This is a genomic window from Cephaloticoccus primus (assembly GCF_001580015.1).
GTDB lineage: Bacteria > Verrucomicrobiota > Verrucomicrobiia > Opitutales > Opitutaceae > Cephaloticoccus > Cephaloticoccus primus.
This window is the reverse complement of record NZ_LSZQ01000012.1, coordinates 57672-115342: the sequence shown is the minus strand read 5'-3', so window position 1 is coordinate 115342 and position 57671 is coordinate 57672. Positions and strand designations below refer to the sequence as shown.

The window sequence follows — 57671 nt, the reverse complement described above, 5'->3', positions numbered from 1 at the left end:
TTCGACGTGTTTGGCGTGCACGGCGTGGGCGCGATCCTCGGCGCAGTCCTGACGGGCGTGCTGGCGGCACCCTCGCTGGGCGGCACGGGAGGCGCCGATTTCGGCATGGCGCACCAGGTGCTGGTGCAGCTCAAGAGCGTGGCGATCACCCTCGCTTGGTCGGGCGCGGTGTCCTTTGCCGCCTACAAACTGGTGGATCTCACCATCGGCCTGCGCGTCTCCGAGGAAGCCGAACGCGAAGGGCTCGACATCAGCAGCCACGGCGAAACCGCCTACCACTCGTAGGCGGAGAGTGCCCGCGGCCCCTCACCCGCTCGACGCGCCGCCTTGTGCTCTCCTTGCTCCCGGCGGCTTCGCAGAGGTTTTCGCGGAGGGCAGGGGAGGGCGCGGCGGTGGGGCCACCGGCCACCGGGGCCTTTGCCGCACCGTTTTTCAGCGGATGGTGCGGCCGCCGTCGATGACGAGGTTGCTACCGTTGATCATGGCGGCGTCTTCGCTGGCGAGGTAGGCCGCGGCTGCGGCGATTTCTTCGGGGCGGGCGAAGCGGCCTACAGGGATTTCGCGGCGGGCTTGCACACCGCGCTCGCCGCTCCAGGTCGAGCCGGAGCCCATCGGGGTGTCGACGACGGTCGGCGAAATGCAGTTTACGGTGACGCCGCGGGGGCCCCACTCCAGCGCCATGCAGTAGCTCATGCCGAGCAGGCCGGCCTTGCTGGCCGAGTAGGCGGCGTGCCCGTCGATCCCGATCAGTGCCGCCTGCGAGGCGAGGTTGACGATGCGGCCCCAGCCTCGCTCCAGCATCGGGCCGGCGAAGGCGCGGCAGAGCAGGAAGGGCGCGCGCAGGTTTACACTCATCGTGCTGTCCCAAATCTCGGTGCTGAGCGTCGCGGCGGGGGCGAGCGGGGCGATGCCCGCGTTGTTGATGAGGATGTCGATCGGGCCGAGCTCTCGCAGCGCATCTGCGGCGAAGCGGGTGATGGCGGCTTCGTCGCTGAGGTCGACTCGCCACGCGCGGTGTGGTGCGCCGAGCTCCGCGGCGAGCTCTGTGAGCGCGGGTGAGCTGTCGACCAAGGCGAGCGTGGCTCCGGCTTGTGCGAAGCGCTGCACGAGCGCGTGGCCGATGCCGCCTGCGGCTCCAGTGATGAGGACTCGTTTGCCAGCGAAGTTTGCGGCTGTCGCCGCACAGGCTGCCGGGCGGGTATTCCTTTTTCCATCGGGCGGCACTGCGAGAGCGGATGATGTGGGGTTCGCAGTCGCACGGTCGTTATTGGCCGCAGCAGTCGGAGGGGAGGAGGAGGCGGGGCGGGTAGTCATGGGGTTAAGCTTTCGCTTGACAGGGTTTAAAAGGGGATGAAAAAAAGCGCCCTAGTTTGTTTGTTTTAGCAACAAACAAACAGAAGTAACCCCTCCTTTTCCCTCTACCCTTCGCTTTTCCGGTTCCAGTCCTCCCCAAACAACAATGAAACAGGCCGCCCCTGCCTCAAAATGCCGTTCGCCGCTCTCCTCGGCGAACTCGATAAAAGCCCTTGGGATTCACTCCTTTGTCTGGACGGGCGGGAGTACCCAGCAGGAGCTGGACAAGGCGATCCGCGCCTCCGCCGAGCTGGGCTACCAGTTGATCGAGTTTCCGCGGCTCGACCCGAAAAAGTTTGATGTGGCCTGGCTGGCCCGCCGGTTGAGCGAGTGCGGGCTGAAGGTTGTGGTCACGCTCGGGCTGCCGCTGCACTGCGATGTTTCCAGCGAAGATGCGGAAACGGTGGCCCGGGGGGAGGCCTTTCTGGACGATGCGGTGCGGATCACGCGCGATCTGGGCGGCGAGAAACTCGGTGGCATCGTGTTTTCCGCGCATACGAAGTACCAGACGATGCCGACCCGGCGGGGATGGAAAAATAGCGTGGAGGTGCTGGGCCGTGTGGCCGAGCGCGCGAAGCGTGCGGGAGTTTCCATCAATCTGGAGATAGTAAATCGCTTCGAGAGCAACTTGCTCAATACAGTCGCACAGGGGCTTAAATATATTCGGGAGAGCGGTTCGGATAATCTGTTTTTACACCTCGATACGTTTCACATGGCGATTGAGGAGTGCGATCCGGCGGCAGCAGTGCGGCTCGCCGGAGATAAGCTGGGCTACCTGCACCTCGGCGAAAACTATCGCGGTGCGCTCGGTACGGGGACGATCAACTTTTCGGCTATTTTTGATGCGCTGCTGGAGATCGGCTACGATGATGCGATTACCTTTGAGTCTTTTTCGCATGCGGTGGTTGATCGCGATCTGTCCATTACCTGCGCGATCTGGAGGGATACGTGGAAGGATAATCGGGAGCTGGCGCGTCAGGCCAAGTCGTATATCGAGTTTGAATTTGCGCAGGCACAGGCCCGGCTGAAGGCCCGTCGGGCAGCGTGTATCAATCCGTGAATAAACGAATGAGGAAATAGAGTGCGCTTAACCGTTATTACTTCCCGTGAGCGAATGATATTTACCTGACCCCTGCCACAAAGACACACCCACACAATGGCTACACCACAATCTATCCGCCACTTGAACGAAGTGCAGGTGCTCAATACGCTGCTGCGCCACGGGGCTTTGAGTCGGGCTGAGCTCGCCCGTCGGGTCGGCCTGAACCGCTCCAGTATCGGCAGTGTGGTGGGCGGATTGGTGGAGGCGGGGCTCTTGCGCGAGCGTGAGCAACGCCCTGAGCCCGAAGCAGTAAACGAGCAGGTCGGTCGCCCGGGGATCGCGATTGAGATCAATCCGGAGGGCGGGGCGTTTATCGGGGTGGAGATCGGTATTGAGCGCCTGGCGGTGATGGTGGTCGATCTGGCGGGGGAGGTGATCGGGCGGCAGGCCGTGGCGTACGACACGGCAAATGTCGCTCCACAGGACACCGTTCGCCGGATCGGGGGGCTGGTGGAGGAAGCTCGCGCGCGCCTTGCCGGTGTCGCCCCGATCCGCGGGCTGGGCGCTGCCATCCCGGCACTGGTCGATGAGGCCGGGACGGTGGTCAACGGCCTGGTACTCGGGTGGCGCGATGTCCCGCTGCATCGGCTCTTGCTCGAAGAGCTTGGGCCGGCTGCGGCTGATTTTCCGGTCGCGGTGGAGAACGATGCCAATGCTTTTGGCGTCGCCGCGCTGTGGCGCAATCCGCCGCTCATGGAGGGCACGGTGGCCTTTTTCACGATGGAAAATGGCGTGGGCGGGGCGATTTTTCACAACGGCGAACTCTTTCGCGGCAGTTTCGGCTATGCGGGCGAGTTTGGGCACCTGCTTTTGTCCGAGCCGGCGCCGATCACCGCGCAGCAAAAGCGCCGTCCGGCGGCACATTTTGAAAACCACGTCGGGAAAGACGCGGTACTGGAGAGCTATCGTACGGCGGGCGAGGGAGCGGCTCCCCGAGCGGGGGGGCCCTCCGGCGGATTGTCTGCGCTCATTGCGGCGCATCAAGCGGGCGAGCCCGCCGCGCGCCAGGTCGTGCGCCGCTGGGGTGAAAAGATGGCTCAAGGTCTCACGCAAGTCAGTGCGATTCTCAACCCGCACAGCATCATCCTCGGAGGGGCGGTGGCCCCACTGTTCGGGCTCGCGGGAGAAGACGTCCGCGCTGCGCTGCACCGTGAGTTCATCGATGGATTTCCGATGCCCGAAATCCAGGTCTCCCCGCTGGGGGAGGATGGCACGCCGCTCGGGGCTGCCCTGCTGATGCACCGCAAGTTTTTCTCGGTGGATGCCCAGGTGCTTCCCAAGCCCAGCCTGAGCTAAGCCCACATTTTCCCGCCCAACTTTTGCCCCTCTCTCACGAATCCCATGAAAGTAGTCACTATTGGAGAGATCGTCGTCGAGATACTCGCGACCTCGCGCGGGGCGGGCTTTTTGGAGCCGCTGGAGCTGCTGGGGCCCTTTCCCTCGGGCGCGCCCGCGATTTTTATCGATCAACTCGTGCGCCAAGGCCAGTCCGGCGCGATCATCAGTTGCGTGGGCGACGATGATTTTGGCCGCCTGAATCTCCAGCGTTTACAGCGAGACACGGTCGATATCTCTGGAGTGCGGGTACACGCGTCTGCGGCGACGGGGAGTGCCTTTGTGCGTTATCGTGAGGACGGTAGTCGTGATTTCGTTTACAATATACGCCACAGTGCGAATCAGTATATAGAGCTGAATGCGGAGGCCGAATCGATTATAAAAGAGGCCGCTCACCTGCATGTGATGGGTTCTTCGTTGTTTTCGGGAGGAGTGATCGATCTGATCGATCATGCCCTGGGAGATATAAAAATCCGCGGGGGGACGGTGTCCTTTGATCCCAATATCCGCAAGGAAATGCTCGGGAGCGACGAGTTGCGCTCAGCTATGGAGCGGGTGCTTGAGCAGACGGATTTGTTTATGCCCAGCGGTGAGGAGCTGTTCCTGTTTAGTTCGCAGGTTGAAGAAGCGGCTGCACTACAGGATATTCTGGACCGTGGTGTGGAGGCAATTGTCTTGAAACAAGCGCGCGCCGGATCGCGTTACATCAGCCGCGGGGGGGATATTTCGGTGCCGGGCTTTGATGTCGAGGAGCTCGACCCGACGGGGGCCGGAGATTGTTTTGCGGGGACTTTTGTTGCGCGGTGGTTGCAGGGTCAGGCGCCGGAGCGGTGCCTGCTTGCGGCGAATGCTGCGGGGGCGCTGGCGGTTACGCGGCGCGGCCCGATGGAGGGCGCGAGTACCGCTGCCGAGGTCGATCATTTTATTACAATAAACAAGGTAGTCTTATGAGTATTCAGTTTCTTGAAAACCTGCCCAAGGCGCGCGCCGCGGGTCAGCGCGCGGGCATCACCTCGGTGTGCTCGGCACATCCTGTTGTCATCCGCGCCGCGCTGCGCCACGGGCTGGCGGACGACGCGCCGGTATTGATTGAGGCCACTTGTAATCAAGTGAATCAGGACGGGGGATATACAGGGATGACGCCGACGGATTTTCGCGCTTTTGTGGAGCGCGAGGCGGCCCAGGTCGGCTTCCCCAAGGAGCGGATCCTATTTGGCGGAGATCACCTCGGGCCCAATCCCTGGAAGCATCTCCCTGCTGAGCAAGCACTCGCAAAAGCGGAGGTCATGATCGCCGAGTTTGTGCGTGCGGGGTTTTCCAAGATCCACGTCGACACGAGTATGGGCTGTCTCGGTGAGCCGGCGGCTCTGGCCGACGAGCAGACCGCCGGGCGCGCGGTGCGCCTGGTAAAGGCCGCCGAAGCGGCGCGAAGCTCCAGTGAGGCTCCTGTTTATATCATTGGCACCGAGGTTCCTGTGCCCGGAGGCGCGGTCGAGTCGCTCGATCATATGCAAGTGACCGATCCCTCCGCGGCTCGCCAGACAGTGGAGATTCACCGCTGCGCATTTGAAAAAGCCGGTTTGACCGAGGCTTGGCAGCGCGTGATCGGCCTCGTTGTACAACCCGGAGTCGAGTTCGGACACGAAGATGTGATTATTTACGAGCCCGAGCGGGCGCAGGCTCTATCAAAAACACTGGATGCACTCCCAGGCTTTGTTTTCGAGGCACACTCCACAGATTATCAGCCCCGCGCTGCGCTCTCCTCCCTCGTGCGCGATGGCTTTGTTATTCTAAAAGTGGGGCCAGAGCTGACTTTTGTTCTGCGCGAGGCGCTTTATGGACTCGATGCCGTTGCCAAAGAACTGGGGCTTGCCCCCGAGCGTCCCGGTTTAAAGTCGGTCGTTGAAGCCCGTATGTGTGCCGAGCCCGGCCACTGGAAAAACTATTATATGGGTACAGGGCCGGAGCTCTATATCCAGCGCCACTACAGCCTGTCGGATCGGATCCGCTATTATTGGCCAGATAAACAGATCGAGGCGGCCGTCGATCAGCTCCTGTCCGCATTCAATGGAGTAAAAATACCCCCTCCGCTCATTCGCCAATATTTCCCGGGGATAATCAAGCCGGATGCTGGCCTGCCCCCAGCCAGCACCGCCGGTGAACTCATGGAACAAGCCGTTATCGAATCCCTGAATCGGTACAAATACGCAATAAAAGAGTAATTTTACTCAAGTAAAAATCACTGACGGGACTCACAAGAATAAGGCATTCGAAGTGAGTGCTGGAGGGACTCCTTGTCCCAGAATCGTGCCCTACACCTTTACCCCTAGTCCGAAACCAGCAAAGCAAACCATGCAAATAAACACCAATAAAACGAATGGAGTAAGTCGTATTACGATGCTCTTGGGAATGTTGATCGGCTCGTTCACGAGTCTTTCGGCAGCCGAAGCAGAGCATTGGAATGGCGACTTGAAGGCGTATTTTCGCACAGGAATGACCGAGGGGATGAACCCCGACCGGAGCTTCAAGCTGCCGGGGGCTCTTTCCAAATACCGGTTAGGCAACGAGTTTGAGCAGTACCTCGAAGCCTTTTTGAAGCAGGATCTGGCCCGCTTTGGCGATGGCTCAATAGTGAGCGCAACGCTGGGCGGTGTGTTTAATCATCCCTACGGTGTACACAGTTATACCAATGGCGAAGGGAGCACCCGCCTGCCCGAAGTGCTCCTTGGCTGGCGCAACTTGCCGTGGCTTAACGGTGGCGCAATTATCGCCGGCCGGATGGTTTATCTGAAACAGGCTGATGTACATATTAATGACTTCTTCTACCGCAATATGGCATCGGGGCTGGGAGCGGGTGTGCAGGATGTGCAACTCGGCAAGCTGAAGGCGACCTGGTTCCTCTCGCGCAAAGACAAGCTGTCTCAGGAATATTATGTGAACCGCAATGACCTCCTGATCGAAGGTATTGATACAAACACAGGCGGCAGCCTGGAGTTTGGCCTGAACCACGTGGAGAAGGACAAACACCGCGCGGGGACGAGCTGGGGCTGGGCCGCTCATGTGCGCCATCAGCAAAAAATCGGCGAGCAGTCGAAAAATAATCTGGTGCTGCAATATGGGGAAGGGCCGGGCACGGGTCTGGGTTTTACCGGGGATGTTTTCCTGAATCGTGATAACAACCGCTGGCGGATCGTGGAAGCTTACGAGTGGCAAGGCGAGCGCCTCGGCGGCCAGGTCACAGGTATTTGGCAGCGCGACCGATTCGCCAATGGCGCCACGCAGGATTGGATTTCGGTCGGTGGTCGCGCCAGCTACGGCGTCAGCGATCGCATCAAGCTGACGCTGGAAATCGGCCACGATGAGGTGAACCCGAGCGGGGCTGCGCGCCGCAGCATGACCAAGTACACCTTTGCCCCGAGCTTTTCGCCTAAAGGCACAGGCTTTTGGAGCCGCCCGGATATCCGTATTTTCTATACGTGGGCGCAGTGGAATGGTGCTGCGCAGCGTGCAGCCGACTTTGTCGCTCCGGGGACTGCGCTTTCCTCCTCGGGGGCTTTCGGTACGAGTCGCCACGGAGGGAATTTCGGCATACAAATCGAGTTCTGGGGCGGCTACACGCCCACAAAAAGGATCATCAAATACATGGGCTGGTAAGCTTATGTAACACCTAAAACCCCAAAAAAAGCGACTTGGGGCCAAACCCCAGGTCGCTCCCCCAAAAAAAATCATGCCAAGACCGCTAAAAGACAAAATCGCCGCTGTCACCGGTGCGGCTTCCGGAATCGGCCTCGCGACGGCTCAGGCACTCCTCTACGCGGGAGCCAAGGTCGTCTTGATCGACAAAAACGAGCGCGCGCTCAATGCCGTCTGCGACGGGCTGGGCGAAGCCGCCATCCCGCTGGTTCTGGACCTGCTGGATACTGCCCAGTGCAAGCGGCTTGCCGATGAGCTGCTCGCGGCAGTCCCGCACGTGGATATATTTCACGCCAATGCGGGGATCTATATCGGTGGCGACCTGGTTGATGCCGAGCTCGATAATATCGACCGCATGTTGCAGCTTAATATAAATGTGGTGATTAAAAACGTACGCTCGATCATCCCTCATATGATCGAGAGGAAGACCGGTGATATCATTGTAACCAGCTCTTTGGCGGGCCACAGTGCAGTCGCCTGGGAGCCCGTATACTCTCCCTCCAAGTGGGCGACGCATTCCTTCGTGCAAATCATGCGTCGGCAACTGCTGCCACACGGGATTCGGGTGGGCTCGGTTTCCCCGGGGCCGGTGAGCAGTGCACTTTTGGCCGATTGGCCGGAAGAGAATCTGCGCAAGGCCAAGGAAAATGGCAGCATCATCGAGCCCGCTGCGATTGCCGATGCCATCCTCTACATGCTCACGAGGCCGCGCAATGTGACGATCCGCGATATGGTTATCATCCCCAGTAGCTTTGACCTGTAAGATACACTAAAACCCCAATACGAAAATGTTCAGACTAAAAAAACTTATCCCCCTGTTTATCGCTGCGCTGGCCCCTGCTGCGCTCGCCTTTTCTCAACCCACAGAGATTGTCGTCGCGGCAGTCAATAATGGGCAGATAATTGATATGCAGCGGCTGACCTCGCACTTCGAGCAAGCCAATCCTGATATAAAAGTCACCTGGGTGACGCTTGAGGAGAATACGCTGCGCCAGCGCGTGACTACCGATATCGCTACCAAGGGCGGCCAATTCGATGTCATGACAATCGGCTCCTACGAGGCCGCACTCTGGTCGACCAAGGGCTGGCTGCTCCCGATCGAGACAGATGAGTCTTACGATGTGGATGACCTGCTGCCCGTGATCCGCGATGCGGTTTCCCACGAGGGGCAGCTCTATGCGCTCCCATTCTATGGGGAGGCTTCGATGCTGTATTATCGCAAGGACCTGGCGGACAAGCTTGGCTTTGTGATGCCGGATAATCCGACCTGGGAACAGGTGCGCGAGTTTATCCAAAAAGCGCACGATCCAGAGCATGGTATCTACGGTGTCGGTCTTCGCGGGCAGCCGGGCTGGGGCGCGAATATGGCCTTTCTCACGCCCTTGGTACATACTTTTGGCGGACAGTTCTTCGATATGAACTGGAAGCCTGCGATCAATACTCCGGCCTGGGAGCAGGCGATCGGATTTTATGTGGATATCATGAAAAAATACGGCCCTCCCGGCTCGACCTCGAATAATTTTAACGAAGTCCTCGCTTTGTTTAACGAGGGGAAATGTGCCGTATGGGTCGATGCGACGAGTGCCGCCTTGTTTGTAAGTGATCCCGCCCAGTCCAAAGTGCATGACAAAGTCGCTTTTGCGACCTCGCCGACAGGCCCCAGCTCCAAGGGCGCACTCTGGATATTTTCATGGAATCTTGCCGTTCCGGCCAGTACGAAAAAAGCGGAGGCAGCCCAGCGCTTTGCCAAATGGGCCACTTCCAAAGAATACGTACGACTCGTCGCTCAAGAAAAGGGCTGGCACCTCGTGCCGACAGGCACGCGCAAATCGACCTACGAGATTCCTGAGTTTCAGGCCGCCGCCCCGTTTGCAAAGACTGAGCAGCGCATTTTAAACGGGATAAAGAGCCTGGATGATCAGACCGAGGCCCCCTCGCCGTATAAAGGCCTGCAATATGTTGTGATCCCCGAATTTCAGGCGATTGGTACAGGTGTGGGGCAGCATATCAGCGCGGCACTCGCAGGTAAAACTACGGTTAAGAAGGCGCTTGAGGCCTCACAAAAACTGGCCGAGCGTGAAATGCGTAAGGCGGGTTATTATAAAAAGTAGCCCTCTCCTGTTAGCCCTCTGCTCTGCTGTTTGAGGCCGGGCAGGGGGCGGTTCTCGCCCCTACGAGGCCTGTTTCGCGCCCCTATCCCCGCTCTATCGATTTCCCCTATGTCCCGCCCCATTTCTCGTTTCGTGCCTCGTGCATTGATGGCGCCTGCCGTGGCGGTGCTCGTGGTGTGGATGCTCGTCCCGCTGTTGATGACGATCTATTTTTCGCTCATCAACTACAACTTGCTCCAGCCCGGGGAGCATTCCTTTGCCGCTTGGGATAACTATCTCTACTTTGTAACCGATCCTGACTTCTTTCCTGCGGTTTGGCAGACGCTTGTTTTTCTATCTACAGTGATCCTGTTTACGGTTGTCCCCGGGATACTGTTGGGGCTCCTGGTCAATGAGCCTTTCCCGGGCCGCTCCATCGTCCGTGTGCTCCTGATTTCGCCGTTTTTTGTTATGCCCACGGTGAATGCACTCCTGTGGAAGCACATGATGATGAATCCCGTTTACGGTGTTCTCGCGAGTGTGTGGAAATTCTTCGGCCTGACGCCTGTCGATTGGCTGACCGATGTTCCCCTTCTTTCCATTATCATAATGGTGTCGTGGCAGTGGTTGCCCTTTGCGTGTTTGATTTTCATGACGGCCTTGCAATCGCTGGACAGAGAGCAGATCGAGGCAGCGCGTATGGACAGGGCGAGTGGGGTACAGCGCTTTTACTACCTCATATTGCCCCACCTCGCGCGGCCAATCGCGGTCGTGATCATGATCGAGATGATCTTCCTGCTCAGTGTCTTTGCGGAGATTTCAATCACCACCTCAGGTGGCCCGGGGAATGAGAGTACGAACCTGACCTACCTGGTGTATAAGCAGGCGCTTGTTAATTTCGATGTCGGGGTGGGCTCGGCGGGGGCACTTTTTGCGGTGATCCTCGCCAATATTGTTTCGGTCTTTCTTATCCGTGTTGTCGGGAAAAACCTGGATTAATCGCCATGTCTTATTCGCGAAAAAAACTTGGTAAATGGCTGCGCGCCTTATCGGCCTGGGTGCTGGCTGCGTTGCTGTTCTTCCCTCTAGCCTGGCTGTTTCTAACGGCCTTCAAGACTGAGCTTCAGGCGATTGCCGATCCGCCCCTGGTGGCTTTCGCCCCGACTCTGGAGAATTTTGCCGAAGTACAGGTGCGCAGTAACTATCTGTTATATGCACGTAATTCCCTGATTACGAGTGTGGCTTCTACGTTACTCGGCTTGGCCCTTGCGCTGTCAGCGGCCTATTCAATGGCGTTTTTCCCGACGCGGCGCACGCGAGGGATATTGATGTGGATGCTCTCTACCAAGATGATGCCGGCCGTCGGCGCGCTTGTCCCGCTCTATGTGATTGCGCAGAAAACGGGCCTGCTCGACTCGCTCACGCTGCTGACTTTGGTTTTTACCCTGATCAACCTGCCGATCATCGTATGGATGATTTATAGCGCGTTAAAAGATATCCCTCACGAGATATTGGAGGCGGCGCGTATGGATGGGGCCAAGCTGTGGGGAGAGTTTCGCAATGTGGTGCTGCCCTTGACCCGGGGCGGGATCGCCTCCACGGGCTTGTTGTGCCTGGTGCTGAGCTGGAACGAGGCGTTTTGGTCGCTTAACCTGACGAGCGCCCGGGCGGGTACATTGGCTGCATTGATCGCCTCGTACTCAAATCCGGAAGGTTTGTTTTGGGCGAAGCTTTCGGCGGCCTCGCTTATCGCCATCGCGCCAATTATGGTCTTCGGTTGGTTTAGCCAGAAACAATTAATCCAGGGCATGACTTTTGGTGCCGTTAAATAGGAGCTCACTATGGCTTATCTAGAATTACAAAATATACAGAAGCGGTTTGAGGAGACTTTAGTCATTCGCGGTGTCGATCTCACCATAGAGAAGGGCGAGTTTATTGTTTTCGTCGGCCCGTCGGGCTGTGGTAAATCGACCTTGCTGCGCTTGATCGCGGGGCTGGAGGAGATTTCCGATGGCAAGCTTTTCCTCGATGGCGCGGATATTACGAATCGCCCCACCGGGGATCGGGATCTGGCGATGGTGTTTCAAAGCTATGCGCTCTATCCGCATATGAGTGTGTACGACAATATGTCGTTTGCACTTAAGCTCGCAAAAGTGCCACAGGAGGAAATCGCCGAAAAGGTGGCCCGTGCGGCGGCAGTTTTGAATCTGGAGCCGTATCTGAAGCGCACACCGAAGGAGCTTTCGGGCGGGCAGCGGCAGCGGGTGGCGATCGGGCGCGCGATTGTGCGCGAGCCGAAGGTGTTTTTATTTGATGAGCCGTTGTCGAATCTGGATGCGGCTTTGCGTGGCAATACGCGTGTGGAAATCCACAAGCTGCACAAGAGCCTGGGCGCGACGACGATCTATGTGACTCACGATCAGGTGGAAGCTATGACGCTGGCGGATCGGGTAGTCGTCCTCAGTAATGGAAATATCGAGCAAGTGGGGACGCCGCTGGAGCTCTACGACCGGCCAGCAAATCGCTTCGTCGCGCAGTTTATCGGGATGCCCTCAATCAACTTGGTGGCCGCGGATGCCCTGCCGGCGTTTTCGGCACTTACGGGCGGGCGCTTGCCGACCGATGGCACGCTCGGGATTCGCCCGGAGGCGCTGCGCGTGCAGCCGCTGGGGAAGGGCGAGCCCGCCGCGCCGCGCGGGAGCCTCGGCGGGCGCGTCGAGCTGGTGGAGTCGCTGGGCGCGGAGACTTTGATCTACGTCGAGGTCGCTGGGGTTTCGCTGATCGCCCGCCAGAGTGAGCGCAGCGCCCTGAGGCCGGGGGATGCGGTCGGCGTGAGTGTCGAGGCGGGCGCGCCCTTGCATCTGTTCGATAAAAGCGGGCGCGGGCTGCTGTGAGGCCCGGGCCTGTGCGGCAAGCCATGTCTGCTGCTCATCCGGAGTCGGGCATGCGCTACGCGTTTGTTCCGCACATTGCGTCACCCGACTTGGGGGGATGGTTCGCTCAACTTTTACCGAGAAGGTGACACAGGCTGCCTTTGCTGAATAAGGGAAAGTACTTGGCCCCTTTTTTCTCGCAGTGTTGTGGCTGGTACGGTCTGAGTTCGGGCCCCACCATGGCACGCTCCCAACCCATCCCCGGCTCGACAGGTGCTATTTTGCGCGAATTGCCCTCGGCCTACGTCCCGCACGCGGCGACGGGCCTGCTGCACTTGCCGCGTTTTATTGCCAAAGCGAAATACGTAAAAACGCACGGCGCACTGCCGCCGAGCTACGCGAAAAACTACAAGCGCGGGATGGATGGCTTCCTGTCGCTGCACCTTGGGGTCGAGCCCGACGCTGTGGAGCGCGTGGTGCACGGGGCGGAGAGCGACGCGCAAATCGATGCGGGGCTGCTGGCGCTGTTCCCCGCCGACCTGCGGGTGGCCGAGTGGAACCGGTGGTACGTGCAGCGCGGCCTGAGCGGGCCCGGGCGCGAATTCCTGACTGAGGCACTCACAAACATGGGCTGCGCCGACCGCCTCGAAGACATTCTCACGCTCCCCGATCTGCTCGAATTCGACGAAGGCCGCCTCACTTGATCGGCGCGTCGCCTGGCAGGGGGCTTCTTGTGTATTTGGTGGTGTGGTAAAAAAAGAAGAGCCGCCCGGAAGGGCGGCTCTCTTTTTTCAAGTTTTTGAAGCAGGCGTTTTGGGGCTTACCTCTTCTTTTTGGCCGGAGCTTTCTTGGGGGCGGCGGCCTTTTTGGTCACTGCGGGTTTCTTTGCAGCGACCTTTTTAGCGGCTGGTTTTTTCGCTACCGTTTTCTTGGCGACTGCCTTTTTCACCGCGGCCTTTTTGGCGACTGGCTTTTTGGCAACCGCTTTTGCGGCACTTGCTTTCTTGGGGGCCGCTTTTTTCACCACTGCCTTTTTCGCAGCAGGCTTTTTTGCGACGACTTTTTTGACGGCTGCTTTCTTCGCGACGGCCTTTTTGGCTACCGGTTTTTTAGCGACAGGTTTCGAGGCCGTGTTTTTTTTGGGCGCTGCTTTTTTTGCCATGCGGTTGCTCCAGTTTTTGGGCGTTTCTTGTTTGTTGTGAAATCTCTCACTGCGGCAAAGGGAGCTGCCGCCGTGCGAGCCTTGTCGCGGCAAGCTCAGGGATCTGTTTATTTCGCGCAATATAAATGCGGCGGGTTTTGCGTATTTGATCGGTGGGGCTTACGCGAAGCTTTCGAGGTCGATTGGCGTAGGGCTGTTGCGCGCGATGGTCTCGCGCAGTGTGTCCAGGTTTTGGCGGACGAGGTCGCCCATCGATCGGCAGCGCAGGTACTCGCTGCGCTGGAAGTGCTCGGCGAGTTCGGCGCGCAGGTGGTGGATTTTTTCAAGCGGCGCGATCGGGTCTGCACTCATTTGCTGGAGCAGCTCGGCGAGGCGGAGGCGTGCGAGGTCGGCGCGCTGGACGAGCAGGGTCTGCTCTTCGCGTTGGTATTGCAGGGCGGTCTGCACGTGCAGGTGTTTGGTGCAGTAGCGGACGAGCGGGACGTTCTCTTTGAAGAATTGTGGGAGGTAGAATTTCTTCCGGCCGTTGTAGGACTGCTGGTCAAAGTCCATCGCGCGGATGCGGACTTGGGCGGCTTCGAAATCGGGTGTGATGACGAAGACAAAGTTGTAGGCGCGCATGTCGCCGAGCAGCCGCAGGAAGCAGCGTTCGTTAAACTTCACGAGTTCCTTGGCGACGCGCACGGGGCGCAGCTCGGGCGAGCGCATCCAGGTGTCGATAAACACGTCGCCCGGGATGCCGGCGATGTGCTCTTCGATCAGGGTGTTGTCGTGGGTGATGAAGTTCAGGCGGCTGGGCGAGAGCAGGTGCTCGAGCTCCAGTCCGTAGAGGCGCGAGGCGTCGGCGCGCTTCACATAGAAGTAGTCCTGGTTGTCGTTGTAGGAGTTGACGATTCGCACGCGAAAGGGCGTCGAATTGCCGAAGCTGCAGTAGTCCACGCGGTCGATGTACAGGTGCTGGACGACGCTCTCGTCGCCATCGACCTTGAGCAGGGCGTAGGTGGTCTTGAGCCCTTCGTAGAGCGGCTCCATCTCGTCGCGCCGGTAAATGACGCTGTCCCAGAGCGTGGGCTGCCCCTCGCGATTGAGCAGGGGCATCGTCTCGTGGAAGTCGCAGAGCCGCTCGTAGCTGATGGGCAGGGGGCGCTCGCGTTTGTAGCGGTGCAGGTAGCGGCGCAGTCCGGCGTTTACCGGAAAGCTGGGTTTGCGCGGGGTGGGGGCTTCGGGGGCTGCGGCCGCGTCTTCGTTCATGTTGCGCCAGCTAATCACACTGGCTCGAAGAAGCGCGCAAGCGCGGCGCGTGGGGGTGGGACTTTTAGCGGGATGCCGCCTTTGCGCAGTGACTCGGTCGCGGTGCAGCCCGCGGCCACGCTCTCGCGCGCGGCGAGCGGCGAGGTGTCGGTCGCGCCGCCTTCGCGCGCGTAGCGCAGAAACTCGGCGATGATGAGCGGATCGGCGCCGCCGTGTGTGCCGCGCGCGAGCGGGATTTTGTAGGTCGCGTCTCCCGCTGCGTTGTAGCCACTGCGCTTATTCCAGAGGCGGATGTGCGTGCCCGCGCCACCGTTGCCAAAATTTTCCAGTCGCCCCTCGGTGCCGATAAGCGTGTAGCTGCGCCAGTAGTCGGGCGTGTAGTGGCACTGCGCGTAGGTCGCGTAGACGCCGTTGCTGAGCCGCATCTGCATCGTGCTCAAGTCCTCGACATCGATGCGATGGTTGAGCCCGCGTTGCCGCGTCGGCGGGAAGGTCGTGAAGTCCATCCCCTTGACCGCGACGCCTGGCCGCGGGCCCTTGGTGGCGGGCGCGCGGTCGGGCAAGCCGCCGTAGAGCGTGAGCCCGCCGAGTGCGTTGACCAGCCGCGTGTAGCCGTCGCAAAGCCAGTGAATGACATCGATGTCGTGCGCCGCTTTCTGGAGCAGCAGGCCGTTTACGTAACGGCGCTCCGCATGCCAGTCGCGGAAGTAAAAATCGCCACCGTGGCCGACGAAGTGCCTGCACCAGCACGCCTTCACTTCGCCAATCGTCCCCTCGTCGATCAGCGCCTTCATCTTTCGCACGAAGCCCATGTGCCGCATGTTGTGGCCGAGGTAGAGCCGTGCGCGGTGCCGCTTGGCCGTTGCGAGGATGCGGTCGCAGCCGGTGATCGTCAGCGCCATCGGTTTTTCCAGATAAACGGCGAGGCCGCGCTCCAGCGCGGCGACGGCCTGCTCCTCGTGCAGGTAGTCGGGTGTCGCGATGATGACGGCGTCGAGCGCGGCGGATCGGGCGTGGTCGATCAGCTCGCGATAATCGCGCGTGAGGAAGGGCGATTTATCGCCGTGCGCGAAAGTTCGGGCGGCGGCGTGAAGGGCCTCAGGCGCCACGTCGCAACACGCGACGATCCGCGCGCCTTTTCCGGGGCGGTGAGCGATTTTTGCAAGGCTGCCACCGCGGCCAGCCGCGCCGATGAGTCCGATCCGCAAGTCTGATTTCTTCATGGGGGTAATTGGGGGAGTTGGGGGCGCTCTGATGTTTTCCGGAGGGGCGCGTTTATGACTCCCAAGCCCCCGTGCGTTGTCACGGAGCAAATGGCTGCGGAACTTACTGGGATGCCTGGCTGCGGGGTGGCGCCATTTGGTTAGCTAAATTTTAGATAGTTAATTAACTAGTGCTTGTTTTTGGGGACTGAGGTGTTAGCGCTCGCGGCCTGATGTTCAGGAAAACACCCACACCCAAATTCTCTCTTTCTCCCCAATACCTTTCCGGCGCGGTGCTGGCTGCGGAGGCTGATGTGCCTGTCGAAGGGGGCCACTCAAGTGGGTCCGACGGCGAGGCAGCGACTCGCCGCCTGGTGAGCCAGTCGAAGACTGCGGCGACTGTTGCGCTGCGTTACGCCGCTCGGGCGGCCTTGGCCTTCGCGATTCTCGCGGTCGGTGCGGGCTCGCGGGCGGGCGCGCAGTACGATGCGGCGCTGGATTTGCCGGACTTGGAGGTCAACTCGCCGCGCGTGGCGATTCCCGAGCCGACGGGGACTTTTGCGATGCCGGTCTCGGCGTTGCGCTACGAGCCGCTGGTCGATGTTCAGGGGCGCAATCTCGCCGAGGGGCAGGCGGACATCATCATCCGCGGCGGCGTTTTTGAGAACACGGGGTTTCGCATCGGCGCGGCGACGTTGAGCGATCCGCAGACGGGGCACTACTTTGCGGAGCTGCCGATCGCGCCGCAGATGCTGGGGCTGCCCGCAGTGCGCACGGGCGCGGCCAATGCGCTGGGCAGCACCAACGTGGGGGTGGGCACGATTGCGTACCAGTGGCGGGCACTATCGTCCAACCAGAGCGATGGCTCGCTGTCGCTGGGCGCGGGCGAGAACGCGCTGTGGCGCGGGTCGCTCTACCAATCGGGCGCGGTGGACCTGGGCGGCTTGCGCGGGCGGCTGGCGAATCTTGTGGGGCGCGGCGCGAGCCTCGGCGGCGACGTGGACTATTCGCGTTCGTCGAGCGACGGGCCGCTTGAGTATGGCGACCACGATTTCGAGCGTTTCGCGGGCCGCGCGCAATTGCGCACGGCGCAGAGCCAGACGGATTTGCTCGTCGCTTATCAGAGCAAGTTCTTCGGTTGGCCAAACCTGTACACGCCATTTGGCGTGGCGGAGACCGAGAATTTGCAGACGAAGCTCGCGATGCTGAACCATCGGATCGAGCGCGCGGGCGGCGGCCACTTCGAGGCGAGCGCGTACTACCGGCGCAACAAGGACGACTACGAATACAACCGGCTGATCCCGGGCCTGTTTAACCCTTATCTGCACACGAGCCGGATGCGCGGCGTGGCCTTTGAGGGGCGCGAGTTTCTGGGGGGCGGCAGCGGCGGCAGGAGCGGCGGTGCTGGCAGTGAGGGTGCCCGCGCGAGCGAGGCGCCAAACTGGGATGGCGATTGGTCGCTGCGCTACCGCGCGGAGTGGCTGGGAGATTCGCTGGAGAGCACATCGCTTAACCAGGGCCACTACAACGACCGCAACACGTACAAGCTGACGCTCGCGGCGACGCGCGAGTGGGCCGCGCGCTCGGGCGGCGAGTGGCAGGCGACGCTGGGCGGGGCCTGGGACGACTCGAACCGCGACTCGGGCACGTTTTCGCCGGTGGTCGAGCTCGCGCACCTGTTTCCGGCGGGCTCGCTGTGGCGCTCGCTCTCGCTGGGCTACAGCGAGGCCACGCAACTGCCGACTTACACGTCGCTCAACGCGTCGCCGTCCGGCGGGCTGTTTCGCGGGAATCCCGATCTGGGCCGCAGCACGAGCCGTAACGTGGAGTTGAGCGCGACGGCCGCCGGGCTCGTGGGCTGGCAAGTGAGCACGGCGGTGTTTCACCGCTGGGATGATTCGCTGGTGGACTGGACTTTTAACACCGGCTCGCCCGCGGCGCGCACGGCCAACGCGGTGGACATCCGCACCACGGGCGCGGAGCTCGTGCTGCGCGGAGAGTGGGGGAGCGGCTCGGTGACGCTGGGCTACACGGCACTGACGAAGGACGCCGACTATCGGGACGGCACGGTCGATGCGAGTTTCTACGCGCTGAACTACGCGCGCCAACGGCTGACGGCGGCCTTTGTCTGGCGCTTCGTCGATCGCTGGGAACTGCGCATGGATAACGATGCGCGTATCCAGGCGAAGAACGCGCTGCGCACAACCGGCGGGCGGCAGGCGCTGCGCAGTGCGTTGGCACTGGTCTGGAAGCCCGAGGGGATCCGGGGCCTGGAGCTGGCCGCACAGGTCGATAACCTGTGGGACTCCGATTATCAGGAGGTGCCCGCCGTGCCCGCCGCCGGCCGCCAGCTCTCCTTTAGCGCGCTCTACCGCTGGTAAAGACGGCGGCCCTACGCGGGCAGCGGTGGCGGGTCGCCACTCCCATTCAATTTGCGATTTTGCTCGTGCGCTTTGCACCCGAACAAAATCGCAAATTCACATGAATTCCCCCCTGTCGCATTGCGAGGGTTGCAGACTCTTTTATTTGGCGAGCCGCTCGCCCTCCCGCTTGGCGGCTCGTAAGGTATCCAGCACGGGTACGTATGAAGCGGATACCCATTAGGGCGATTTTTTCGGTTAACGGGTTATAGCCCGACCGAAGGTCGGGGAGCTTATTCAACTGTGCGGCTTGTGTGTCGGGCGTACCGCCCGACACACAAGCCGCACAGTAAATGGCACGTGGCGCCCCGCCACTGGAGTTTCCGGTTCTTTTATCTGGCGTGGCAGGGGCTCTGGGGCTTTGTGGCGCGCATGCCGTTTTCCCCCAATCCGTTTCTCGACCCTGCCTTTGAAATCCGCTGGGCGGTTTGCCGCGCCGAGCATGTGGAGCCCGCGATCAGCGAAGCCCTCGCGCAAGCGCGCGCGGCGATTGAGAAGATCGCGACGCAGCCGCTCGGCGAGCTGAGTTTTGCGAGCACCTTTCTTGCGCTGGAGCAGGCCACCGAGCTGCTCGGCACGGCCTGGGGCCGGGTGACGCATTGGCAGTCCGTGGCAGATCACCCCGAGCTGCGCGAGGCGCACAACAAGATGCTGCCGCAGGTCAGCGAGTTTTACGCGTCGGTGCCGCTAAACCCCGAGCTGTGGCAGCGGCTAAAGGCGTTTAGCGAGAGCGGCGTGGCCTCCTCCGTGCAGGGGATCGAGCGGCGCTTGCTGGAGGAGACTGTGGCGGACTTTCGCCAGGCGGGCGCAGACTTGCCCGAGGCGCAGCGCACGCGCCTGGCCGCGCTCCAAAGCGAGCTCGCCCAAGCCACGCAGAAGTACTCGGAAAACGTGCTCGATGCGACCAACGCCTGGGAGCTGATCGTCGAAGACGAAGCGCGCCTCGCGGGCCTGCCCGAGCACGCGAAAGACGCCGCGCGCGCGAGTGCGCAGCGGGCGGGCCGCACCAGCGGTTGGCGCTTCACGCTGCACCAGCCCTCGCTGGAGCCGGTGATGGTGTACGCGGAAGACGAGGCGCTGCGGCGCGAGTTGTGGGAGGCCTCCGCCGCGGTGGGCGCGCGCGAGCCGCACGATAACACGGCACTGGTCCGGCAGATCCTCGCGCTGCGCGCCGAGAAGGCCGCGCTGCTCGGCAAGCCGCACTTTGCCGACGTCGTCCTGGAGCGGCGGATGGCGCAGAGCGGCGCGCAGGCGCTGGCTTTTGTCGAAGACCTGGCGGCGCGCACTTCGGAGGCGTTTTTGCGCGAGGCGCGCGAGCTCGAAGAATTCAAGGCCGCGCAAACGGGGGCCTCCGAAGTCGGACGACTCGCGCCGTGGGACTTGGCGTTCTGGGCGGAGAAGCTGCGCCAGCACAAACACGCCTTCGACGCCGAGGCGCTGCGCCCGTACTTCCCGATTGAGCGGGTGCTCGAAGGGCTCTTCGAGCTCGCGCGCCGCGTCTTCGGCGTGGTGGCGCGGCCGCGCGAGCCCGCGCCCGAAGTCTGGCACGCGGAGGTGAAGTTTTACGACCTGTTCGACGAAAAGTCGGGCGAGCAGCTCGGCTCGTTTTACACGGACTGGCATCCGCGCGACTCGAAGCGCGGCGGCGCGTGGATGAACTACCTGTGCACGGGCGAGCGGCCGGGTAGTACGCGCGGCGCCCCGCGCACGCCGCACCTCGGCCTGATCTGCGGAAACCTGACACCGCCCGTCGAGGGGCGCCCCGCGCTGCTGACGCATCGCGAAGTCGAGACCGTTTTCCACGAGTTTGGCCACCTGCTCCACCACCTGCTGGGCGAGGTGCCGATCAAGTCGCTAAACGGCGTCAACGTCGCCTGGGACTTCGTCGAGCTGCCCTCGCAAATCATGGAAAACTGGTGCTGGGAGCGCGAGTCGCTCGACCTCTTCGCGCGGCACTACGAGACGGGCGAGCCGATCCCCGAGCCACTCTTTGCGGCCATGGTGGGGGCGCGCAACTTCCGCTCGGCGACGTTTCTCGTGCGGCAAATCAGCCTGGCGAAGCTCGACCTGCTGCTCCACATCGACAGCGCGCGCTACCTCGCGGCGGCCGACATCGAGGCCGCGATCCGCGCCGATACCGCTGCGCTGCTCGTGCCGGCCGATCCGCCGGTCCCCACGGCGCTGAGGCGCTTCAACCACATATTCTCCGACCCCGTGGGCTACGCGGCGGGCTACTACTCCTACCAATGGGCAGCCGTGCTCGATGCCGATGCCTTTACCCGCTTCCAGCGCGAAGGCCTCTTCAACCAGAAGACGGGGCGCGAGTTTCGGCAAAAGATCCTGAGCCGTGGCAACGCCGCGCCTGCCGCAGAGCTTTACCGCGACTTCATGGGCCGCGACCCCGAGCTCCAGGCGCACCTCACCCGCCAGGGCGTCTGAGGCGGTCTTCGACTGTTTCATTTGGTGAGCCGCCCTCCCTCCCGCCGGCCTGGCGGCTCGTCAGGTGCCCCGCTCACGCGCGAATGAAGCGGGATACCCATCGGGGCGTTTTCCGTTGGTTTACAGGTAAACGCTTCGGGTGCGCTCCCTGCGGTTGTTACGCACTTTATGCGTAGTGCCCGGGGGCGGGTTTCGGGTTTACACGTAGCTGGGCCGCACGCATTTACCGCATACCATGATTATTGCAGATATTGCCAAAATCCCGGGTAACCAGTTTCCCGCAGGCCGTTGGGGACGTGGGCTGGCGGGGCAGGCCGGACAACCGATTCCCGCCAAGGGTTTCGTCATGGGCTACGTGATCCTCGAACCCAATGGTGGCCAGGTGCCCTGGCATAACCAGGAACAGGAGGAAGTCTATATGGTGCTCCAGGGGCGCGGCGAGATCTGCGTGGGCGAGGAGCGCAGCGAGATCACCGCCGGGCAGATGGTGTACATGCCGCCGACGGTTTTTCATCAGCTCACCAATATCGGGGATTCGCCGTTGCACATGATGTATTGCTACAGCCCGGGCGGCGATGTTGCGCACTGGCGTCAGGAGCTCAGCGGCACGCTGCCGCGCGCGGGTGAGGGCGAGATCCCGCCGCTGCCCGCCGGCGCGCAGCCGCAGTACACGGCGGCTCCTGTCGCCAAATAAAAGGGTCGAAGACCCACTTTTTTTGCGAGCCGCTCGCTGGCGGCTCGTCAGGGTCGCCACATGCCGTTTAATTTGCGATTTTGCCCGTGCGCTTTGCGCCCGAACAAAATCGCAAATTTAAAGACTCCTCCCAGTCGCGTTGCGACTGGGTTTGAAGCATCAAATGCAAATGAAGCGGGAAACCCATTTGGGCGGATTTTTTGGTTAACAGGTAAAAACGCAGAACCAGACGGTGCACCGACGAGTGCACCGCCCAATAAAACGGTCGAAGGCCGCGCCCTCCCATCCCCCGCGTAGGGGGAGCTGCCTTCGCTGCGGTGCGGACGGCGCGGGTTGGCCATCTGCGTGGTTTTGCGCTTTCGCCTGCGTAGGGTTGCGCTTAGGGCTCGGGCCATGATCACACACAAGGTCGGCATCGTCATGAACGGCGTCACGGGGCGCATGGGTACCAACCAGCATTTGCTGCGCTCGATAAAGGCGATCATCGACCAAGGCGGCATAAGGCTGGGTGACGCCGAGGTGATCATGCCCGATCCGATCCTTGTGGGGCGCAGCGAGGCGAAGCTCGCGGCACTGGCCGCTCGCGCGGGCATCGCGCGCTACACGACCGATCTGGCGGCGGCGCTCGCCGATGCGCGTAACCAAGTCTACTTCGACGCGACGCTCACGGGCCAGCGGCCGGTCGGCGTCCGCCAGGCAATCGCGGCGGGCAAGCACATCTATTGCGAAAAACCCACCGCGACGACCTCCGCCGAAGCCTTCGCGCTCGCCGACGAGGTCGAGGCTGCCGGACTCAAAAACGGCGTCGTGCAGGACAAGCTTTGGCTGCCCGGGCTGCTCAAGTTGAAGTACCTGATCGATACCGGTTTTTTCGGAAAAATCCTCAGCGTGCGCGGCGAGTTCGGCTACTGGGTTTTCACCGGCGAGCACGAGGCACTCCAGCGCCCGTCGTGGAACTACCGCAAGGAGGACGACGGCGGCATCATCGTCGACATGCTCTGCCACTGGCAGTATGTGATTCAGAATCTCTTTGGAGAAATCGAGAGCCTGAGCTGCCTCGGCGCGACGCACATCCCGCAGCGTTGGAACGAGACCGGGCAGTCCTACACATGCACGGCGGACGATGCGGCCTACGCGACTTTTCAGCTAAAGAACGGCACGATCTGCCACTTCAACTCCTCGTGGTGTGTGCGCGTCGATCGCGACGATTTGCTGACGCTCCAGGTCGATGGGACGCAGGGCTCGGCGGTCGCTGGCCTGCGCGATTGCAAGGCGCAGCCGCTCGCCGCCACGCCGCGCGCGATCTGGAATCCCGACATCGACAGCCCCATCGACTACAAGTCGGGCTGGTCGCGCGTGCCGACCAACGCGGTGTACGACAACGCCTTCAAGGTGCAGTGGGAGCTGTTCCTGCGGCATGTGGTGAAGGGCGAGCCTTTCCGCTGGAGTTTGCGCGAGGGGGCGAAGGGCGTGCAGCTCGCCGAGCTCGGCCTGCGCTCCTGGGCCGAGCGCCGTTGGGTGGATGTCTAAGGGCGGTGAGACCTTGGGTACTCGGGCTCGCGCGACATCGGGTAAATGGCACGGTCTTCGTGCCGTTTCATTGTGCGGTGCACTCGTTGGTGCACCGTCCTGCCCCTCCCGCCCCTCCCGCCTAAAATCGCAAATTGAAAGATCCCCTGTCAGGTTGACAGTCGAAGCCCCCTTGACCTTCTGGGGAAGGCTCTAAGGTAAGCGGTGCTCACAATGCTGGCGCACGGTGCGCGCGCGTGCCTTTGTCGAGGTGCGCCTTAATCCCTCTCCCTCTTTTACCATGCTGATCTGGATCATTCTCATCATCGTCCCGATGCTCTTCGGACTTTATGCGCAGACGCGCGTGCGCAGCGCGTACAACAAGAACGTGCGCATCCCCTCGCGGGGGCGGATCACGGGGCGCGAGGCCGCCGAGGCCGTCATGCGCTCGGCGGGGATTCACGATGTGGACATCATCAAGGTGCCCGGGGAGTTGACCGACCACTACGACCCGATCCGCCGCCGCCTCGCGCTCTCCGAGATGAACTACCACGGCACGAGCCTGGCGGCGCTCGGCGTCGCCGCGCACGAGGCGGGCCACGCCATCCAGCACAAGGTCGGCTACTCGATGATGAAGGTGCGGCAGACGATGGTGCCCGCGACCCAGATCGCCTCCAGCATCTCCAGCTATGTCATCATGGCGGGGATCTTGCTGCTGACTTTTGCGGGCTCGGCCTTCGGCTACAACCTGCTCGCAGTCGGCGCCTGGGCGCTGGGGATCATCGTGGTCTTCCAGCTCGTGACGCTGCCCGTCGAGTTTGACGCTAGCCGCCGCGCGAAGGCGCAGCTCGTGACACTGGGCATCGTCGATAAGGACGAGATGAAGGGCGTGCACGAGACGCTCGATGCCGCGGCGCTGACTTATGTGGCCGCCTTTGTCGCCGCGCTCGGCTCGCTGCTCCACATCTTGCTGATTTTGGCGGGCGGGCGCAGTCGCGATTGATGCGGCACGCGCCGCCCGAGCTTCTCTGGCGGCAGCAGCCCCGCTCCACCGTACCCGCAAGGAATCTTTTGCGTTTTTCCAAAAGCCGCTGCGTAACCGCAGCGGCTTTTTTGTTACCCCCTGTCCCAATGATCTTCCCGCCGATGAACTACCGTCCGAACTACCATTTCTCGCCCTCCGATGGCTGGATGAATGACCCCAACGGGCTCTTCTACCTCGATAGGGTGTGGCACCTGTATTTCCAGTACTACCCGCACGCACCGGAGCACGGGCCGATGCACTGGGGGCATGCGACGAGTCGCGATTTCCTGCACTGGGAGGAGCAGCCGATCGCGCTGTTCCCCGATGCGTCGCGCTACATTTTTTCGGGCAGCGTGGTGGTCGATCATGACAACACGTCGGGCTTCGGCGACGGGACGCGCCCGCCTGTCGTGGCGCTCTACACGGCGCACGATGCGCTGAAGGCGAAGGCGAGCGGGGCCACCGCGCTTGGCACCGAGACACAAGCGCTGGCGTACTCGCTGGATGGCGGGACGACCTGGGCGCACTACGAGGGCAACCCCGTGCTGCCCAACCCGGGTATCCGCGACTTTCGCGACCCGAAGGTGATCTGGGACGCCGAGCGCGGGCGTTGGGTGATGGTGCTCGCTGCGCAGGATCGCGTCCACTTCTACAGCTCGGCGAACCTGCGCGAGTGGGCCTTCCTCTCGGAGTTTGGCGCGGGGCTCGGCGCGCACGGTGGCGTCTGGGAGTGCCCCGATCTGTTCTCGATGCGCGTCGAGCAAGTGCACGGCGAGCCGCCCCCGCCAGACGCGGAGCTGAAGTGGGTGCTCCTCGTGAGCCTGAACCCGGGTGGGCCGCTGGGCGGCTCGGCCACGCAGTACTTCGTGGGCGATTTCGACGGGACGCATTTTCGCCCCGAGAAGAAGTTTAGCCGCCCTGCCAACCGCAGCGGCGAGGCGGTGCCGCCGGTCTTCGTGAGCCGCGCGCCCTCCAGGCAGGCGCTCGACATCATGCGCAGCCCTTACGCGTGGCTCGACTGGGGCCGCGACAACTACGCGAGCGTGCTCTTCAACAATGCGCCCGATGAGCGCCGCGTGATGATCGGCTGGATGTCGAACTGGGACTACGCGAAGAAGCTCCCGACCGCGGCGGCGGGCTGGCTCGGCCAGATGACGATCCCGCGCCAGCTCATCCTGGCGAATACGGCCGTGTCGGGCTACGTCCTGAAATGTCACCCGCCGGAGGAGATCGTAGGCAGCTTTGACCCCACGCGGCGGATCAAGCGTGCGGGCACGCTAAACTTTGATGGACCGCTGCCGAAGGCGGGCATCGCGCCCATCGCCACTTTGATCGAGTCCGGCCAGCTCGACCTCACCAAGGCGGTGATCACGGTGAAAGTCCGGCAGATGACCCCGCTGGGCTGCTACATGTTTTTGCTCTGCAACGAGGACGGCGAGCAGCTCGAAATCACGCATCACAACGGCATCCCGGGCACGCCCGTGGTGATCAACCGCAAGGACTCGGGGGACTGCGAGTTCTCCAAAAAATTTGCGCAGCCAGATGCGGTGGCGCCAATCACGCCGATCAAGGAAGTCGGGCTGCACTGCTCGGAGGCGAACTTCATGTTCGTCCTCGATCGCACTTCGGTGGAGGTCTTCCTCAATGGCGGCGAGCGCGTGGTGACCTCGCTGGTTTTCCCGAAGTCGCCCTACACGATGCTGCTCTACTCGGCGGACGTCCCCGACTCGACCTACGCGATCGATGCCAACGAGATTTCGCTCTGAGCGAGCCCCACGTCGCGGTCAGGCGCGGGGCTGGGCGCCCCGCTTTGCAGCGGGTGCGGGGCAATTATGGATTCGCCCGCGCGGGCGCGGCATGCACGCTGGCCCGCATGCCCCACTCGGAATACCTCCACTCACTCTTTGGTTTAAACGGTAAGGTCGCCGTCGTGATTGGCGGTACGGGCGAGCTCTGCGGCGCAATGGCCGAGGGGCTGGCGGGCGCGGGGGCGGAGGTCGTCCTCGTCGGGCGCAACGCGGAGAAAGCGCAGGCCCGCCTCGACAAAATCGCGGCTGCGGGCGGGCGGGCCTGGTTTCACGCCGCCGAAGCCACGAGCAAGGCCGAGCTGGAGAGCCTGCGCGACGCCGTCCTCAAGCGCAGTGGCCGGATCGACATCGTGGTCAACGGCGCGGGCGTAAACTCGGCGACCCCATTCTTCGACATCGCCGAAGCGGAGTTCGACCGGATCGTGCAGGTTAACCTGAAGGGCGTGTTTCTGGGATGTCAGGTTTTTGGCAAATACCTGGTCGAGCGCGGGCAGGGCGGCTCGATCATCAACCTGGGCTCCATGTCGGCGGTCGTCCCGCTGTCGCGCGTTTTCACCTACTCGGCGACGAAGAGCGCGGTGCACAATCTCTCGCTGAACCTCGCGCGCGAGTGGGCGCCGCAGGGCGTGCGCGTAAACGTGATCGTGCCCGGGTTTTTCCCCGCCGAGCAAAACCGCAAGGTGCTCACGCCCGACCGCATCGAAAACATCATGCGGCACACGCCGGCAAATCGTTTTGGCGAAGCGCATGAGTTGATCGGCGCTACGCTGCTGCTCGCCAGCGACGCCGCGGGCTCCTTCATCACGGGCGAAGAACTCACCGTCGATGGCGGCTACCACGCGATGACGATCTAGCCAGGCGAGAGAGAGCGCGCGCTCCGCCTGCTGGCACCGCGTCCGTTTCCACTGCTCCGGATTTCTCCCCCCCACCGCTGCTCCGCCCACCTCCCTTTATCGCCCCCGCTCCCCCTCTTATGAAAAGGCCCTTCATCCACGATGATTTCCTGCTGCACACGGATGCCGCGCGCGACCTATACCACAGCTTCGCCAAGAGCGAGCCGATCTACGACTACCATTGTCACATCCCGCATCGGCAGATTTTGGAAAACCACCAGTTCGCCGACATCGCGGAGATCTGGTTGGGCGGCGACCACTACAAGTGGCGCGCCATGCGGGCCAATGGAGTGGACGAGCGCTTCATCACGGGAGATGCGGCGCCGCGCGAGAAGTTCGCCGCGTGGTGCGCGACGGTGCCGCGCACGCTGCGCAACCCGCTCTACCACTGGTCGCACCTGGAGCTGTTGCGCTACTTCGGGATCAGTGAGCTGATCAATGCCGACTCGGCGGACCGGATCTGGGCGCAGGCCAACGAGCGGCTGGCGGGGCTGCGTGCGCACGACATCCTCGCGGCCAATCGCGTGGCCGTGGTGTGCACGACTGACGATCCGGCGGACTCGCTCGACGCGCATGCAGCGATTAACGCGAGCGGCGCGCTCAAGACGCGCGTCTACCCGACCTTTCGCCCCGATAATGCGCTGATCGTGGATCAGCCCGCAGCGTTTAACGCGTGGCTCGAAAAACTCGGCGGCGCGGCGGGGATGGCGGTTGGCTCTTTCGAGGATTTCCTCGTCGCGCTGGATCGGCGGCACGCGGCCTTTCACGAGGTGGGCGGGCGGCTCTCCGACCACGGGATGGAGTCGGCGTTTGCGGAGCCGTGTACGGCGGCGCAGGCCGAGGCGATTTTCAAGGCGGCGCGCGCGGGCCGTGCAGCGACCGGGCAGGAGTGCGCGCAGTTTACCTCGTTTCTGATGCTGGAGTTTGGCCGCTGGGATGCGCGGCGCGGCTGGGCGAAGCAACTGCACCTAGGCGCGCTGCGAAACAACAACAGCCGCCTGCTCGCCAGGCTGGGCCGCGACACGGGCTTCGACTCGATCAGCGATGTCCCGCAGGCGCGCGCGCTTAGCCGCTACCTTGATGCGCTCGACTCGACCAACGAGCTGCCGCGCACGGTGATTTACAACCTCAACCCCGCCGAGAACTACGTCTTCGGCACGATGATCGGGAACTTCCAGGACGGCACGATCCCGGGGAAAATCCAGCTCGGCTCCGGCTGGTGGTTTCTCGACCAAAAGGAGGCGATGGAGTGGCAGCTCAACGCGCTGTCCAACCTCGGGCTGCTGAGCCGTTTTGTGGGGATGCTGACCGACTCGCGCAGTTTTCTGAGCTACCCGCGCCACGAATATTTCCGGCGCACGTTGTGCAATCTGCTCGGTGCGGATATGGAGCGCGGCGAGCTGCCGGCAGATCGCGAGCTGATCGGCGGGATGGTGCGCGACATTTGCTTCGCCAACGCGCGCGGCTATTTCCGCCTCGATCTGGATCCGGCCTACGCAGCCTGACGGGCGGCTCGCTCGCCAAAGCTATCCACTGCGCGTGGGGCGGCCCTGCGCGGGCGGCGGGGGACGGTGTCCCCTTCCATTGAATTTGGGAATCGGCCTCGTCGCTGCGCGACGAAGCACGATTCCCAAATTTGCCTCCCTGTCGCGTTGCGACAGGGGTTGAGGCATCAAATGCAGACGAAGCGTAAACCCATTTGGGCGAAGCGAGAAAGTTTGCGGGTTAATCTCCAGCCCGACCGAAGTTCGGGCATTTCCAACTGTGCCGCTTGCTCACCGTGCGTTCCGCACGGTGAGCAAGCGGCACAGTAAATGGGAGTGGGCACTGCCCACCGCCCCACGCGCAGTGGGTCTTTGGGGCGTGTGCGGGTATGACTTGGTTCGGCGTGAACAAGGGCGTTTTCGGGGGATCGGAAGGAGTGGTCGGCTGGGTGCCGCCCATTCCTTTTTATGAACTCGTCCTCCGAAACTGACTACCGCCCGCACTACCACTTTTCCCCTGCCAAGGGCTGGATGAATGATCCGAATGGGCTCCTGTATCTCGACGGCATCTGGCACCTGTTTTTCCAGTACTACCCCTGTGAGCCGATCCACGGGCCGATGCACTGGGGCCATGCGACGAGCCCCGATTTGGTGAGCTGGGAGCAGCAGCCGACTGCGTTGTGTCCGCAGGGGCCGATCCAGATTTTTTCGGGGAGCGCGGTCGTCGATTATCAAAACACGTCGGGCTTTGGCACGGCGGCGAACCCGCCTGTTGTGGCGATTTACACCGCCCATGATGTGATGGCTTCTGAGCCGGAGGAGGAAGAGAAGCAGGCGCTGGCGTACTCACTGGATGGCTGCCTGACGTGGACACATTACGAGGGGAACCCCGTCCTGGCCTCTTCGTCGCTGCATTTGAACTTCCGCGATCCAAAGGTCTTTTGGTACGCTCCGGGCGGGCACTGGCTCATGGTTTTGGCGGTGGGAAATCGCGTGCATTTTTACTCTTCGCCGGATCTCAAGGGCTGGACGTTTCTCTCGGAGTTTGGCGCTGACTGCGGTGCGCACGGTGGAGTCTGGGAGTGCCCCGATCTTTTCCCGCTGCCTGTCCAGGGCTGCGCAGGGGAGGGCGGTGAGCAGGCAGCCAGCGAGGGCGAAAAATGGGTCTTGCTGGTGAGCGTAAATCCGGGCGGGCCAAACCCCGGTTCGGCCACGCAGTACTTTGTGGGCGATTTCGACGGGACGGCATTTTCGGTTTCCCGCGTTTCCAAAACAAAGGGGCGCGGGGGAACGAAGCGTGCGGCGCGCGAAGAGAGCGGCGAGAGCTCGGCGCGCTGGGTGGACTGGGGCCGCGATAACTACGCGGGCGTTTTGTTTAACAACGTACCGGTGAGCGATACGCCGCTGCTGGAGGGCGAGGCCAGCCCGCACGGCCGGGTGGGAAGCATGGGGCTGCGCCCCCGGCGGATCATGATCGGCTGGATGTCGAATTGGGACTACGCGGCGAACCTGCCTTCCCGGGCCGACGGTTGGCTCGGCCAAATGACCATTGCCCGCGAGCTCAGCCTGGTGAGCTGCCCCGAAGGCTACGTCCTGAAAAGCTATCCGGTGCAGGAGCTCTTTGATCACCTGAGCTGCGCACTTACCCGCTCCGGCGTCGTGAGGGCTGACTCCGAGGCGGTGCTGATTCACGCCGACGAGCTCGACCTGAGCTGCGCGGTGATTTCGGTGTCGCTGGCAAACCTCGGGCTGGGCCGCACCACGTTTACGCTCAGGAATGGCTGCGATGAGCGGCTGTTTTTTGGAATCGATAATGCCGAGGGCAGTGCCGGGCTTTTCGTGGATCGTCGCTACTCGGGCAGCTTTGCCGGAGATGAAAACTTCGCCGAGCCCGTGATGACGGCCCCGCTCTTTGGCGGGCCACGCAGCGAGGTGAAGTTCCTGTTCGTCCTCGATAAAACCTCGGTGGAGATCTTCGTAGACGAGGGCCTGCGCGTGATGACCGCCCTGTTTTTCCCGAAGCGGCCCTTTATCGAGCTCAGCCTGGGGGCGGCGATTGCCGGTGCCACGTTTTCTCTGGAGGCGGATGAGCCCTATCGAGATAAGCATGGGCGATGAAGTCTCTCCGCCCGCTCGCTCTTGTCCTTGCTCTCGCTTTCCCGTTCTCGGGGTTTCCCAACTCCGCCCCTCCCACCCCTCCCGCCGCCCCCAATGGCTCGCCTGCGCCGACCGCACTTGCGCTCCCCGCTGCGGCGGAGCCTTCGCTGAAAGTCGACCCCGCCCTGCGCACGGGCACGCTGCCGAATGGGCTGCGCTACGCGATCTACCCCAATAAGGAACCGCAGGGCCGCGCCTCGCTGCGCCTCGTCGTGCAGGCGGGCTCGCTCCACGAGACGGAGGAGCAGCGCGGGCTCGCCCACTTCCTGGAGCACATGGCGTTTAACGGCAGCACGAACTATCCGCCGGGGACGCTGGTCGAGTTTTTCCAGCGCATGGGGATGAGCTTCGGCGGCGATACAAACGCCTTCACGAGCTTCGACCGTACGCAGTACATGCTGGAGCTTCCGCGCACCGATGAGCCGACGCTGGCCGAGGGCCTGCGCGTGCTCAGCGACTACGCGGGCGGGCTGCTGCTGCTCGACGAGGAGATCGACCGCGAGCGCGGCGTCATCCTCAACGAGAAGCGCGCGCGCGACAACGTGGGCTACCGCATCTTCGTCGCCCAGTTTGGGTTCATGCTCAATGAAGCGCGCTTGCCGCAGCGGCTGCCGATCGGTCTGGAGCCGGTGATCGAGCAGGCCAGGCGCGACCGCTTCGTCGATTTTTGGGAAACCTGGTACCGGCCCGAGCGGATGATCGTAGTCGCTGTGGGCGACTTCGATGTCGCGCAGGTCGAGGCGCAGATTCGGGAGACCTTTACCCCGCTTGCGGCAAAGGCACCGGCGCGGCCACTGCCCGACATGGGGCGGGTGCCTGACTTTCAGGGCCTGCGCGTGTTTTACCACCACGAGCCCGAGGCGCCCTCGACGACGGTCAGCCTGACCTGGCTCACGCCCTACGCAGACGAGCCCGACAGCGCGCAGAAGCGGCTCGCCGCGCTGCCGCGCGATCTCGCGCTGGAGATTCTCAACCGCCGTTTCACTGAGCTGGCGAGGAAGGAGGGGGCGCCATTTGCCGCGGGGCGGGCCTATGTGGGGGACTATTTCCACTTCGTGACTGAGGCCGAGCTGTCGATAAGCACGACGGCAGAGCACTGGAGCGCGGCACTCGGAGTCGCGGACAAGGAGCTGCGCCGCGCGCTCCAGTTTGGCTTTCGGCCCGAGGAGCTCGCCGAGGTCGTCGCCGAGTATCGCAGCGTGCTGGAGCAGGCCGTGCGCCGCGCACCGACTCGCCACTCGTCCCAGCTCTCCAACGAGCTCGCCGAGGCCCTTCACAAGGGCGAGATATTCGCCCATCCCGAGGCTCATCTCGAACTCTTCTCCGAGGCGCTCTCCCGCCTGACTCCGGAGGATTGCCTCGCCGCGCTGCGCGAGACCTTTTCCGGACGCGGGCACTACATCAGCGTCATGGGGAATTCCGTGATTGGCGACCCGGGTGAGCCGGCCCCGGATGCGGCGAGGGCGGCGATTCGCGATGTCTATGTCGCCTCGCAGCGCGAGCCGGTTTCCCCGCCTGAAGCACTTCACCAGACCGAGTGGGCTTACCATTATTGGGGCGAGCCGGGCCGGGTCGTGAGCGATGAGCGCGTGGCCGATCTTGACCTGCGGCTGATCCGCTTCGCCAACGGCGTGCGCCTTAACCTTAAGAAAACCGGGTTTGAAAAAGGTGTCATCAAGGTCGCGTTGCGCGTGGGCGAGGGGAAGCTCTGCGAGCCTGCGGAGCAGTACCCGGGCATCGGTGTGGTTGCGGCAGGGCTCTTTAATCTGGGGGGGCTCGGTGCGCACGATCCCGACGAGCTGCGGCGGCTCCTGGCCGGACACACGGTGAGCTCGGGTTTCCGGGTGGAGCTCGACGCCTTTACGCTCGCAGGAGAGACGACCCGCGACGACCTCCAGCTCCAGCTCCAGATTATGGCGGCGCAGTTGACCGATGTGGGGCTGCGGCCCGAGGCCCTGCGCGAGCTGCACAAGGATATTAACCAGATGTATCGCGGTTTTGCCCACACCACGAATGGCCCGCTCGCGACCGAGGTCGCCCGATTCGTAATGGGCGGCGACCCGCGCTTCGGCCTGCCGCCCAAGGAGGTCTTGCTCTCGCGCACGCCGGAAGAGGCGCGCGAATGGCTCACCGAGCCGCTCGCCCAAGGCCCGCTCGAAGTTGCGATCGTGGGCGACTTTGACCCCGAGGCGACTATCGCCGCTGTGGCAGGGACGCTCGGCGCACTGCCGCCGCGCCGCGAACGCCGCGCCCTCGATGAGCGCAAGCAGGTGAGGTTTCCCGAGAAACCGTTTAACAAAAACTACCGCATCCCGACCGAGATCGATAAAGGCGAGCTGCGCGTGTACTGGCCGACGACCGACGGGATCGACGTGCAGCGCCGCCGCCGCCTCGCCCTGCTCGGCGCGGTGCTGAACGACCGGCTGCGCGTAAAGGTGCGCGAGGAGATCGGCGGCAGCTACAGCCCCCGCGCCATGAGCCAGGCGAGCGAAGTGTTCCCCGGCTACGGCTCCATGCAGGCCGCCTGCATCGTGGATCCCGCGCAGGCCGGGATGATTACCGACCTGATCGTGGAAATCGGCGACGACCTCGCGCGCAATGGAGTGTCGGCCGACGAGCTTGAGCGCGCGCGCCAGCCCGTGATGACGAGCATCCGCGAATCGCTTCGCAGCAACGACTACTGGCTGCACAGCGTGCTGGCGGACGCCCAGGAAAAACCCGAGTCGCTCGACTGGGCGCGCACGCGCGAGCGCGACTTCGAGTCGATCACGGCCGAGGAGCTCAGCGAACTGGCGCGCACCTACCTCGGGGCCGCCCGTGCTTCGCGCGTCATCGTCTTGCCGGAGGCAAAGTAGGAGGAGTGCGTTTGATTGATTGCAGAAAAACGGGCAGCTCCTCCTGCCCGTGGGGGGCAGGATGGCGGTGGCGGCGACAAATGTCGCCTGATCAGCGCTCGCCCCAGTCTTCCACCACCAGCTCCGGCACACGCGTAAACTCACGCACATTTGCCGTCACAATCCCATATCCCAAAGCCAGCGCATGCCCGGCGAGCAGGCTGTCCATCGCCCCGATCGGCTGCGCATTCGGCTTCAACTTTGCCAGGTACGCCCGCACTTCACCCGTAAGTTCCGCTGCCCGTTCGTCGTACGGCTGCACATCAGGAATATCTTCGCGCAGCCGATTTAACCTCGCGCGCAGCTTCGGGCGCTCCGGCTGCTTGCGTACCCCGTACTCCAACTCACTCCAAACAATGGACGACAGGCGCAAGCTCGGCCACGATGCCCGCACACGCGCAACCAACCCAATATCGCGACCCCGCAGGTACGCTGATACTGCATTGGTATCCAGGAAGAAGTAGTCAGGTAGACTCATTGCTCAAATCGCGGGAACTCGAAGTCCTTCTCACTCGCCCCAGCGGCAATTGCGGCTTCCTCCTCGGTCCTGACTTCCCGGTGTATCTCATCCCACCGCTTCCGCCGCTCTTGATAGGCCCGCTCGCGAACCACCGGGTCATAAACGATAAGATCCCCACTATTGCCCCTCTCAATGCAAAGCTCCTTCGACTCAAACTTCAGCGCGCTTGGCAGCCGAAGTGCCATTGAGTTCCCGCTTTTAAACACTTTCGCAGTAAACTTCATAACGCGCGCACGTTGTGTCCCCTCATAGGGACAGTCAAACCCTGCGCCAAATCGACAGCGTCTGTGACCTTTGGGTGAGATGCGCTCGACTCCTGAGCCGCTGTGCAAATTGGGCCGAGGTCGCCGACCTCCGCGCAGGCTTGAGTGGAGGTGCCACTGGAGCCGAGAGCATGAGTGGGGAAGCCGCACCGTCGCTGTTTTTTATTCGCGCATAGGTGGAGCTACGTAGAGGTTGCGCATCATGAACCCCCGTTACCCCTTCGCGCTGGGCCTTGCCCTGCTGCTTTCGTGGCTGCTGCTCGGCGGTTGCACGACCGATGATGCCCCCTCTTCGCCCGCGCCGAAAAACAAGTCGGCGACCGCAGTGGGGCCGGCACCCGCGAAGCGCCCAACCAACCGGATGCCGCAGCTTGAGCTGCCGCAAGATCCCGCGCTGCGCACGGGCAAGCTGCGCAACGGGCTGCGCTACGCAGTCTATCCCAACAAGCAGCCGGAGGGCCGCGCCTCGCTACGGCTCATCGTGCGTGCGGGCTCGCTCCACGAAACCGACGAGCAGCGCGGCCTCGCGCACTTTCTGGAGCACATGGCCTTTGCCGGCAGCACGCACTACCCGCCGGGAAAGCTGGTCGAGTTTTTCCGGCGGATGGGGATGCGCGTCGGTGCGGATACCAACGCGCTCACCGGCTTCGACCGCACCATGTACATGCTGGAGCTGCCCAATACCGATGCGGAGACACTCGCTGAGGCGTTTCAGGTGTTTGGCGATTACGCGGGCGGGCTCTTGTTGCTCGACGAGGAGATCGAGCGCGAGCGCGCCGTCGTCCTCAGCGAGAAACGCGAGCGCGATAGCTCACTCTACCGAGCGAAGGCGGCGGACCTGGAGTTTATCTTGGGCGGTTCGCTCGTGCCCAAGCGGCTGCCCATCGGCGAGGAGTCGGTCATCCGCTCTGCTGGCCGCGAGCAGCTCCTCGACTTCTGGAACACGTGGTACCGGCCCGAGCGGATGATGATCGTGGCCGTAGGCGACTTTGATGCGAAGAAGGTCGAGTCGCAGATTCGCAAAACCTTCGCGCCGCTAAAGGCCCGCGCCCCCGCCCGCCCCGAGCCCGACTTGGGCGAGCTGCCCAACCCTGATGTTACCCGCGCCTACTATTACTACGACGCGGAGGCTCCGGCCACGAGCGTCCGCATCACAAATATCCTGCCTTACAATCTTGATCTGCACGCCGAGGTTAAGGGCCTCCTGAGTGAAGACAGCGCCCCGAACCGGATGATGGATCTGGTGATCGACGTCGCATTCGAGATGTTCAATCGCAGGCTCGCGGTGTTGGCGCAGAAGGAGGGTGCCCCCTTTCTCGCTGCTCAGGTGTCGAGGAAGGATGAGTTCAACTTTTACCGACAAGCCACAATCGAGATCAGCACTCAGGGCGAGCAATGGCGCGAGGCGCTCGCGGTGGCCGATCAGGAGCTGCGCCGGGTGAGGGATCATGGCTTCCTGCCCGAAGAGTTCGCCGAGGTTTTGGCCGAGTTTAAAACCGCCATTGAAGCGATGGGCCGCGGTGCGGCCAACCGCCAGTCCGGAAGGATAGCCAACCAAATCGCGCAGGCCCTCCACGATGGGAAAGTCATTACCCATCCGCACTTCGACTACGGGCTGCTCAAGCCGTCACTGGACCAGATCCCGCTCGAGCTGTGCCAGCGGTTTTTGCAGATGCTTTTTGGCAGGCCGCCGGGGCTTGGGGAGGGGTTCTTCGTCAGCGTGATGGGCAATGCGCTGATTGAGGAGGAGGGGAAGAGCCCGACTGAGGTTATCCTGGAGGTTGGCCGAGCTGCCAGCCAAGTGCCCGTCGAGCCGCTCGGCGAGCGCGAGGCAGTCGAGTGGGCCTATACCGATTGGGGCGAGCCGGGCACAGTCGTGAGTGACGAGCGCGTGGCCGATCTCGACCTGCGGCTCGTCCGCTTCGCCAACGGCGTGCGGCTCAACTTCAAGAAAACTGACTTCGAGCCCGGGCTCGTGCGCGTGTGGCTGCGCGTTGGCGAGGGCCGCATCGCCCTGCCCGTAGAGTTGCCCGGGCTAAACACATTGGCAGATCTGACCTTCAACTCCGCCGGACTTGGGAAGCATTCCGTTGAGGAGTTGAACCGGCTCTTTGCCGGAGTGAGCGGAGGAGCGCTCTTCAGGGTGCGGGACGATGCCTTTATCCTCCAGGGGCAGAGCTTCCCCAAAGACCTGCGGATGTATTTCCAGTCGCTCACCGCGCAGTTGGTCGACCCCGGCTGGCGGCCCGAAGCCCTGCGCCAGGCGCACCGAGTCGCGCAGAATATGTACCTGCACTTTCAGCACACGCCTGAAGGGCCGTTGACGGCTGAGGTCACTCGTATCCTTTCCGGCGGCGATCCGCGCTTTGCCCTGCCCGAAGAGAGCGTCCTGCTCTCGCGCACGATGGAGGAGCTGCGTGACTGGCTGGGCCCGCAGCTCGCGCACGGCCCGCTCGAAGTCTCGGTCATAGGCGACTTCGATCCCGAGGCGCTGTTGGCGATTGTGGCCGAGACACTGGGCGCACTGCCCGCGCGTGCGCAGAAACGCGACTTCACCGCGGAGCTGGCTAAAATAACGTTTCCCGAAAAACCGTTTAACGAAACCTACCGCATCCAGACGCAGATCGATAAGGGCGAAGTGCGCGTGTACTGGCCCACTCGTGGCGCGGGAGACCACCGCCACTCGCACTTACTCTTTGCTCTCGCCTCCATCTTTGAAGAGCGGCTGCGCGCTCAGGTACGCGAGAAAATGGGCGCCAGCTACAGCCCCTCGGTCCAGAGTAACAGAGGCGAAGCCACTCCCAACTTTGGCTATATCGAGGCCGGTTGCACAGTCGATCCGCGCCAGGCCCGGCAGGTGCAGGATTTGATTGTGCAGATCGGTGACGAGCTCGCCCGCAACGGCGTGAAAAAGGAAGAGCTCAACCGCATCCGGAAAGTGAAGCTGAACGATGCGCGCCAATTACAGCGCAACAACATGTACTGGCTCACCACTGTTCTGGCCCAGGCTCAGGAAAACCCCGAGACGCTCAATCCGGTGCGGACACTCCGCAGCGACATCGAGTCGATCAGCGTCGAAGAGCTGAGCGAGCTCGCGCGCACCTATCTCGGCGCCGCCCGCGCCTCGCGCGTTCTCGTCCTGCCCGAGGGCAAAGAGTGATCCCGCCGGGCTCGCCGCCACATCCCGAGGTGTCAGCCGCCAAACCGGAAAAGTCTGCTCCCCTTTGAGAAAGGCGCCCGGCTTGTTGGCCGAGCGCAACTTCCCCGGGCCCCTCTCGCCCGCCGCCCCGCGCGAGCGGGAAGAGGCAGCCCCACAGCCTCCGCGAGTTGCTGGCTCTTGTTGACTGAGGGGCAGCACCATCCGCAGCCAGTTTGTGGCGTTATACAGTAAGGGCAGCTTGAGGCTGTTATTTTGTAAGCGAGGTGGAGGATAGCTGGGCCCTGAGGTAGGCGGCACCTGCTTTTACGGCGGCGGCAGGATCTCTCGGTAAGTCATGCTCGATGATGTACCACTGTGCGCCAGCCTGTGCCGCAGCGGGGAGGATCGCCGCCCAATCGAGTACGCCCTCACCTACCGTAGCGAGGCCGAGGTGATTATCGGCCCGCCCGACTGGGGCGCGATCTTTGGCGTGAATGGCAAAGACCCGCCCCGAGAATCTCTCCAGCATTTCCACAGGGTCATAGCCTGCGCGCGCCACCCAGGACATATCGAGCTCGGCCTGGAGTGAGGGGCCCGCCGCGGCAAACATGATCTCAAGCCCCGTCTTCCCGTCGAAGTCTACCAATTCATAAGAGTGGTTGTGGTAGGCGAGCGACAGTCCCTCGGCCTCCAGCCGGCGGGCCATTTCTCCGAGGTAGTGCCCCGCTTCGGCCCAGCCAGCGGGGTCCTTGTTCGGCATTTGGGAGAGGATCAGCGCAGGCACCACCAGCATGTGGTTTCCCAGCGTTTTATTGAAGGCGACCTGGGCACCGAAGTTCTCGCGCAGGTCAGATAGCTCTACATGCGCAGAAACAATCTTGAGCCCGTATTTCTCTACAAGGGCCTTCAGCTCATGAGCCGAGACACCTTGATTGCCGAAGATCTCGATCGCAGTGATGCCCGCCGCCTTCACGGCGGCTAACTGCGCCTCAAGCGTCGGCATGCTGCGCAGCGTATACATCTGCACGGCGATTGGAGATTCTTTTTGGGCCTTGGCCTCTCTTGTCATGGCAGTGGGCAAAGCCGCACAAAGCAGCAGCGCGCTAAGGGCAGCAGCGAGTGGGAGACGTTGTATTTTCATTTTTTTGGGGGGATTACGGGGTGGACGTGTGTGTGGATCGGGTGCGGTTTAGAATTTCCACGTCGCCGAGCCGTAGATGTTTCGGGGAGTACCGACGTTGATGAGGGTGCGGGCGTCGGGCGCGGCGATGTAGTCTTTATCCAGCGCGTTGGCGACCGTGAGGCTGTAGCTCCAGTTGGCGCGGGTGTAGCTTAGCGTGAAATCGACGAGTGTATGCGCGGGCAAAAAACCAGAGCTGCGAATCGGGATCGGGTTGGCTGGCGTAGATGCCGGAGTGAGCCCCGCGACATTCTCAATGGCTCGTTCGCCGCTGTAGACCGCGCCTACAGCGAGGGCCAGTCCCCTGAGCGAGCCGCGCACGAACTCATAGCGGATGTAGCCGCTCGCCAGCTCTTCGGCTGCACCACCGAGGAGGTTTCCATTGGGATCGCGATTGGTCGTATCCGTATAGCTGGCGATGACCGAGAGGCTCGGAGTGATGGAGCCAGTGACCTGGTACTCCCAGCCCCTGGCCTCGCGCGAGAGGTATAGGCTGGGCAATAGTGTGGGCGGTGGCGGGTTGGCAAAGTTGCCCGGGTTGAAGACTTCGTAGCCGCTTTGCGAAATCTCGTAGTAGGCGATTGAGGCGATGATGCGCCCATCGAGGAAGCTGCCTTTGATGCCAAACTCGTCCTGCTCTCCCGCCGAAAAGGTCGGCGCAATCCCCGCTCCCACTTGCTCAAAGTCCGCTACAGGCACGGCATTCTCGGTGTGACCGTAGTAGAGCGACAGGCTGCTCAGCGGTTTTACAACGACGCCGTAGTTGTAGGTCGCCTTGCTGCCGGAGCCGGGGAACATCTGGCCTGCGACGGCTGGGTTGGGCGGAGTTTTGGCGGCAGAGAGCTTGTCCCCACTGAGGGCGTTAAAGGTGACGTGCGAGACGCCGCCCGAAATCACGACCCGCTTATCAAACAGTTCGAGCTGCTCTGTCAGGTAGACTTGGTAGCGGCTTTCCTGGAGGCGGCGTTGCGAGTTTATCGGGCCAACGACGGGCGTGCCGCTCGGGCGTGTTTCGGTGAGTATGTTGATGGACGGTGCGAAGCGCTGTGCCCTGTCGGAGTTGCGACTCGAGTAGGCGTAGGCAAAGCCGAGCAGTGTTGTCGATTTCAGTGAGTCCGCCTCGACGATGTAGGACCAGTCGTTCTGCACATCGCGATAACGCCTGTCAGTGGTTTGTTCCGTGCCGATGAGGCCCAGGTTGGGATCAAGCGCGGGCTCGGGAATCGTCGCGGTGTAGGGCGGGTTGGGGTCGAAGAGGACGCCCGGGACGTACTCGCCTGTGAGCGGGTTGACAGGTGTCCAGCCAGCAGGCACGGGGAGCAGGTAGCTCATGCGGATGCGCAAGTCGGACTGAGGGTTTCTGCCTTCGGCGACGCGCCCTGCCACGCGTACAGAGAGCCGATCCGTCAGTGTCGAAGTGAAAAGCAGCATGGCTTGATTCCACTCCTCGCGATCAAACTCGTAATCTCGTCCGTAGGTCGGGTTGAAATTGCGGGGGACGCCCTGGAGCACTTTAAACGCGCCACGTGTGCCGACGCTCGGGTCAGTCGGGATGCCTACGATGTTGGCATCTTTGAAGTGATAGTACTCGTAGCGCAGCGTGAGGTTCGTTTGTGGGGCCAGTCTCCACGTGAGCGACGGTGTGAAGAGAAGTGAATCGCGCCGATAGCCATCAATGTAGCCTGTGCTGTCTTGGTAGGCGACGACTGCGCGGTAGGCGAAAGAGTCATTGATCGGGCCGGTGACATCGACCTCTGCGCGGTTGGTATTGTATTCGCCAAGCTGGAGTTTGGCCGAGCCGCCGAAGGTGAACTGCGGCTTCTTGGTCACCAGGTTAACCGTGCCCCCGGGTGTGCCCGAGGGGTGCAGCAGCGCATCAGGGCCCTTTACGACCTCGACCCGGCCAATGGCTCCGTGGTCGTAGTTTCCGCGGCCCGCAGTATTAAACCCGTCCACCCGGCGGCCTCCCGTCTCAAAGCCGCGAATCGTTGTGCGATCTTCCCCGCCCGGAATACGGGCCTCGCCCACGCCCGCCACATATTTGGTGGCATCGAGAACGCGGGAGCCGCCGACGTCGTTGAGAAACTCCGAAGTCAGCACCGTGACCGTCGTCGGCGTATCCATGATATTTGCTGCGATACGCCCTCCCGCAGCAGACTCGCTCGCTTGATAACGCGCTGGAGCCAAAGAGGAGACTTCAAATGGCGAGAGGACGACCGTCTCCTCCGCAGTTTGATCGGGAGCTGTCTGCGCGAGCGAGACGGTCGCCGTTATCGAAATCAACACGCCACAAAGCGTAGCGGTTATGATCAGGCGGGGAGGGAGATTTGGGGAGTTGGGGTGTTTCATTGTTGGGGTAAGCTAAAGGCCGACTCACGACCTGGGGTTTACGATAGGGCCGCCCTGCGAGCGGCCGCGTGAGATTTCGGAAAAGCTCTCGGGCCGAGGGGCTTTCCCAAAAATATCTGGCCGCAACTCCTGCCGCGGCACCTGCCCTTCGCTCGCCTCATCCAGGCGCCGCGCCAATACTCCGCCAAAGCGCGATCCCACACAGAGTGATTTGCGCAGATACCCCAGCGAAGTTCCCGCCCGACTCGCATACTCGTGCTGCTGCGCCACAGCCAGTTTTCCCAGATAGGCTCGAAGCGATTTCATGGCTTGGAGATTTTTACTATATAATAAATTTAGTCAATTCCATACAGCATTAATAAGGCCGGGTTTTCCCACTGCGCCCCGATTAATTTAATTCGTGATTACTCAGAGGTAATCTTAGGCCATCCGGATGAACCGTACCGTAGGGGAAATCATGGAGGCCCGCCGCGCCCGCCTTCACGCTTGGATCAAGGCCCATCATGAGGGCTCTCAAGCTGCCTTCGTCCACGCAACGGGCATTAACCGGGGGGAGCTCTCCTCATTGCTCCACGCCAAGCCGTTTGGGGAAAGTCGGGCAGCCACACTGGAGGAGCTTGCGGACATGCCCAAGGGCTACCTGGTCTTTCCCCTCAACGAGTCGGGGCAGACTTCAGCTGCCGTGCCGCCTGCGATCCAGCGCTTCGCGGGTTTCGGCCCGGAGCTTCAGGACCTGCTCTTCACACTTGGCGAAGCGGCTCAAGCTTTGCCCGAGATTGCGGCCCATCTCGGAACCCTGAAGCAGCTTGTCCATAAACGCCTTCGCGGCGGCCCAGCTTCTCCCAAACCGAAAAAGCCGAAGAAGCGTAAGTCTGGTTCATGATCTTTTTCAGCGGCGCGCTGAGCGGCTGTCGGCGCTGTGATTTCGTAGAGATTCATAAATGACAGTATCTCGTTCGCGTGAGGCTAGTGAGCGTGCGAGCGGGAAGAGGTGGCGCCACAGCCTCCTTGACCTGGGGTGGTGGGGCGTGCATCACGCTTCGCACGTTCCGAGTCACGGAGGAGTGGCTGAGTGGTTAAAGGCATCTGTCTTGAAAACAGACGTGGGTGTAAGCCCACCGGGGGTTCGAATCCCTCCTCCTCCGCGCGGGATCGCTCACCGCTTCGTAGCCCTTTGCTTTCCCCCCAAAAAATGAGCACGCCCCCAATTCCGCTGTCCTTGATTCCGCAGCCTGCCCAAGTCGAACGCGGCGAAGGTCAGTTCACGCTCACGGCGCAAACGGCGCTCATTGCAATTGGCGGCAAACCGCACACTGCCAAGGCCGCTGCCCAATTTGCGGCGATGGTCGAAGAGAGTTTTGGGCAAAAACTCCCGCAGCTTGTGGAAGCCGCCGACGGAGCCGAGGCGGCCGCAGCACCCGCAGCCGCGCGCGTGATCCGCTTTCGCTTCGACGAAGGCGCTGAGCTGCCGCGCGAGGGCTACGTTCTGGAAATCACGCCCTCCGGCGTTTCGATCCGCGCGGGCGATGCAGCCGGACTTTTTTACGGCGCAGTTACGCTCTGGCAGCTCCTCACTGCTGCGCCCGAACCCGCGCTCCCCGCCACGCTTCCCGCGCTGCGGATCACCGACTCGCCACGCTTCAAGTGGCGCGGCTTCATGCTCGACTCCGCCCGCCACATGCAGCCGGTCGAGCAGATCAAGCGGCTGATCGACCAGGCCGCGCGGCACAAGCTCAACACCTTCCATTGGCACCTCACCGATGACCAAGGCTGGCGGCTGGAAATCAAGCGCTACCCAAAACTCACCGAAGTCGGCGCGTGGCGCATCCCTGCGGGCAAGGCGGGAATCGGCCCCGATGGGCAGCCGCTGCGCTACGGCGGGTTTTACACGCAGGCCGAGGCGCGCGACATCGTCGCCTACGCTGCCGAGCGGCACATCACGGTCGTGCCCGAGTTTGATATGCCCGGCCACGCGCGCGCCGCGCTGGCCGCTTACCCCGAGTTTGGCCCCACAGGGCAGGCGCCCGAGGTTTCGCCCGACTGGGGGATCCACCCCTACATCTTTGATGTGACCGACGAAGCCTTCGCGTTTCTGGAAAACATCCTGCGCGAGTTTTTCGACATCTTCCCCAGTCGCTACATTCACATCGGCGGTGACGAGGCCGTAAAACATCACTGGAAAAACTCGCCCAAGGTGCAGGAGAAAATCCGTGCGCTCGGCCTCGCCGACGAGAACGCGCTGCAAAGCTGGTTCGTCCGTCGTGTTGCCCGGTTCCTCGCCGCCAACGAACGCCAACTCATCGGTTGGACCGAAATCATCGACGGCGGCCCGTTGCCCGAGGGCGCCAGCCTGATGGTCTGGTACAAACTCGAAAGCGCCGCAGTGGCTGCCGAGGCAGGGCACGATGTCGTGATGACGCCCTCCGCTTACACTTACCTGAATTGCGCACAGTCTTTTGCCCACGCCGCGCCTCCCGGCCACGATTGGCCGACCACGCTTCAGGTGGTTTACGAGCACGAGCCGATTCCCGAGGACGTGCCCGCCAGCGCTGCGCATCGGATTATCGGCTATCAAGCGAACCTTTGGACCGAGCATATCCGCATACCGCAGCACGTGGAGCACATGCTCTACCCGCGGCTCTCTGCCATCGCCGAAAACGCGTGGTCGCCCGCAGCCCTGCGCGATTGGCGGGGCTTCTTGCCGCGCATCGTCGCGCAGCTCCGCCGGCTGCACCGCACCGGAATTGCTGCCGCTGACAGCGCCTTCGCCGCGCAGATCGACGCGGAGCCTGCCGATGCCGATGCGGGCCCAAACCCGAGTGCCGCCCAAGTGCGACTCTGGAGCCAGACCGGATTTGGTGAGCTGCGCTACACGACCGACGGCAGCGAACCGCGTGCCGATTCGCCGCGCTACACCGAGCCGCTCACGCTCGCGCTCCCCGTCACGATCACCGTCAACGCCTTCTTTGAGGGGCGGCCTATTGCCAAGCCGCACCGCGCCGTGGTGGATGCGCTCGCATTGCGCACCCGCACTGCCGAGCAACTCCTTCCCCAGCCGGAAAGTGGCCGCCGCCTCGAGGACGATGAGCCGCTGGAGGGCGAGCGACTCACCGTCCTTGTCAATATCGTCACGCCCCGCTGGGTCTGGAAACAGGCGCCGCTCGATGGCATCCGCAGCCTGCGTGTCGAAGCACTCGACGTGCCCTACAACTTCGCCTTCGCGCCAGAGCACGAACAGCCGCTCCAGCGCGCTACCGAGCCCGTCTACCTGCAACTTTACTTTGGCGGCTTCGAGGGCGAGCCGGTCGCTCAAGCACTCGTCGATCCCGCGCTGCCCACACCGATCAAAACCGTAACCCTGCCGCTGCCCGAAGGCCTCAGTGGCCGACACGACCTGCACCTTAAATTCACCGGCGACGAGTTTACCGAGCTCCCGCGCGAAACCCTCTGGGCCATCAAGCGCCTCCAGCTCCTCACTGCCGAAGAAGCGCGAAACGGCCAGTGACCGCGGGTGTTTACGCCCACGCGAGGAGGTGCCCGCCCGCCACCGTTTTGGAGTAAACGTAGGAAGGCGCACCCGAGCGAATCGGATGCGCCTTCTGTGCGAAGCAAAACGGGCTTTTTAAGGCCCCGGCTGACACAGCCTCGACTACCCCTAGTCTGTCCGATGCTGGCCGAATGGGTGTTTAACCAACGCCGGACGGATGCTGTGCCAAGGTGTCAGGGAGTATTCCTCCGTACTTTCCGCAAGCGCGTAAATTCACGTAGCCGCCCTGCTCCCGCGCTGTCGATGGGGAGTGGGCTGGGACGGCTCACGGGGTGGCCGGGCTTATGCCTTTTTCTTGTACAGGGTCTTGGGATCTACGAGGCGGCGGGCGACGAATTGCAGGGTCATGCTCGCCTGGTTGTCGGGATCGGCTTGTCCGCTGAGCTGGCGGTAGAAGCAGGATTTGTAGCCGTTGTGGCAGGAGACGCCGCCGATGCTTTCGACCTTCAGCAGGATGACGTCCTGGTCGCAGTCGGTGAGGACGGCTTTGACGAGTTGCACGTTCCCCGACTCCTCGCCTTTGCACCAGAGCTTGCGCCGTGAGCGGCTCCAGTAGGTGGCCTTGCCGGTGCGCAGGGTGTGCGCGAGTGACTCGGCATTCATGAAGGCAAACATCAGCACTTCGTTGGTGAGGTGGTCAGTGGTGATGCAGGGGATGAGCCCTTCGGCGTCGAACTTGGGTTGGAGGGTGGTGCCGAGTTCGATCTCGGCAGTGGTGGTGCGTGCGGGAAAAACAAAGGCACTCATGGTCGGCTGGGTGGTGGTGAAGTTTGGTGTGCAGGACGCCGTTGTGCGGATGGATGCGGGTCGTTTTTTTCGTGTGTAGGGGGAGCGGTGTGCGGTGGCGACGTTTGTTCTCGTCTTAATGTGAGGGGAGGGAAGGCGCGCGTGTGGCTCTGCGCAGAGCGCAGCTCGGTGCGGGCGGGCGGCGCAGTCAGGCGCGATGGGGATTTGCCGCGAGCTGGCGCAGGTACTCGAAGGAGTAAATGCCGGTGCGATGCCCGTCGCTAAAGTCGAAGCGCAGCGCGTAGTTTCCCACGACTTGCCAGCCGAGGATGCTGACGGCGCTGTGGTCGCGCGCAGTGGTCGGGCCTTCGCCGCCGTGCACCTGGCCCAGGATGTCGCGCTCGCCTTGAGCTTGCGCACTGGGCGAGGCAGCGCGCAGGCGCGCGCACTCGTAGTAGGTCTCGACGCCGTCGCTCCACGCAATCGCGAGCTCCTTTCCGATGAGTTGTATGTTGGTCGGTGTAACCACAGCCGCGGGCTGGTTTATTTTGCGGGGCCGAGGGCCCATGTATTTTGCGAGCCGCTCGTTGGCGGCTCGTCGGTTCAATGAGTTTAAGAAATCCGTCCGAGCTCGTTTTGGGGAGTTCGGCGCCCCGCGAATTGGGCACAAGCGGTTTTCCCATTTGGCGCGGCTTCGCTGGGGCCGCGCCGGTTTGATAAACGAAAACAAAATGTGCGGCGAGGTCGCCGCACAGAGGGTAGTGCCCTCTGCCACTTACGCTCGCGCGAAGTAAGCAGCGGGCCGCGCGATCTTTCCTGCTGACCAAGGGCCGGAGTGAGTAAACACTGCCGCCCCGACGGAGAGGCGGCGAGGTCGCCGCACAGGGAACCGCGAAACTCGGCACGGGCGCGTTGGTCCGTGCCCAATAGGATGCGGGCCTATCAAGCCTCGGCGAGGGCTTCGGCGTAGCGCTCGGCGACTCGATCCCAGTTCACGACGTTCCAGAAGGCGCCGATGTAGTCGGGGCGGCGGTTCTGGTACTTCAGGTAGTAGGAGTGCTCCCAGACATCCATCGTGAGTAGCGGAGTGCCTTCGATGCCGGCGATTGCCTTGCCCATGCGTGGGTTGTCCTGATTGGCGGTCGAGCCCACAGCCAACTTTTTCTCGGGCGTCAGGTAGAGCCAGGCCCAGCCGGAGCCGAAGCGCGTGGCGCCCGCCTTGGAGAACTCTTCCTTGAACTTCTCAAAGGAGCCGAAGGTCTCGTCGATGGCCTTGGCGAGCGCACCAGTCGGGGCGCCGCCTTTTGCGGGGGCGAGGCTCTTCCAGTAGAAGTTGTGGTTGGCGACGCCGCCGCCGTTGTTGCGCACAGGCGTGCGGATCGCCTCGGGCAGGTCGCCGATGTTGGAGATGAGGTCGCACAGGCAATCGGGTGGGGTGATGCCTGCGCCTTCAAGGATGGCGTTGAGGTTGTTGACGTAGGTCTGGTGGTGTTTGCCGTGGTGGATCTCTACCGTCTCGCGGTCGATGTAGGGTTCCAGTGCGTCGGTCGCGTATTCGAGTTCAGGGAGTTTATATGCCATTGTTACTGAGGGTTCAGGTTGTCGGTTAATAATCGGGTGGGCCGGAATCTGCGCACCTAATAGCTCCCGTCAAGATGCCGGTGGCATATCCGTTCACACTCGCGCGGGGGTGGGGCCACCCCGTGCCAATTTGCATGCCGCTTGTTGGCGGCGTGCACGCTCGCGCGACTTGGGAGGCACGCCGCTCTTCTCCCCATTCACGCAGGGGGCCGTGTTGAGTTGGTCGGTGTGCAGGCGAGGCCTTCGTTGGGCCACTCGGACCAAAGGGCGACTTAACCCGTTAACCAAAGAGTTCGCCTCAATGGGTTTTCGATTCATTCGCGGGTGATGTATCCGTTTCCCGCCCCCTCACCGTTTCAGCCGGAAGAAGGTTTGCAGGAGTACGCGGCAGTCTTCCTCCATGATTTCGCCTGCGGAGATTTCGAGGTGGTGGTTGATTGTGGGGATGGCGTTGAGGTCGCTGGCGCCGCCGAGGCAGCCCATCTTGGGGTCACGCACGGCGTAGCACACGCGCTTGAGCCGCGACATCAGGACGGCGCCGGAGCACATGGGGCAGGGCTCCTTGGTGACGTAGAGCGTGCAGCCTTCGAGCCGCCAGTCGCCGAGAGCGCGCGCGGCCTGCGTGATCGCGAGCAGCTCGGCGTGCGCGGTCGGGTCGCGCGAGTTTTCGACCGTATTGTGCGCCAGGGCGACGATCTCGCCTTCGCGCTCGATCACTGCGCCGACGGGCACTTCGCCGCGCCGCCACGCGTCGATGGCCTGGTTGTAGGCCAAGGTCATGAAAAACGTGTCATCGCGCAGCAGTTGCGAGGGGAAGCGTTTCTCAAAAGGGCACTCGGGAGCGGGCTTGCGGGTGGTTTGCATCGGGTGTGGGTTTGGCGCGCGCAGGCGTATGCGCGGCGTGGCGGTCGCGTGTGCGCCAACACAGCCCGAGGCTCCGCTGCGTGTAAAACCTTGACTTGGGCAGCCCCGCTAAGGCTTACAAGTGCCCCTCCTTTCATCCAGGCACGTTTTCCCGACTTTATAATATGCACCCAGCCTCCCTCACCCAAGCCCCCCTCGCTCTCGTATGGCAGATGTAAATGCGATTGAGGTAGAGGGAAAGGTCGTGGCCGTCCTGCCGGGCACGATGTTTAAGGTCGAGCTCTCCAACGGACACGTCGTGCTGGCGCACATTTCGGGAAAGCTGCGCAAGCACTTCATCAAGATCGCGACGGGCGATCTGGTAAAAATGGAGATGAGCCCCTACGACCTGGAGAAGGCGCGCATCACCTATCGGGTGCGCGAGCAAAATGCCAACCGCCCGGGCCACTTTCAGCGTCGCAGACGCTAGCGTTTCGGGGCAGCACTCCGGGCCGCCCGTTGCCGTCGTCGGCGCTGCGCCGCCAGGCCGAGCGGCTGCGCCGGCCCCAAGTCCCCCCGTGCCGCCGGCCCGTGCCCGCGCCGGAAAAACGGGCCGTCCGCGCCGCCGCTACGCCAACGCCTGGGTCGGCCAATCGTCCGCACCTGCCGCGTTTGCCGAAGACATCAATGGCTTCCTCAACTACGTCGGGCTGGAGCGCGGGCTCTCGCCCAAAACGCAAGAGGGCTACTTGCGCGATCTCGACCAGTGCGCGGCCTTTCTCGCGCAGCGCGGTGTGAGCGATTGGCGCAGCGTGGCGGGGCGCGAGGCTGCGCTTTGGGTGCAAAGCCTGAGCACGGCGGATTATGCGGCCGCGAGCCTTGCGCGAAAGTTGGCCGCGCTCCACGGGATTGCGCTCTATCTCGTGCGCGAGCGGCTGCGCGAAGACGATTTCGCGGCCCTGCTCACCGCGCCAAAGTTCCAGCGCACGCTGCCCGACACGCTCACCCACGAAGAGGTCGAGCGGCTCCTGGCCGCGCCGAGCGGCGGCGACCCGCAGGCGCTGCGCGACAAGGCCCTGCTGGAGCTGTTCTACTCCAGCGGCCTGCGCGTCACCGAGCTGGGCACGCTGACGATCCAGCAAGTCGACCTGGAGCACGGCTTCCTGCGCGTCTTTGGCAAAGGCTCGAAGGAGCGCGTCATCCCCGTCGGCTCCAAGGCGACTGCCGCGATTACACGCTGGCTGGAGGCGGGCCGCCCCTACTTCGTGAAGCCGCACACCGGCAGCGAGCTGTTCCTCAGCAAGCGCGGCCGCGGGCTCTCGCGGATCATGCTCTGGGTGCTGGTAAAAAAATACGCGCGCGCGGCGGGAATCACGAAAACCGTAAAGCCGCACCTGCTGCGGCACTCCTTTGCCACGCACCTGCTGAGCGGCGGTGCCGACCTGCGCGCGATTCAGGAGATGCTGGGCCATACGAGCATCGCGACGACGCAGATTTATACGGCAGTCGAGCCGCAGCACCTCGTCGAGCAGCACGCGCGGTTTCACCCGCGCAATCGCGAGCCCCTCGATTAGCCGCGCAGTGGCCCGTGTGTTTCCCGCGTGCCGTCGCTCGCCTGCGCGCTGTCGGGCCTTTCGTTTCGCGCTGGATTTTCGCCCCGCGCTCCCGCACCGATTTCCCCGATGGCTGCGACTGAAGAAAGTTTTAAGGACTACAAGCGGGTGGAAAAAAAGGCCCTGGAGCTGCTGGCCGAGATGCGCCGTGCCGCCGGGCCGGGCGGGCAAAAAGTCGATATCGAGCTGGCCCTGCTCGTCGCGATTTTCGAGCTCCACAAAGACGAGCTGCCGCCGCAGACAATCGGCAGCATCGTGCAAGGCCACCTCAAGCAGATCATCCCCTACTACAGTGCGCGCGAGACTGCGCGCGGCGCGTAGCGTGAGCCGACGCATGCCAGGCCGGAGGAAGGGGAAACCCGCGTGGGCGATTTTTTAAAAAACCTGAGTTAAACCGGCGCCGTGTGAGTCCGGGACAAATCATGAAGAGTAATCCTTTTGTCATCTGGGGGCTGAAGCTCGCCCTCTCTGTGGCCTTCATCAGCGCGGTCGCCGATCGCTTTGGCGTTTGGGGGAAGTCGGGAAAAGGGGGCGTCGTGTGGGGTGACTTTGCGCACTTTGTGGCCTATACGAAATCGCTGAACCCGTGGTTTCCCGCGGCCTGGATCGGGCCACTGGCGTACTTTGTCACCGCGCTGGAACTCGCCTTGGGCGTCTTGCTTTTGACGACATGGAAATCGCGGGAAGTCGCGCTCCTCAGCGGCCTGTTGCTGCTGTCGTTTGGAGCGGCGATGGCCTTTTCTGTCGGGCTCAAGCCCGCGCTGGACTACAGCGTCTTCAGCGCTGCCTTTGCCGCCTTCGCCCTGTCCTGCTTGTCGAAGGGTTAGCTGAGGCCGAATCCGCACCGCTTCGCCGACGCGCCACCGAGCGGCCCGCAAAGAAAAGCGCGCCCCGGCGCGGTGCACCAACGGGTGCACCGCACAGTAAAACGGTCGAAGACCGTATGCCGAGGAGTGCGCCGCCAATGAAAAGGCCTCAGGCTCCTTCGAGGATTAGGCGGATGGAGTCGAGCCGCAGGCGGGAGGCTTCGATTGCCTTGCGGGTCTGGCGCACTTGTTGCTTGGCGAGCTCGATCTCTTTGTTGCTCACGTTGTCGTTGAGCTTGCTCAGGTCGACGAGTCGTTGGAGCTCGGCGGTGAGGTGCGCGGCGGCGGTTTCGCGCGCGGCTTGGCGCAGCGGGGCGGCTTGCGCTTCAGCGAGCTCGGTCGCGCCTTCGAGCAGGTTTTTAAGCAGCGTGGCGTTGAACCCGGGTTTTTCCAGAAACTGCGGCAGCGGCGCGTCCTCCAGATCGCGTGCGAGCGCCTCGGGCGGCAGCTCTGCGCCGCGGTCGCGGCCGTGGATGTCGACGAGGACGCGCAGCGGTGTGGGCGGCAGGAACTGGTCGAGGTGCCAGCGCGTGTCTTCGACGGTTTCGAGGACGAAGACCGCTTCGAGCAGCAGGTTCGGCGTGTCGGATTCGAGCAGGCAAAAGGCAGTCGTACCCGTGGGCGATTTGATGAGCAGGTCGATGGTGTCCTGCACGAGTGGATGATCGGCGGAGAGGAAGCCGATGTCTTCGCGCGCAATCGCGCGGGCGCGCGAGTAGGTGGCGAGCAGGCCGCCCTCGGCGGGGATCGCCGGAAAGCCCTCGACGTAGGCTTGGGAGGCGTCGAGCGAGACGTCGCCCGCCTCGTGATCGACGACGCGCACGCCGAAGTGGTCGAGCAGCGTGCTCAGGTTTTCGCGCAGTGTGGGGCTGGAGTCGGCGGCGCGGATTTTCTCGATCAGCGCGGCGGCGCGCGTGGGTTCGTAGGAGTTGAGCTCCAGGAGCCGGTCGCGGCCTTGCGCGAGTTTCTGGTTTAGCGCGGCGCGGAATTTTTCCGTCTCGGCGATGAGGGTTTCGAGCTTCGCCTGCGCGTCCGCGCAGTCGGTCGCCTTTTCTCCAAACTCGGCTACGAGGGCGAGGAGCCGCTCGTGGTACGCGTCGCGGTAATCGTTGCCGCCGTGCAGCGGTGTTTCAAAGGCGGCCAGGCCGTGGTGGTACCAGCGGGCAATCGCCTCATCGGCCCCGCCCACGAGGTACGGCACGTGGATGCGGATGGTCTGCGACTGGCCGATGCGGTCGAGCCGCCCGATGCGCTGCTCGACGAGGCCGGGGTTGAGCGGCAGGTCGAAGAGGACGAGGTGGTGGGCGAACTGGAAGTTGCGCCCCTCGCTGCCGATCTCCGAGCAGATGAGGAGCTGCGCGCCATCGGGCTCGGCAAACCAGGCGGCCTGGCGGTCGCGGTGGATCAGCGAGAGCCCTTCGTGGAAGAGCGCGAGGTTCAGGTTGAGCTGCTCTTTGATGGCGGTTTCGAGCGCGAGTGCCTTTGCCGCGGTTTTGCAGATGAGGAGGACTTTTTCGCGCGCGTGTTTCTTTAAAAAACCGATCAGCCAGGCGAGCCGCGGGTCGCCTTTGAATGAGTAGCGCGGCGCGCGTGTGGCCGCGCGTTTCGCCGCGCTTTCGGTCTCTGGTGCGGGCGACTGTTCGCCCGATTCTTCGGCGAGGATTTCGCGCGCGACCTGGGCGAGCTGCTCGGGGCTGGCGCCCTCGATTGGCGCGGGCTGGTACTTGCGCTTGGGGAAGCCGCGCATGGCCGCGCGCGTGTTGCGAAAGACCATGCGGCCCGTGCCGTGTTGATCGAGCAGCGTGCGCAGGAGCGCGGCGCGGGCGTCGGCCCCGCCGCTTTCCAGCGCGCTGAGGTGCTGGCTGAGCTTTTGCGGATCGCGGTCGAAAATCTTGAGCAGGGCTTGATGATCGGCAGCCGAGAGCGGGCGCCCCTCGACGAGCGCATCGGCGATGCCGGCGATGGAGGCGTAGCCTTCCGTCTCTTCGAGGAAGGCCTGGTAGTCGCTGTAGCGGTGTGGGTCGAGCAGCCGCAGTCGGGCGAAGTGGCCGCTGGAGCCGAGCTGGTTTGGCGTGGCGGTGAGCAGTAGCAGCCCGGGCGTGTTTTGCGCGAGTGCTTCGACGAGTTGGTAATCGGGCGAGGCGGCTTGCGGCGACCAGCCGAGGTGGTGGGCCTCGTCGACGATGACGAGATCCCAGCCCGCGGCGATTGTCTGCGCGCGGCGTTTTTCGTTTTCGGCGAGCGTGCCGATGGCCGCGAGGGCGAGCTGGCTGGAGAGGAAGGGGTTGGCCTTTTCGGCGTCTGCTCCGCCTGCGCCTTCCTCGCTGCCGCTGGCTTCGAGGGCCTGCGCGCGGGCTTCGTCGAAGATCGTAAACCACAGGTTGAAGCGGCGCAGCAGCTCGACGAACCACTGGTGCACGAGGGACTCGGGGACGAGGATCAGTGCGCGCTTTACGCGGCCGGTGGCGAGCAGCCGCTGGAGGATCAGGCAGGCCTCGATCGTCTTGCCGAGGCCGACTTCGTCGGAGAGCAGCACGCGCGGGATCTGGCGGCGCGAGACTTCGCTCAAGATGTAAAACTGGTGCGCGATCAGATCGACGCGGCCCCCGAGCATGCCGCGCAGCTCGCTGCGGGCGAGCTCGGCCTGCCACTGGAGTGTGCGGTAGCGCAGGTCGAAGACCTCGGCGGGCTCGGCCAGGCCGGTGAGCAGCCGGTCGGCGGGCGAGTTGGCGCTCATCGCATCGGCGATTTCCGACTCGGGCACGCGCAGGCTGCCGCCGTTGCCCACATAGACGAGGAGCCGCCCGGCGGTGCTCGCCACTGCACTTCCCGCGCCGCTGCTCGCGGGCCTGTCTTCGATGACGGCCTCGACGGTGAAGCTGGCTCCGGCGCGGGTGGCGACGCGGTCGCCCTCCTTGAAGCGGACGCGCTTGAGGACGGGGGTGCCGCGCGCGTAGATCCGCCGTTCGCGCGTGGCGGGAAACTCGATCGTGATCTGGTTGTGGTCGAGCTCGCTGACCAGGCCGAGCCCGAGCTCGGGCTCGCGCTCACTCACACAACGTTGTCCGGCTAGGTCTAGGATCATAAGCCCTCCGAGCGAAGCCGTGCGCAGGCGCGGCGCGATTGTTTAATTTACGCAGGCGCTGGATTGCCGCGGGCTACTCGGCGGCGGCTGCGGCGGGTGCTCGCAGCGCCTCCCACCACGGGCCAAAGTGTTGGGCGCGCCCGTCCAGATACATGGGTTGCCCGATCAGCGGCGTCCACAGCGCGTAGGGGCGCTCGGCACTGGCTGCCGCGATGCGCCGGAACGGGTCATCCCAATCGTGATCGGAGAGCGTGAAGCGCCCTACGTGCCCGGGAGTAAACGCGCGGGCGCCGAGCTCCTGCGCGGCCTGGGCGGACTCCTCGGGCCGCATGTGCATGTGCCGCCAGCGGTCGTTGTATTGGCCGCTGTCGAGGCTCACCCAATCGAAGGGGCCGTGCCGCGCGCCGATCTCGGCAAAGTGCGGCCCGTAGCCAGTGTCGCCGCTGAAGAAGAGCTGCCGCTGCGCCGAGCGCAGGATGAGGCCCATCCACAGGGTTTGGCTGCGCTTGAATGTGCGGCCGGAAAAGTGCCGCCCGGACGTGGCGATTACCTCCACGGCGGTGGCGGCTTCACCTACGGCGGTCACGCCGTCTGGCGCGGCGCGATACGAGTCGCCCCAGTCGAGCTCCGCCACGCGGTCGCTTTCGTAGCCCCAGCGCTCCAGATGCGCGCCGACGCCGAGCGGCGCTACGATCTTGCGCGCCTTGGCGCGCAGCGCGCGCGCGGTCGGGTAGTCGAGGTGGTCGTAGTGATCGTGCGTGATGACGAGCAGGTCGATCTCCGGCATGTCCTCGGCGGTGTAAACGAGCGTGCCCGCGAAGGCGCGGTTCGCCCAGGAAAACGGTGCGGCGTAGTCGCTGAAAATCGGATCGACCAGGATCCGCAGCCCGCCGAGCTGCACGTAGAACGAGGAGTGCCCGAGCCAGAGGATGAGGTCTTCGCTGCGGTCGAGCGCGCGCAGGTCGGTCTTGATCGTGGGCAGCGGGCGAGGGGGGCGGGTCTCGGCACGCTTGCCGCTGAAGTTTCTGAACATGAGTGAGAGCCGCGACTCGTCGGTCGTGAGCATCGGCGTCTCGATCTGGTTTTGAAAACTGCCGTCGCGGTAGTTGGGCGAGCGGGTGATCCGCGCGAGCCGCTCGCCGCGCGGCGCACTGCCGAAGACGGGGTGCGTGAAGTAAAACAGTGCGGCGGCGAGGGCGAGCAGCAGGACTGCGGCGAGGGCGAAGAGCATGAGCTTGGTGAGCATTTTTATCGGAGGGCAGGGGAGCGGAGCAGGGAGCGCGGGCGTGCTGGGTGATGCGGGCGGCGCGGTGTGCGCGACCCGCGCTGCGGAGCTGCGGTGTGAGAGACGGGAGAGGTGCGCAGGCTGGGCAAGTCCCCCGCATTCTCAAGTGCTGCCGATTAAATCGGGATGCGGGAATCAGGCAGTCGCTGGGGAATCCTACGCGAGTGGTCCCGTTTTACAGGGCGGGCGGGCCGCGAAGCCTTGGCAGCCGTATGGACTACTTTCGCTTTATTGTGACTCTCATCGGTGCCGCGGTTCTTGGCTGGTTTGGTATCTCCACGATGCGCGATCACCCCGTCGATGCTCCTTCACTTTTTAGCAACGAGGGCTTGCCCCCCGAGGCGCGTAGTGAAATCGGCGGCAGCACCCTCTACCGCGCCGATGCCGCGCGCGGCGTCATCCCCACTGCTGACCCCAGCATCCGCATCGGCGGTTGAGTCCTCCACTGCGCGTGGGGCGGTGGCGTGGCGCCACTTGCCATTCAATTTGGGAATCGGCTCCGGCGATAAAACGGGTCTGCGACCCCGCCAGAGCACGATTCCCAAATTTAACGGAACCTCCCCCTGTCGCATTGCGACAGGGAATAGGGCATCAAATGCGAATGGAACCGATTGGGACGGGGTGAAGCGGTTTGTCGGTGAATTACCGATTCTTTCTACTGTGCGGCTTGTTCGTCGGGCGGAACGCCCGACAGCAAGCCGCACAGTAAATGGGTGCAGGCACCGCCTGCCGCCCCACGCGTAGTGGAGAAATAGGGGTCAATTCCCGATGGCAAGGGACACTGGCGAGTCGCCAGCGAAAAGGGTCTTAGCCCCCTCGGCGGGCTTGGCGGTTGATCGAAGGGCGGTCGCGCGCGGTCATTCCGGCGGCGAGTGCTCCGCCAAAGGGCGTGAGCGGCATCACCAGCGAGCGTCGCCCCAGCAGGGTGCCTGGCATGAGGACGGCGTTGCAGCCGACCTCCGCTTCGTCGCCCACGATCGCTCCGAACTTTCGCAAGCCGGTCGGGATGCGGGTCTCTCCCGTATCGACCTCGATCTCGCCTTGATCGAGCCGCAGGTTGGAGCAGATGACGCCCGCGCCGAGGTGTGCCCCGTTCCCCAGTACCGAGTCGCCCACGTAGCTGAAATGCGGCACCTGCACGCGGTCGAGCAGCAGCGCGTTTTTAAACTCGCAGGCATTCCCCAGCACACAGCCCGCGCCGACGATCACGTTACCGCGCAAGTAAGCGCCGGGCCGGATCTCCGTGCCCGGGCCGATCCACAGCGGGCCGATCAACGTCGCGTGCGGCGGAAGTTTTACGCTCGGGTCGATGTGTACCCAGCCCTCGACGTGCACCCCTGCGGGCAGGCTGATCGCAGGTGGGTGCGGCTGCGCCGCTTGTCGCTCGGCCAGCGCGGCTGCGATCTGTTTCAACCACTCCCAGGGCGGCAATTGCGCGGGGAATTGTTTGGCAAAAACGGAGAGCGACTCGGGCAGTGAAAAAAAATCAGCAGCGTGCATGGGAGGTCTTCGACCTCTCCTATTTGGCGAGGTGTCGTTGCCACCTCGTCAATGTCGTTTCCGCCTTGAGCGATTACCAAGCCCGGCCCCTGCGTGAGCAGGGCAGCAGGGCAGCATGCGCCGCGTGTCGCCCGTGTCGCGCGAGCGTGAGTGGCTGGCTCACAGAGCCCAGGGGGCTTTCTCTACAACGGTGCCGGTGGGGTTGCGGTGCAGGGCGATGCGGGCGAGCCGCGGCCGGTCGTAGGCGTGCTCGATCACGACGCGCAGCCGGTCGGTCTCGGTCAGCGGCACCGGGTTCAGCTTACAGTAGCCGATTGTGGTGCCCCAGGTCAGCGGGGCCCACGCGCCGTCGCGCCACACGTCGACGCGGTAGTTGGCGATGTGCTGGCCCTCGGTGATCGCTTCGCGCAAGTGCACGACGTCGAAGCTCACGGGCTGCGGCCAGCGCAGCTCCAGCCAGCCGCTGTGCTCGCCCTCGGCGGGGGCCCAGTAGCTGTCGGGGGCGCCATCGAAAACCGCGCTGGCGGACTCGCCGCCGCTGCTCGCGCCGAGGCTGGCCCCGGGTGCCGCGTCGCTGGCGAAGAGCTGCTCGCGCAGGCGGGCAAACTCCAGAAAGGCGCGCACGTCGTTTTCGTGAAACAGGCCCTCGTCCGTCGGCGGGATGTTGAGCAGCAGCTTGCTGTTGCGCCCCACGGAGCTGAAATACAGCGCGAGGAGATTTGCCGGACTGCGCACCTGATCGTCCTCGCTGCTGCGCCAGAACCAGCCCTTGCGGATCGACACATCGGTCTCGCCCACGCGCCACGCCGTGCCGTGCGGGTCGCCCTGCTGGAGCGCCTCGTTTACCCAGGGCGCGTCAAATCCCGCGTAGGGCACGCGCTGCGGATCGACGCTGCTCCAGCAGGTGCTGCCCGCACTGCCGGTCTCGTTGCCGATCCAGCGCAGGTCCGGCCCACCGTCGGAAAACATGACCGCCCCGGGCTGGAGCCGCCGCACGGTCTCGTGGATCCGCGCCCAGTCGTATTCCTGCTTTTTGCCGTTGGGGCCCTCGCCGTTGGCGCCGTCGAACCACAGCTCCACGATTGGCCCGTATTGGGTGAGCAGCTCGGTGAGCTGCTCGATATAAAAATCGTTGTACGCTTCGCCTTGGCCATAGCAGGCCGCATTGCGATCCCAGGGCGACAGGTACAGGCCGACGTCGAGCCCCTCCGCGCGGCAGGCATCGACAAACTCGCGCACCACATCGCCCTTTCCGTCGCGCCAGGGGCTGCTCACCACGGAGTGCGTGGTCGTTTTCGTCGGCCACAGGCAGAAGCCATCGTGATGCTTGGCGGTCAGGATGAGCGTGCCTGCGCCGCCTTGCCTGGCGACGCGCGCCCATTGGCGCGCATCCAGCGCGCGGGGGTTGAAAATCGCGGGCGACTCGCTGCCCATGCCCCACTCAAGACCGGTAAACGTGTTTACGGTGAAGTGCACGAACAGCGCGATCTCCTCGCGTTGCCACGCGAGCTGCGCGGCACTCGGGCGCGGGCGCGCACTGGTCGGCGGGAAGGGGAGCAGGGGAGCAGCGGCTGGCGCGGCGGGAGCAGCAGGAGGGCGGGGCGATTGGGACATGATGACGAGCGGGTGACGGTGAAGCAGGTTGGGAAGGTGTGGGGCGGGTTAAGTCCGGTGAACAAGTCCCGGAAGACGAGCTGCGGCTATGGAGACTTTGCTGCCGGAAGCAATGCCGCTTCGCGCCGCGCCGACAAATCGGCTTGGCCCCGCCGCCCGCGCCTCGCTTGATCTGCC

At 63.2% G+C, this 57671-nt stretch carries 46 protein-coding genes and 1 tRNA gene (1 of these 47 only partly in view); 31 read left to right on the top strand and 16 right to left on the bottom strand.

The genetic code is table 11. From position 1 onward, the window contains the following. Positions 1–285 carry the final stretch of an ammonium transporter gene (locus AXK11_RS01580; protein WP_068628641.1) on the top strand. Its footprint begins 1017 nt before the window's first position, so the window shows 285 of its 1302 coding nt (coding positions 1018–1302); its start codon lies beyond the left edge, outside the window; its stop codon occupies positions 283–285. 147 nt (positions 286–432) lie between these two features. Here the strand turns inward: AXK11_RS01580 and AXK11_RS01575 are convergent, their stop codons facing one another. Continuing rightward, positions 433–1314, bottom strand: a complete 882-nt coding sequence (locus AXK11_RS01575; protein WP_082780744.1) for a GolD/DthD family dehydrogenase — start codon at positions 1312–1314, stop codon at positions 433–435. 202 nt (positions 1315–1516) lie between these two features. On the opposite strand from AXK11_RS01575, the gene AXK11_RS01570 reads away from it, so the two are divergent. The 11 genes from AXK11_RS01570 to AXK11_RS01520 all read left to right on the top strand — a co-directional run bounded on the left by AXK11_RS01570 (position 1517) and on the right by AXK11_RS01520 (position 13150). After that, positions 1517–2413 (top strand): sugar phosphate isomerase/epimerase family protein, encoded by an 897-nt coding sequence (locus tag AXK11_RS01570; RefSeq protein ID WP_068628700.1) that lies wholly within the window; start codon positions 1517–1519, stop codon positions 2411–2413. Between the two features lie 96 nt (positions 2414–2509). Next, positions 2510–3751: an ROK family transcriptional regulator gene (locus AXK11_RS01565; protein WP_082780743.1), complete on the top strand. Its 1242-nt coding sequence runs from the start codon at positions 2510–2512 to the stop codon at positions 3749–3751. 45 nt (positions 3752–3796) lie between these two features. Continuing rightward, a complete protein-coding gene (locus AXK11_RS01560) occupies positions 3797–4741 on the top strand; it encodes a tagatose kinase (protein WP_068628636.1) in 945 nt (314 codons plus the stop codon). Continuing rightward, positions 4738–6012 (top strand): D-tagatose-bisphosphate aldolase, class II, non-catalytic subunit, encoded by a 1275-nt coding sequence (locus AXK11_RS01555; protein WP_068628634.1) that lies wholly within the window; start codon positions 4738–4740, stop codon positions 6010–6012. Before AXK11_RS01560 ends, AXK11_RS01555 begins: the two co-directional genes overlap by 4 nt. A 130-nt stretch (positions 6013–6142) precedes the next feature. Continuing rightward, positions 6143–7444, top strand: coding sequence for a carbohydrate porin (locus tag AXK11_RS01550; protein ID WP_082780742.1), 1302 nt, complete (start codon positions 6143–6145; stop codon positions 7442–7444). A gap of 73 nt (positions 7445–7517) precedes the next feature. Next, the gene (locus tag AXK11_RS01545; protein ID WP_068628629.1) at positions 7518–8246 is read left to right on the top strand and encodes an SDR family oxidoreductase; all 729 of its coding nucleotides are present in this window, start codon (positions 7518–7520) and stop codon (positions 8244–8246) included. 25 nt (positions 8247–8271) lie between these two features. After that, the gene (locus AXK11_RS01540) at positions 8272–9594 is read left to right on the top strand and encodes an ABC transporter substrate-binding protein (RefSeq protein ID WP_068628626.1); all 1323 of its coding nucleotides are present in this window, start codon (positions 8272–8274) and stop codon (positions 9592–9594) included. Between the two features lie 120 nt (positions 9595–9714). Next, a complete protein-coding gene (locus tag AXK11_RS01535) occupies positions 9715–10572 on the top strand; it encodes a carbohydrate ABC transporter permease (protein ID WP_068628698.1) in 858 nt (285 codons plus the stop codon). A gap of 5 nt (positions 10573–10577) precedes the next feature. Then, complete coding sequence (locus AXK11_RS01530; RefSeq protein ID WP_068628625.1) at positions 10578–11405, top strand: carbohydrate ABC transporter permease; 828 nt, start codon at positions 10578–10580, stop codon at positions 11403–11405. A 9-nt stretch (positions 11406–11414) separates the two neighbouring features. Then, a complete protein-coding gene (locus AXK11_RS01525) occupies positions 11415–12467 on the top strand; it encodes an ABC transporter ATP-binding protein (RefSeq protein WP_068628622.1) in 1053 nt (350 codons plus the stop codon). Between the two features lie 218 nt (positions 12468–12685). Continuing rightward, positions 12686–13150, top strand: coding sequence for a DUF5069 domain-containing protein (locus tag AXK11_RS01520; RefSeq protein WP_068628620.1), 465 nt, complete (start codon positions 12686–12688; stop codon positions 13148–13150). 116 nt (positions 13151–13266) lie between these two features. Here AXK11_RS01520 and AXK11_RS01515 read toward each other — a convergent pair whose 3' ends face one another. The 3 genes from AXK11_RS01515 to AXK11_RS01505 form a co-directional block, all read right to left on the bottom strand. Continuing rightward, positions 13267–13608 carry a histone H1-like repetitive region-containing protein gene (locus AXK11_RS01515; RefSeq protein WP_068628618.1) on the bottom strand — a complete coding sequence of 114 codons (342 nt, stop codon included), beginning with the start codon at positions 13606–13608 and terminating at the stop codon, positions 13267–13269. Between the two features lie 159 nt (positions 13609–13767). Next, on the bottom strand, positions 13768–14859 hold the full coding sequence (locus AXK11_RS01510) for a hypothetical protein (RefSeq protein WP_068628616.1): 1092 nt from the start codon (positions 14857–14859) through the stop codon (positions 13768–13770). Between the two features lie 14 nt (positions 14860–14873). Next, entirely contained in the window at positions 14874–16082 is a 1209-nt protein-coding gene (locus AXK11_RS01505) for a Gfo/Idh/MocA family protein (protein WP_068628614.1), read from the bottom strand. 212 nt (positions 16083–16294) lie between these two features. On the opposite strand from AXK11_RS01505, the gene AXK11_RS01500 reads away from it, so the two are divergent. The 10 genes from AXK11_RS01500 (at position 16295) to AXK11_RS01455 (ending at position 33344) form a co-directional block, all read left to right on the top strand. Then, a complete protein-coding gene (locus AXK11_RS01500) occupies positions 16295–18442 on the top strand; it encodes a TonB-dependent receptor (RefSeq protein ID WP_156469131.1) in 2148 nt (715 codons plus the stop codon). A 411-nt stretch (positions 18443–18853) separates the two neighbouring features. Beyond that, positions 18854–20920, top strand: coding sequence for a M3 family metallopeptidase (locus AXK11_RS01495; RefSeq protein WP_068628695.1), 2067 nt, complete (start codon positions 18854–18856; stop codon positions 20918–20920). A gap of 235 nt (positions 20921–21155) precedes the next feature. Beyond that, complete coding sequence (locus AXK11_RS01490) at positions 21156–21614, top strand: cupin domain-containing protein (RefSeq protein ID WP_068628612.1); 459 nt, start codon at positions 21156–21158, stop codon at positions 21612–21614. Between the two features lie 393 nt (positions 21615–22007). Then, on the top strand, positions 22008–23144 hold the full coding sequence (locus tag AXK11_RS01485; protein ID WP_068628610.1) for a Gfo/Idh/MocA family protein: 1137 nt from the start codon (positions 22008–22010) through the stop codon (positions 23142–23144). 280 nt (positions 23145–23424) lie between these two features. Next, the gene (locus AXK11_RS01480) at positions 23425–24126 is read left to right on the top strand and encodes a zinc metallopeptidase (RefSeq protein WP_068628693.1); all 702 of its coding nucleotides are present in this window, start codon (positions 23425–23427) and stop codon (positions 24124–24126) included. A 143-nt stretch (positions 24127–24269) separates the two neighbouring features. Then, a complete protein-coding gene (locus tag AXK11_RS01475) occupies positions 24270–25913 on the top strand; it encodes a glycoside hydrolase family 32 protein (RefSeq protein WP_197456741.1) in 1644 nt (547 codons plus the stop codon). A gap of 107 nt (positions 25914–26020) precedes the next feature. Next, the gene (locus AXK11_RS01470; RefSeq protein ID WP_068628606.1) at positions 26021–26809 is read left to right on the top strand and encodes an SDR family oxidoreductase; all 789 of its coding nucleotides are present in this window, start codon (positions 26021–26023) and stop codon (positions 26807–26809) included. A 119-nt stretch (positions 26810–26928) separates the two neighbouring features. Further along, entirely contained in the window at positions 26929–28353 is a 1425-nt protein-coding gene (gene uxaC / locus AXK11_RS01465; protein WP_068628604.1) for a glucuronate isomerase, read from the top strand. A 447-nt stretch (positions 28354–28800) separates the two neighbouring features. Next, positions 28801–30450 carry a glycoside hydrolase family 32 protein gene (locus AXK11_RS01460; RefSeq protein ID WP_068628602.1) on the top strand — a complete coding sequence of 550 codons (1650 nt, stop codon included), beginning with the start codon at positions 28801–28803 and terminating at the stop codon, positions 30448–30450. Continuing rightward, entirely contained in the window at positions 30447–33344 is a 2898-nt protein-coding gene (locus AXK11_RS01455) for a M16 family metallopeptidase (protein WP_068628600.1), read from the top strand. Before AXK11_RS01460 ends, AXK11_RS01455 begins: the two co-directional genes overlap by 4 nt. 91 nt (positions 33345–33435) lie before the next feature. Here AXK11_RS01455 and AXK11_RS01450 read toward each other — a convergent pair whose 3' ends face one another. Both AXK11_RS01450 and AXK11_RS01445 read right to left on the bottom strand, forming a co-directional pair. After that, positions 33436–33861 (bottom strand): type II toxin-antitoxin system VapC family toxin, encoded by a 426-nt coding sequence (locus AXK11_RS01450; RefSeq protein ID WP_068628598.1) that lies wholly within the window; start codon positions 33859–33861, stop codon positions 33436–33438. Beyond that, the gene (locus AXK11_RS01445) at positions 33858–34127 is read right to left on the bottom strand and encodes an AbrB/MazE/SpoVT family DNA-binding domain-containing protein (protein ID WP_068628596.1); all 270 of its coding nucleotides are present in this window, start codon (positions 34125–34127) and stop codon (positions 33858–33860) included. Before AXK11_RS01445 ends, AXK11_RS01450 begins: the two co-directional genes overlap by 4 nt. Before the next feature lie 241 nt (positions 34128–34368). Here AXK11_RS01445 and AXK11_RS01440 point away from each other — a divergent pair, with 241 nt between their 5' ends. Further along, positions 34369–37326: a M16 family metallopeptidase gene (locus AXK11_RS01440; protein ID WP_068628593.1), complete on the top strand. Its 2958-nt coding sequence runs from the start codon at positions 34369–34371 to the stop codon at positions 37324–37326. Positions 37327–37573: 247 nt separating this feature from the next. Here the strand turns inward: AXK11_RS01440 and AXK11_RS01435 are convergent, their stop codons facing one another. Both AXK11_RS01435 and AXK11_RS01430 read right to left on the bottom strand, forming a co-directional pair. Then, positions 37574–38446 (bottom strand): sugar phosphate isomerase/epimerase family protein, encoded by an 873-nt coding sequence (locus AXK11_RS01435; RefSeq protein ID WP_068628592.1) that lies wholly within the window; start codon positions 38444–38446, stop codon positions 37574–37576. A 48-nt stretch (positions 38447–38494) separates the two neighbouring features. Beyond that, complete coding sequence (locus AXK11_RS01430) at positions 38495–40834, bottom strand: TonB-dependent siderophore receptor (RefSeq protein ID WP_082780740.1); 2340 nt, start codon at positions 40832–40834, stop codon at positions 38495–38497. Between the two features lie 433 nt (positions 40835–41267). On the opposite strand from AXK11_RS01430, the gene AXK11_RS01425 reads away from it, so the two are divergent. From AXK11_RS01425 to AXK11_RS01415, 3 genes are all read left to right on the top strand, one after another. After that, a complete protein-coding gene (locus AXK11_RS01425; protein ID WP_156469130.1) occupies positions 41268–41717 on the top strand; it encodes a hypothetical protein in 450 nt (149 codons plus the stop codon). Positions 41718–41892: 175 nt separating this feature from the next. Further along, a tRNA-Ser gene (locus AXK11_RS01420) sits at positions 41893–41979 on the top strand. A 47-nt stretch (positions 41980–42026) separates the two neighbouring features. Continuing rightward, positions 42027–44339 (top strand): beta-N-acetylhexosaminidase, encoded by a 2313-nt coding sequence (locus AXK11_RS01415; protein WP_068628586.1) that lies wholly within the window; start codon positions 42027–42029, stop codon positions 44337–44339. A 324-nt stretch (positions 44340–44663) separates the two neighbouring features. On the opposite strand, the gene hisI is transcribed toward AXK11_RS01415, so the two are convergent. From hisI to AXK11_RS01395, 4 genes are all read right to left on the bottom strand, one after another. Beyond that, positions 44664–45128: a phosphoribosyl-AMP cyclohydrolase gene (gene hisI / locus AXK11_RS01410; protein ID WP_068628584.1), complete on the bottom strand. Its 465-nt coding sequence runs from the start codon at positions 45126–45128 to the stop codon at positions 44664–44666. A gap of 187 nt (positions 45129–45315) precedes the next feature. Next, positions 45316–45636: a gamma-butyrobetaine hydroxylase-like domain-containing protein gene (locus AXK11_RS01405; protein WP_068628691.1), complete on the bottom strand. Its 321-nt coding sequence runs from the start codon at positions 45634–45636 to the stop codon at positions 45316–45318. A gap of 413 nt (positions 45637–46049) precedes the next feature. Next, on the bottom strand, positions 46050–46688 hold the full coding sequence (locus AXK11_RS01400) for a superoxide dismutase (protein ID WP_068628582.1): 639 nt from the start codon (positions 46686–46688) through the stop codon (positions 46050–46052). Positions 46689–47036: 348 nt separating this feature from the next. Beyond that, positions 47037–47552: a nucleoside deaminase gene (locus tag AXK11_RS01395; RefSeq protein ID WP_068628580.1), complete on the bottom strand. Its 516-nt coding sequence runs from the start codon at positions 47550–47552 to the stop codon at positions 47037–47039. Positions 47553–47757: 205 nt separating this feature from the next. Here AXK11_RS01395 and infA point away from each other — a divergent pair, with 205 nt between their 5' ends. The 4 genes from infA to AXK11_RS01375 all read left to right on the top strand — a co-directional run bounded on the left by infA (position 47758) and on the right by AXK11_RS01375 (position 49971). Continuing rightward, positions 47758–48021 (top strand): translation initiation factor IF-1, encoded by a 264-nt coding sequence (gene infA / locus AXK11_RS01390; RefSeq protein ID WP_068628577.1) that lies wholly within the window; start codon positions 47758–47760, stop codon positions 48019–48021. Between the two features lie 88 nt (positions 48022–48109). Further along, positions 48110–49105, top strand: a complete 996-nt coding sequence (locus AXK11_RS01385; RefSeq protein WP_269446588.1) for a site-specific tyrosine recombinase — start codon at positions 48110–48112, stop codon at positions 49103–49105. Between the two features lie 108 nt (positions 49106–49213). Beyond that, the gene (locus tag AXK11_RS01380; RefSeq protein WP_068628575.1) at positions 49214–49465 is read left to right on the top strand and encodes a hypothetical protein; all 252 of its coding nucleotides are present in this window, start codon (positions 49214–49216) and stop codon (positions 49463–49465) included. Positions 49466–49566: 101 nt separating this feature from the next. Further along, positions 49567–49971: a MauE/DoxX family redox-associated membrane protein gene (locus tag AXK11_RS01375; RefSeq protein WP_068628574.1), complete on the top strand. Its 405-nt coding sequence runs from the start codon at positions 49567–49569 to the stop codon at positions 49969–49971. A 148-nt stretch (positions 49972–50119) separates the two neighbouring features. Here the strand turns inward: AXK11_RS01375 and rapA are convergent, their stop codons facing one another. Together rapA and AXK11_RS01365 are read right to left on the bottom strand one after the other, a co-directional pair. Beyond that, positions 50120–53095: an RNA polymerase-associated protein RapA gene (rapA, locus tag AXK11_RS01370; RefSeq protein WP_068628572.1), complete on the bottom strand. Its 2976-nt coding sequence runs from the start codon at positions 53093–53095 to the stop codon at positions 50120–50122. 73 nt (positions 53096–53168) lie between these two features. Next, the gene (locus tag AXK11_RS01365; protein WP_068628570.1) at positions 53169–54341 is read right to left on the bottom strand and encodes an MBL fold metallo-hydrolase; all 1173 of its coding nucleotides are present in this window, start codon (positions 54339–54341) and stop codon (positions 53169–53171) included. Between the two features lie 251 nt (positions 54342–54592). Between AXK11_RS01365 and AXK11_RS01360 the strand changes: the two genes are divergently transcribed. Further along, positions 54593–54817, top strand: a complete 225-nt coding sequence (locus AXK11_RS01360; RefSeq protein WP_068628568.1) for a hypothetical protein — start codon at positions 54593–54595, stop codon at positions 54815–54817. Between the two features lie 370 nt (positions 54818–55187). Here AXK11_RS01360 and AXK11_RS01355 read toward each other — a convergent pair whose 3' ends face one another. Further along, on the bottom strand, positions 55188–55880 hold the full coding sequence (locus AXK11_RS01355; protein ID WP_068628566.1) for an acyltransferase: 693 nt from the start codon (positions 55878–55880) through the stop codon (positions 55188–55190). A 159-nt stretch (positions 55881–56039) separates the two neighbouring features. Next, positions 56040–57494, bottom strand: coding sequence for an alpha-L-fucosidase (locus AXK11_RS01350; protein ID WP_068628564.1), 1455 nt, complete (start codon positions 57492–57494; stop codon positions 56040–56042). Positions 57495–57671: the final 177 nt, after the last annotated feature.

Bases quoted from the DNA above. Each gene is read 5' to 3' on its own strand.
- AXK11_RS01485 (WP_068628610.1), top strand. From the start codon at position 22,008: ATGATCACACACAAGGTCGGCATCGTCATGAACGGCGTCACGGGGCGC.
- AXK11_RS01435 (WP_068628592.1), bottom strand. From the start codon at position 38,446: ATGAAAATACAACGTCTCCCACTCGCTGCTGCCCTTAGCGCGCTGCTG.
- AXK11_RS01525 (WP_068628622.1), top strand. From the start codon at position 11,415: ATGGCTTATCTAGAATTACAAAATATACAGAAGCGGTTTGAGGAGACT.
- AXK11_RS01490 (WP_068628612.1), top strand. From the start codon at position 21,156: ATGATTATTGCAGATATTGCCAAAATCCCGGGTAACCAGTTTCCCGCA.
- AXK11_RS01530 (WP_068628625.1), top strand. From the start codon at position 10,578: ATGTCTTATTCGCGAAAAAAACTTGGTAAATGGCTGCGCGCCTTATCG.
- AXK11_RS01540 (WP_068628626.1), top strand. From the start codon at position 8,272: ATGTTCAGACTAAAAAAACTTATCCCCCTGTTTATCGCTGCGCTGGCC.
- AXK11_RS01375 (WP_068628574.1), top strand. From the start codon at position 49,567: ATGAAGAGTAATCCTTTTGTCATCTGGGGGCTGAAGCTCGCCCTCTCT.
- AXK11_RS01505 (WP_068628614.1), bottom strand. From the start codon at position 16,082: ATGAAGAAATCAGACTTGCGGATCGGACTCATCGGCGCGGCTGGCCGC.
- rapA (WP_068628572.1), bottom strand. From the start codon at position 53,095: ATGATCCTAGACCTAGCCGGACAACGTTGTGTGAGTGAGCGCGAGCCC.
- AXK11_RS01565 (WP_082780743.1), top strand. From the start codon at position 2,510: ATGGCTACACCACAATCTATCCGCCACTTGAACGAAGTGCAGGTGCTC.
- AXK11_RS01510 (WP_068628616.1), bottom strand. From the start codon at position 14,859: ATGAACGAAGACGCGGCCGCAGCCCCCGAAGCCCCCACCCCGCGCAAA.
- AXK11_RS01425 (WP_156469130.1), top strand. From the start codon at position 41,268: ATGAACCGTACCGTAGGGGAAATCATGGAGGCCCGCCGCGCCCGCCTT.
- AXK11_RS01575 (WP_082780744.1), bottom strand. From the start codon at position 1,314: ATGACTACCCGCCCCGCCTCCTCCTCCCCTCCGACTGCTGCGGCCAAT.
- AXK11_RS01430 (WP_082780740.1), bottom strand. From the start codon at position 40,834: ATGAAACACCCCAACTCCCCAAATCTCCCTCCCCGCCTGATCATAACC.
- infA (WP_068628577.1), top strand. From the start codon at position 47,758: ATGGCAGATGTAAATGCGATTGAGGTAGAGGGAAAGGTCGTGGCCGTC.
- AXK11_RS01475 (WP_197456741.1), top strand. From the start codon at position 24,270: ATGAACTACCGTCCGAACTACCATTTCTCGCCCTCCGATGGCTGGATG.
- AXK11_RS01495 (WP_068628695.1), top strand. From the start codon at position 18,854: ATGCCGTTTTCCCCCAATCCGTTTCTCGACCCTGCCTTTGAAATCCGC.
- hisI (WP_068628584.1), bottom strand. From the start codon at position 45,128: ATGAGTGCCTTTGTTTTTCCCGCACGCACCACCACTGCCGAGATCGAA.
- AXK11_RS01555 (WP_068628634.1), top strand. From the start codon at position 4,738: ATGAGTATTCAGTTTCTTGAAAACCTGCCCAAGGCGCGCGCCGCGGGT.
- AXK11_RS01415 (WP_068628586.1), top strand. From the start codon at position 42,027: ATGAGCACGCCCCCAATTCCGCTGTCCTTGATTCCGCAGCCTGCCCAA.
- AXK11_RS01560 (WP_068628636.1), top strand. From the start codon at position 3,797: ATGAAAGTAGTCACTATTGGAGAGATCGTCGTCGAGATACTCGCGACC.
- AXK11_RS01545 (WP_068628629.1), top strand. From the start codon at position 7,518: ATGCCAAGACCGCTAAAAGACAAAATCGCCGCTGTCACCGGTGCGGCT.
- AXK11_RS01350 (WP_068628564.1), bottom strand. From the start codon at position 57,494: ATGTCCCAATCGCCCCGCCCTCCTGCTGCTCCCGCCGCGCCAGCCGCT.
- AXK11_RS01400 (WP_068628582.1), bottom strand. From the start codon at position 46,688: ATGGCATATAAACTCCCTGAACTCGAATACGCGACCGACGCACTGGAA.
- AXK11_RS01455 (WP_068628600.1), top strand. From the start codon at position 30,447: ATGAAGTCTCTCCGCCCGCTCGCTCTTGTCCTTGCTCTCGCTTTCCCG.
- AXK11_RS01550 (WP_082780742.1), top strand. From the start codon at position 6,143: ATGCAAATAAACACCAATAAAACGAATGGAGTAAGTCGTATTACGATG.
- AXK11_RS01355 (WP_068628566.1), bottom strand. From the start codon at position 55,880: ATGCACGCTGCTGATTTTTTTTCACTGCCCGAGTCGCTCTCCGTTTTT.
- AXK11_RS01440 (WP_068628593.1), top strand. From the start codon at position 34,369: ATGAACCCCCGTTACCCCTTCGCGCTGGGCCTTGCCCTGCTGCTTTCG.
- AXK11_RS01365 (WP_068628570.1), bottom strand. From the start codon at position 54,341: ATGCTCACCAAGCTCATGCTCTTCGCCCTCGCCGCAGTCCTGCTGCTC.
- AXK11_RS01470 (WP_068628606.1), top strand. From the start codon at position 26,021: ATGCCCCACTCGGAATACCTCCACTCACTCTTTGGTTTAAACGGTAAG.
- AXK11_RS01480 (WP_068628693.1), top strand. From the start codon at position 23,425: ATGCTGATCTGGATCATTCTCATCATCGTCCCGATGCTCTTCGGACTT.
- AXK11_RS01380 (WP_068628575.1), top strand. From the start codon at position 49,214: ATGGCTGCGACTGAAGAAAGTTTTAAGGACTACAAGCGGGTGGAAAAA.
- AXK11_RS01515 (WP_068628618.1), bottom strand. From the start codon at position 13,608: ATGGCAAAAAAAGCAGCGCCCAAAAAAAACACGGCCTCGAAACCTGTC.
- AXK11_RS01395 (WP_068628580.1), bottom strand. From the start codon at position 47,552: ATGCAAACCACCCGCAAGCCCGCTCCCGAGTGCCCTTTTGAGAAACGC.
- AXK11_RS01500 (WP_156469131.1), top strand. From the start codon at position 16,295: ATGTTCAGGAAAACACCCACACCCAAATTCTCTCTTTCTCCCCAATAC.
- uxaC (WP_068628604.1), top strand. From the start codon at position 26,929: ATGAAAAGGCCCTTCATCCACGATGATTTCCTGCTGCACACGGATGCC.
- AXK11_RS01360 (WP_068628568.1), top strand. From the start codon at position 54,593: ATGGACTACTTTCGCTTTATTGTGACTCTCATCGGTGCCGCGGTTCTT.
- AXK11_RS01520 (WP_068628620.1), top strand. From the start codon at position 12,686: ATGGCACGCTCCCAACCCATCCCCGGCTCGACAGGTGCTATTTTGCGC.
- AXK11_RS01460 (WP_068628602.1), top strand. From the start codon at position 28,801: ATGAACTCGTCCTCCGAAACTGACTACCGCCCGCACTACCACTTTTCC.
- AXK11_RS01445 (WP_068628596.1), bottom strand. From the start codon at position 34,127: ATGAAGTTTACTGCGAAAGTGTTTAAAAGCGGGAACTCAATGGCACTT.
- AXK11_RS01450 (WP_068628598.1), bottom strand. From the start codon at position 33,861: ATGAGTCTACCTGACTACTTCTTCCTGGATACCAATGCAGTATCAGCG.